Here is a 55,774-nt window from a genome sequence, read left to right as displayed (position 1 = left end):
GGCCGAGATGGCGCGGCGCCTCGCCGACACCTGCCATTGGGGCTTTCTGGCCCGGCCGGGCGGCGACGAGTTTTCGATCGTCACCTCGCCGGACCCCGCGACCGATTCGATCCAGGAGGTCTGCCGGCAACTGGCGCGCCTGTGCGACACCGAGTTCGAGGTCGACGGCCACCGCATCAGGCTCACCGCGACCGCCGGCGTCAGCGTCTATCCGCGCGACGGCGAGGACGCCGATACGCTGCTCGCCCATGCCGACGTTGCGCTGTATCGCGCCAAGACCGAACAGCGCGGCACGGTGTGTCTGTTCGAGCCGGCGATGGATCTGCAGATTCGGGAAAAACGCGCGCTGCAGCGCGAGCTGGCGGTGGCGCTGGAGCAGCGGCAGTTCGAGATCCACTACCAGCCGCAGGCGACGGCGGCCGGAGCGATCATCGGCTTCGAGGCGCTGCTGCGCTGGCGGCATCCGGTGCGTGGCATGGTATCACCCGCGCTGTTCGTGCCGCTCGCCGAAGAGACCGGCCAGATCGGCCCGATCGACGAATGGGTGTTGCGCAGTGCCTGCGCCGAAGCGGCATCGTGGAGCAAACCGCTGGCGATCGCCGTCAACTTCTCGCCGCTCGATTTCCGGCGGCTCGACGTGCCGGCGCTGATCCTGCAGATCCTGCTGGAGACCGGGCTGGAGCCGTCGCGGCTCGAAGTCGAAATCACCGAAGGCGTGCTGATCGACGATTTCGCCGGTGCGATCGCGATCCTGCGCAAGATCAAGAATCTCGGCGTACGCGTTGCGATGGACGATTTCGGCGCCGGCTATTCGTCGCTGTCGTATCTGCAGTCGTTTCCGTTCGACAAGATCAAGATCGATCAGGCGTTCACACGCAAGCTCGAGACCAACCCGGAATCGGCGGCGATCGTCGAGGCGATCCTCAGCCTTGCGCGCACGCTGAAGCTGCCGGTGATTGCCGAGGGCGTCGAGACCGAAAGTCAGCTCGCGTTCCTGGCCCGGGCCGGTTGCGACGAAGTGCAGGGCTACCTGATCGGCCGGCCGCAGCCGATCACGCACTTCCGCGACATCATCGCTGGAGCCACCGTCGAGCCGCCCCCGCTGGCCAGGGCCGGTTGAATGCTGCGTTGCAGCGCGACAGCCGCAATTTCCGCGGCGTGGTAGAAGATCGCCGATCGGTCGGGCCCACACGGGCAATTGTGCATGCACGGCTTGCGACGCGTGCGTCGGTGATTTTATATGCCGTTCCCGCATATGGCGGTGGTCGACACCCGGACCGTTTGCATCGAGGCGGGGGCCCGACGCGACGACGCCGGCAGTTCTGATCCTACCCAACCACCAACCACCCGCGATCAAGCAAGAGGTTCACGATGGTCAACCGCATGCAGTTCTACATCGATGGCGCCTGGGTCGATCCCGTCGTCAAGAAGTCGACGTCGGTCGTCAATCCCGCCACCGAGGAGGCGATGTATGAGGTTGCGCTCGGCTCCAAGGCCGATGTCGACAAGGCGGTGGCCGCCGCCAAGCGTGCTTTCGAGACGTTCTCGCTGACCAGCCGCGAGGAGCGCGTCGCGCTGCTCGAAAAGATCATCGCGGTCTACAAGAGCCGCATGAAGGAAATCGGCGCCGCGATCTCCGACGAGATGGGCGCGCCGCTGCCGATGGCCGAGAAGATGCAGGCCGGCGCCGGCCTCGGCCACATCATGTCGACGCTCGACGTCTTGAAGAACTATCAGTTCGAGGAGCCGATGGGCTCGGCGATGATCGTGCGCGAGCCGATCGGCGTCATCGGCATGATCACGCCGTGGAACTGGCCGCTGAACCAGATCGCCTGCAAGGTCGCGCCGGCGATCGCGGCCGGCTGCACGATGATTTTGAAGCCGAGCGAATTCACCCCGACCTCGGCGCTGATCTTCGCCGAGATCCTGCACGAAGCCGGCGTGCCGAAGGGCGTCTTCAACCTCGTCAACGGCCTCGGCCCGGAGGTCGGCGCGGCGATGAGCGAGCATCCCGACATCGATATGATTTCGTTCACCGGCTCGACCCGCGCCGGCATCGACGTCGCCCAGCGCGCCGCACCGACGGTGAAGCGCGTCAGCCAGGAGCTCGGCGGCAAGTCGCCGAACGTGATCCTGGAGGACGCCGACCTGACCAAGGCGGTGACCGGCGGCGTGATGCACATGTTCAACAACTCCGGCCAGTCGTGCAACGCGCCGAGCCGGATGATCGTGCCGCTGTCGAAGATGAAGGAGGTCGCGGCGATCGCCAAGGGCGTCGCCGACAAGACCAAGGCGGGCGATCCGCGCGGCGAAGGCACCACCATCGGCCCGGTCGTCAACCGCATCCAGTGGGACAAGATCCAGGCGCTGATCAACAAGGGCATCGAGGAAGGTGCCACCCTGGTGGCCGGCGGCCCCGGCCTGCCGGAAGGCGTCAACAAGGGCTTCTACGTGCGCCCGACGGTGTTCGCCGACGTCACCAAGGACATGACCATCGCGCGCGAGGAGATCTTCGGGCCGGTGCTGGTGATCATGGGCGCCAAGGACGAGAACGAAGCGGTCGAACTCGCCAACGACACGCCCTATGGTCTGGCCGGTTACGTCTCGGCCGGCTCGGTGGACCGCGCCCGTGCAGTCGGCCGCAAGATCCGCGCCGGCAACGTCAACCTGCAGGGCGTGCCCAACGAGCGCACCGCGCCGTTCGGCGGCTACAAGCAGTCGGGCAATGGCCGCGAGTGGGGCAAGTTCGGTCTCGAAGAGTATCTCGAGGTCAAGGCGATCGCCGGCTTCAACGCCGCCTGATCGGTTCCACGATCGGTCCGATGATTCGCGCCGGGACGGTTCACCGTCCCGGCGTTTTGCGTACCATGAGTTGTTCCGTGTCCGGTAGTCGTCCGAGTAGTTGGTTCATCCTGCCGTCGCTAAAAGCGGCTTAATTGCCGCGGCTCCGAGGGCGATCGATTCGCCGAAAGAGGGCGAAGGAACCGATGAACCCACTGATCTCCAGCTCGCATCGACGCCAATTCCTCACCATCGCCTTCAGTGGCGTCGCGATTCTGGTCGCGTTACTGGTCGCCAAAGCGATCACCTGACCACGCGATTGACATCGGCTGCCGCCGTCCTTCAAGTGCCTGCAAAACTGCAGCGGGACGGGACATGACCGACGGATTGCGCAAGGGACTGACGGCTTACGGCGATTCGGGATTCTCGCTGTTCCTGCGCAACGCCTTCATCAAGGCGATGGGCTATTCGGACGACGCCCTCGACCGACCGATCGTCGGCATCACCAACACCCACAGCGACTATAATCCCTGCCACGGCAACGCGCCGCAGATCATCGACGCGGTGAAGCGCGGCGTAATGCTGGCCGGCGCGATGCCGATGGTGTTTCCGACCATCTCGATCGCTGAGAGTTTTGCGCATCCGACCTCGATGTACTTGCGCAATCTGATGGCGATGGACACCGAGGAGATGATCCGCGCCCAGCCGATGGATGCGGTGGTGGTGATCGGCGGCTGCGACAAGACGCTGCCAGCACAGGTGATGGCTGCGGTGTCGGCCGATCTGCCGACGGTGGTGATCCCGGTGGGGCCGATGGTGGTCGGGCATCACAAGGGCGAGGTGCTCGGCGCCTGCACGGACTGCCGGCGGCTGTGGGCGAAGTATCGCGCCGGCGAGATCGACGAGGCCGAGATCGAGGCGGTCAACGGCAGGCTGGCGCCGTCGGTCGGCACCTGCATGGTGATGGGCACGGCCTCGACGATGGCGTGCATGATCGAAGCGATGGGACTGTCGCTGCCGATGAGCGCGACGATTCCGGCGCCGCATGCCGAACGGTTCCGCTCGGCAGAGGCCAGCGGCCGTGTCGCCGCCGCGATGGCCAAGGCCAAGGGGCCGCGCCCAAGCGAGATCCTGACCCCGGCGGCGTTCCGCAACGCGCAGGTGGTGCTGCAGGCGATCGGCGGCTCGACCAACGGGCTGATCCATCTCACCGCGATCGCCGGCCGCGTGCCGCACCGGATCGATCTCGACGAGTTCGACGCGATCGGCCGCAAGGTGCCGGTGCTGGTCGACCTCAAGCCGTCGGGCGCGCACTACATGGAGCACTTCCACCACGCCGGCGGCGTGCCGAAGCTGATGGCGCAGCTCGGCGAACTGATCGAACTCGACGCCCGCACCATCACCGGGGCGACGCTGCGCGAGCTCGTCGCGCAGGCCGAAGAGGTGCCGGGACAGGACGTGATCCGCTCGCGCGCTGATCCGATCCGCAGCGAAGGCGGGCTCGCGGTGCTGCGCGGCAATCTGGCGCCGCGCGGCGCGCTGATCAAACACGCCGCCGCGTCGCCGAACCTGATGCAGCACACCGGACGCGCGGTGGTGTTCGAGACGTTGGAAGACATGGCGCGGCGGATCGACGATCCCGATCTCGACGTCGCCGCCGACGACGTGCTGGTGCTGCGCAATGCCGGGCCGAAGGGCGCGCCCGGGATGCCGGAGGCCGGCTATCTGCCGATCCCGCTGAAGCTGGCGCGGGCAGGGGTGAAGGACATGGTGCGGATTTCCGATGCGCGGATGAGCGGCACCGCGTTCGGCACTATCGTGCTGCACATCACCCCGGAAAGCGCCGAGGGCGGGCCGCTGGCGCTGGTGCAGACCGGCGACCGGATCGCACTCGACGTCGCCGCGCGCCGGATCGACCTCAAGGTCGACGACGCCGAGCTGACCCGCCGCCGCGCCGCGCTGCCGGCGACCGCTGCGGCGCGGCCGGAGCGCGGCTACGCGCAGTTGTTCCACGACGCGGTGCTGCAGGCCGACGACGGCTGCGACTTCGACTTCCTCACCGCGGCGGGGCGCCGCGCGTAGCACGTCACATCAGGTTGGCTTCGAGATCTTCCAGCATCTGCAGGGTTTCGAGGTCGCCGTTGTCCTCCAGCAGCTCGCGCAGCGTCGGCAGGTAGTTGTGCAGGATGCGGAGATCGTCGAGACCCTGCTTGTCGCGCAGCTCGGTGCGCTTCTGGGCGAAGTACGCCCAGAACGGATTCTCCGCGGCGTCGACGTGGCGCTGCAGCCGCTGCATCACCCGCTTCGAGCGCCCCTCCCAGTCGCAGTGTTGGAAGCTGACATAACGATCGAAGGAAGCTGACATTCCGGGCCTCAAAAGGTAAGAACGCGGCTCAGATGCAATCGATATGCCATGCTTCGGCGCGGGCGCTTTCGCGGTCTCGGACGATCGCGACGGCAAAATTTGTCACTACAATCTTTCGTAGCATCCCGGGGTCGATTCGCTTTATCGGTGCGGGAATTCGCTGACGAAAGCCGCAATCGGGTCGGTGTCGACCGTCAACCGATTGGAACTATTGGATGAATAGGCGCGACGGAGTGCTAACCAATCGTTAACCATAGCGGCGCATGGTTCCCGCTCCAGGCCGCTTAAACTGCATTTAACTAAAACCCGCCTTAATCGCGCTCCTCTGTTCTGCCACATCTGTATGCGGTATCTTGGTTTGCCGCTGACCGATGGGGAAAAGTCGGGAAGCGAGCGAATGACAGTCGGCACGGGGCGGCGATCGCCGTCCAACCAACGTGGGGCCCGCTACATGGGGTTTCGGAAATCGCTCGGCGCGATCGGAATCGCGCTGCCGGTGATCGGTTGCGTCTGGACGGTTTACGCCAACACCGTCGGCGCCAGCATCTATCCGACCGTCGGCTCCTGGCGTGACGATCAGGTCAGCCGCTCCTCGATCGAGCGCACCTCGTTCTCCGCCCGGTTCGAACCGCTCGCTGCAGCCGCCGAGGCCGCGCCGCAATTGATGGCGTCGCTGGCGCTGAAATCCGCCTTCAAGCGCCAGGAAACCAGGGGCGTCCAGGTCGCCTCCGCCGATCCGACCGACGTTCCGGTCACCTCCAGTGTCCAGGCTTCCGAGCCCGCCAAGACCGGCCACCGCTATTACGCTCTGCTCGATCCTTCCTATTCGTTCGGCTTCCAGCCCGATCGGTTCAAACAGCCGGCGCAAAATCCTGAATCGGCCGCCCACACCGACGACGACGCCAAGGTCGGCGTTGCGCCTCCGCCGTCGCCGGTGAAGGAAGCGATGAACGTGCCGCTGCCGCCGCAGCGGGCCAAGTCGATCGCTGCCCTCACGCCGCGCAATCCCTCGCGCAACCCCTACAGCCACGAAGCTCTGGTCGCCCGTGCCAAGTCGGCAATCCTGATGGCGGCGCAGAACCAGAAGTCGAGCTTCTTCGAAAAACTGTTCGGCAAGGTCGACAGCCCGGCACTGGCCTACGCTTCGGCCGACACCAGCGATCTCGACGTCGGCCAGGTTCGCGACAACGCCTTCAATCCCTCGGACGACGATCGCTACACCGCGGTGTACGACATCACCGCCAAGACCGTGTACATGCCGGACGGCTCCAAGCTCGAAGCGCATTCCGGCCTCGGCGCCCGGATGGACGATCCGCGCCACGTCAACGTCAAGATGCAGGGCGCCACCCCGCCGCACATCTACGACCTGAAGATGCGCGAGAAGCTGTTCCACGGCGTCGCCGCGATCCGGCTCACTCCGGTCGGCGGTCAGGATGTGATCTACGGCCGCACCGGCCTGCTTGCTCACACCTACATGCTCGGGCCGCGCGGCGATTCCAACGGCTGCGTCTCGTTCAAGGACTACAACGCCTTCCTGCAGGCGTTCAAACGCGGCGAGGTCAAGCGCCTCGTCGTCGTCGGCAGCATGACCTGACCTGCCGCGCTTCGAGCGGACACCGAGAGCGGGACCGCCGCTTTCCCTGCTCGAGGCACGCTCTCCACAATCTGTGAACGCCGCCCGCGGAACGACTTCGCAGGCCTCGCACTTGGTCGATCAAACGGAGATCGACCATGACCTCACGCCTGTTTGCCGGACTGATTGTGTTCACCAGCTTTGTCGGCGGCGCCGCCGTCGCTCAGGAGCAAGGGACGGCCGCGCAGCGCGAGGCCTGCACCCCGGATGCGTTCCGCCTGTGCGGGCAGTTCATTCCCGATGCGGCCCGGATCGAGGGCTGCCTGCGCGACGCCGGCCCGCGGCTGAGCCCGGCCTGCTACGTGGTGTTCAATCCGCCCAAGACCCAACAACGAACGCTGCGCACCGTGCGGCGCCAGCCTGCCGCTCCCGATTACGAGCAGGTCGACGTGGAAGGCCGGATGGGCGACCGGTTCGATCGCTGGTAAGACCGGTGCTTCGGCACGACCAAGAGCCGGTGCGCGTAACCGATCCTGAAACGCAAGGAAGGCGGACACTGTCGTCCGCCTTCCTTCCGATTTGAAGCCGCCAGGCGGCACGCCGGAGCTAGCGGCAGACGCGGGTGGTGCGCACCACGCGGCGGCCATAGGCGCCGCGGGTGACCACCTTGCGGACGGTGCAGTGCGGGCCGCGGCGGACCACACGCTTACGGACGACGTAGCGCTGGGCCGAGACATCGGTCAGGGGGGCAGCGGTCAACGGAGCGGTCTGCGTTGGCGCGGGTGCGGCTGCGACCGCCGGCGTGAGCGCTCCGAGACCGAGCAGGGTGGCGGCGGCGACTCCCAGGACGAGTTTCTTCAAATCCAGTTCTCCTCTTCGGCGCGTCCCAATACGGCCGGTGCGGCATAACGGCCGAAGCCGGATTTCGTTGCGGCCGCGCCCGCCGAAGCCGGAGCAGGAAGGGTATGTGCCAGCCGCATCCGCCCCGGCAATGGCACCGGGGCGGACTGCGCGATGGGCGTGCGGCGCCGGGGGATTACTTCAGTCCGCCGGTGACGTGCAGCGTTTCACCCGTGACGTAGGACGCGGCGTCGGACGCCAGAAAGGCGACGACGGCCGCGATCTCGTCCGCTTCGCCGACGCGGCCGAGCGGGGTGATCGCTTCGATCTGCTTGCGCATCTCGCCGCTGTCGTAGCCCGCCGCTCTGACGCCTTCGGTCACCACCATGCCGGGATTGACGGCGTTGACGCGGATCCGGCGCGGGCCGAGTTCCTTGGCCAGCACGCCGGTGATCAGATCGACCGACGCCTTGGTGGCGCCGTACACCGCGGTGTTCGGCATCGCCAGCGTCGAGGCGCCCGACGAGATGTTGACGATGCTGCCGCCATCGTTGAAGTGCCGCGCCGCCGCTTGCGTCACCAGCAGCAGGCCGAGCACGTTGACGTTGAACTGGTGGTGGAAATGCGCCGGCGTGATCGCATCGAGCGGCAGCATCTCGTAGACGCCGGCATTGTTGACCAGCACGTCGATCTTGCCGAGCGCCTTCACCGTCTCGCCGACGAGCTTTGCGGCATCGTCCGGCTCGGCGAGGTTGCCGTGCACCGCGACCGCCTTGCCTCCGGCGGCGGTGATCTTCGCCACCACGGCGTCGGCGCCGTCCTTGCCGGAGGCGTAGTTCACCGCCACCGCGGCGCCTTCGGCCGCCAGCTTCAGCGCGATCGCGGCGCCGATGCCTTTCGACGCGCCGGTCACCAGCGCCACCTTGCCTTGCAGAGTCTTGGTCATGTTCGAACGTCCCTGATTCGGATCTGCGATGGTTCGCTAGATCGGTAGTTCGGAAATATGGGAATATTGAACGAGCGCAAGAGGGCGCCTATATGTTTTTTCATGGTGCAGTTCGTTCACCCCGCGCGCGACGACATCACGCTGGCCGGCGTGCTCGCGGCGCTGGCTGATCCGGTGCGGCTGCAGATTGTCCGGGGACTGCTCACGGAACCGGCCTGCATGTCCTGCACCGCTGCGGCGCCGTGTCCCGACATCCCGAAGTCGACGCTGTCCAACCACTTCCGCGTCTTGCGCGAGGCCGGCTTGATCCACACCACCAAGAAGGGCGTCGAGCATCGCAACACGGTTCGCGAAGCCGACCTCAACGCGCGCTTTCCCGGGCTGCTGAAGGCGATCCTGAAGCACGCGGACGAGTAGGGCGCACGGCTCTCATCGCGGCCCGGACCTGCTGTTTTTCGGGTCGAGGAGATGTGGTCCGAGCCGGAGCGCGGCCCGTACTTCAGTTCAGTCCGCAGCAGCGCTTGTATTTCTTGCCCGAGCCGCAGGGGCAGGGCTCGTTGCGGCCGATCTTGGCGCGCTTCGTGGGCGGCAGGGCCGGCGGCGTTGGCGGGCCCCATTCGATGGTGCGGGGCAAGGGGGCGTTGGCGATCCGCCAGGTATTCAGGGCGATGAGCCAGCCGGTGATTTTGTCGTCGGCCGTCTTTGCCAGGGCTTCGCGGTCGTCTTCGGAGATGTCCACCATCATCGTGGAGATGTCGACCAACCCCGACAGGCCGTCGAATGCCGCGCGTGTCGTGTCGTCGGCATCCTGCAGCCGCTCCCAATGCTCCGGCCACATGTCCACGGCTGCTCCGAAGCCGTCGATCCACATCTCCCAGACCACGTCCCCCGTGCCGATGCCGGGCATCAGCGGACGGTAGCGCTCGGGATGCTCGGCCAGCGTCATCGCGACCTCGTTGTAGTGCTGCATGATCAGCGCGAAGATGCTGTTGGCGTGATCGAGATCGGTGAACGGCGCCGGCTCGTCCGCGTCGCCGCCCCACACGGTCGGCAGCCAGTCGCCGGGCTTGATCATCTCGGGGCAGACCAGCAGCGCGGCGATGAAGCCGTCGAGCTCTTCGACCTGCATGACGTCGGGGCCGATGTCGGCGAGGTCCTCTTCGAGCTGCGCGAGATGGGGCGGGAGGTCGGACATGGTGAGGGACCGGCGTTCGAGGGAACGGTACCGGCACCATCTGTAGCCGAGATCGCACCGCACGCAATCCAGGAGCCGGCCGGAGAGCGCATCAAGCTTCTCGACGTTATCGCATTTTTGCGATGGTCTCCCACGATGCGGTGGGTGGTCGAGACGCTCAATTCCACTGTTGATGCCGAGATCGGCGCGCTGCCGGCGGACATGCGTGCGCGGTTCGTGCGGTTGGCCGAGCTGATCGAGCAGATCGGATCGAGGCTTTGCCACGCGACAGCGTCAAGCATCTCGAAGCAAGGCTGTGGGAGCTGCGCATCACCGGGCGCGACGGCATCTCCCGCGCCATCTATCTCACCGCGGCGGGCAGGCGCGTGGTCGTGGTGCGCGCCTTCGTCAAGAAAACGCAAAAGACGCCGCCGCGCGAACTGGCGATCGCGAGGGAACGCGCCAAAGCCGTCAAGTAGGGACCGTTAGTTCGGGAGACGAGATGACCAAAATCAAGGATCTGCACAAGGCCTGGAGCAAGGACCCAGCGTATCGCGCGGAGTACGATGCGCTCGAAGCAGAGTTCACCGTGATGGCCGCGATCGCCAAGGCGCGCCGTCGCGCCGGCCTCAGCCAGGCCGAACTCGCGCGCCGGATGAACACTACGCAAAGCACCGTCGCCCGTTTGGAAAGTGGCCGCGGCCAGCCCTCGACCCGGACGCTGCTGCGGTTCGCCAAGGCGACGGGGCACAGACTGAAGATCAGCTTTGAGCCGGTGAAGGGGAAGGGGTGAGGGAATGCCGTTGCCGTGTAGGGCGAAATAACGAAGCGTATTGCGCCACATCGCGCAGAAGGCGGATTGCGCTTGATCATTCCCTTCAAGTTACGGGCTGCTACGCGGGAGTTGCCAAACGCAGAGCTTGAGATTGCGAGGGTTAGCCACCTTGCGCAGGAGAAGTACGAAGCAGGATTTCGTAACGGAATCGTACCAACTTATTCGCTCTCGTATTTTCCGGCATTTCCACAACGTCATACAAGAATGGAATACTCTCAGGAAGATTGCGGAGGTTGCGCGAGCACATAAAGGCGACAAGTATTTCGAATATGTCGGATATGTGATCCGTGACCTGCCTCATGTAGTCCGACACTAGGATAGCCTGCTGATTAAAGCTTGGATGCGTTACTGAAATCTGTGGCGGGATGACCTCGTTTCGAGGTGTCAGCGAATAGTCCACTACGTCCACCCTTTCATTCTTCTTTGGGTGTTCAATGCAATTTCGAGTTGTTCGAATGGATTTGCAGAATACAGCAACTTCCCGAGATAGTTCGCAATACTGCGTATCCTTACCGTGATGTCGGCAAATCTCACTGTGTAAGCCTTCAAACCATCCCTTTAAGTTGGCGCCATAGAAGAGCTTTGCGATTCCAAAAAGCGACTGCAATGAATGATCAGACTTCAAAATGAACTCCTTGCAACTCGCTGCTAGGTTGGGAGTGGAAGGCAGGATAAGGGATCGATGTTGATCCCGCGTTTCGAACGATCGCGACCGGACTGAAGTCTCCTCTTCACTAAATGCTTGCGCAGAATCTGCTAGTGCGACCAAATCTCTCAGGCACTCGAAACTTAGCCTGATTGCGTCGCTCTTATCAGCAAGAGGTGATCCTTCGCCAAAGAGTTGCTTGGCTGTGAGCAATGTCTTGCATACCAAGGGTGATTCCGAACCGTAGTGCAGAACTTTCTGCTGCGAATTAGGTACCGCAGGATTAGTGCGTTCCGGATCGATCTCGTCTGCCAGCATGACCCGGTAAATTGCCGACCCCGTGACGATATGCAATTTGTCTGCGATCTTGACGAATTCGGTAATGGTGCTTCGCTCACCCGGTTCGCCAATCTCCATCGAGAGTGCCGATTCGCGGATTTTATCAATTGGCCGCTTCATATATTGCGTTCCGATAGTCTGCACAGGACCTTCTGCGTCGTCGTGGCGCAGGTTAGTGTGGTCGCCTAGCAGGGAGGTGACCAATTGTAGTACGCCTCATTGCTCCGTTGCCCGTCAAGTCGTTGGCGGGTCCAAGACGATGGCAGAAGCCGATGCTACTCGATCGAGCCATCGGCGTAGAATCGGTCGGGCTGATCCGGACTATGCTGCGCTTCATCCAGTCCACAAGAGCCCAACAAAAAGCCCGGGATTGCTCCCGGGCTTCGTTGTCTCTTTGGTGGGATACCGGGTCTGCAGCGCACCACTGCGTGCTGCGCTGCGCCCGGGACGACTTCGTCGCTTAGAAGTCCATGCCGCCCATGCCGCCGCCCGGGGGCATCGCGGGGCCGCCGGCGTTCTTCTTCGGCAGTTCGGCGATCATCGCTTCGGTGGTGATCAGCAGCGCGGCCACCGAGGCGGCGTTCTGGATCGCGGTGCGGACCACCTTGGTCGGGTCGATGATGCCCTTCTTGACCAGGTCGCCGTATTCGCCCGACTGCGAGTCGAAGCCGAACGCGTACTGCTCCTTCTCCAGCACCTTGCCGACGATCACCGAGCCGTCTTCGCCGGCGTTGATGGCGATCTGGCGGGCCGGGGCGGACAGGGCGCGGCGCACGATCTCGACGCCGGTCTTCTGGTCGTCGTTCTTGGTGCGCAGGCCCTTGAGCTGCTCGGAGGCGCGCAGCAGAGCGACGCCGCCGCCCGGCACGATGCCTTCCTCGACCGCGGCGCGGGTGGCGTGCATCGCGTCGTCAACGCGATCCTTGCGCTCCTTCACCTCGACCTCGGTCGCACCGCCGACGCGGATCACCGCGACGCCGCCGGCGAGCTTGGCCAGGCGCTCCTGCAGCTTCTCGCGGTCGTAGTCCGAGGTGGTTTCCTCGATCTGCGCCTTGATCTGGGCAACGCGGGCCTCGATGTCGGCCTTCTTGCCGGCGCCGTTGACGATCGTGGTGTTTTCCTTGTCGATCATCACCTTCTTGGCGCGACCCAGCATCTGCAGGGTGACGTTCTCCATCTTGATGCCGAGATCTTCCGAGATCGCCTGGCCGCCGGTCAGGATCGCGATGTCCTGCAGCATGGCCTTGCGGCGGTCACCGAAGCCCGGCGCCTTGACGGCCGCGACCTTGAGGCCGCCGCGCAGACGGTTGACGACGAGGGTGGCGAGGGCTTCGCCTTCGACGTCCTCGGCGACGATCACCAGCGGCTTGCCGGTCTGCACCACGGCTTCGAGCAGCGGCAGCAGCTCGTTGAGGTTCGAGAGCTTCTTCTCGTTGATCAGGATGTAGGCGTCGTCGAATTCGACGCGCATCTTGTCGGCGTTGGTGACGAAGTAGGGCGAGATGTAGCCGCGGTCGAACTGCATGCCCTCGACGACGTCGAGTTCGGTCTCGAGCGACTTGGCTTCCTCGACGGTGATGACGCCCTCGTTGCCGACCTTCTTCATCGCGTCGGCGAGGAACTTGCCGATTTCGGCGTCGCCGTTGGCCGAGATGGTGCCGACCTGGGCGATCTCGTCGTTCGAGGTGACCTTCTTGGAGTTCTTGACGAGGTCGGCGACCACGGCTTCCACCGCGAGGTCGATACCACGCTTCAGATCCATCGGATTCATGCCGGCGGCGACCGCCTTGGCGCCTTCGCGCACGATCGCCTGGGCCAGCACGGTCGCGGTGGTGGTGCCGTCACCGGCGGCGTCGGCCGACTTCGAGGCGACTTCGCGCACCATCTGGGCGCCCATGTTCTCGAACTTGTCGTCGAGCTCGATGTCCTTGGCGACGGTGACACCGTCCTTGGTGATGCGCGGCGCGCCGAACGACTTGTCGAGGACGACGTTGCGGCCCTTCGGACCGAGCGTGACCTTCACGGCATTGGCGAGAATGTCCACGCCGCGCAGCATGCGGTCGCGGGCGTCGACGCCGAATTTGACTTCTTTAGCGGACATAAGAGGTGTTCCCTGAATGTTGGAGTTGGCCCTCATCCTGAGGAGCCGGTCCGGCCGAAGGGTGGAGCGGCGTCTCGAAGGATGAGCTGGTTGGACGTTGCGTAGCTTACCCTTCGAGACGCCGGCTGCGCCGGCTCCTCAGGGTGAGGACGGTGCGTAGCGTCAGGCCGCCTTCTTCTTGGCGCCGGCGTCTGTGATGACGCCCATGATGTCGCTCTCCTTCATGATCAGCAGCTCCTTGCCGTCGATCTTGACCTCGGTGCCGCTCCACTTGCCGAACAGCACCCGGTCACCGACCTTGAGGTCGATCGGGATCAGCTTGCCGGCTTCGTCGCGGCCGCCGGGGCCGACGGCGACGATCTCGCCCTGCGAGGGCTTTTCCTTGGCCGTGTCAGGAATGATGATACCGCCGGCGGTCTTCTCTTCGGCGTCGATGCGCTTGACCACGACGCGGTCGTGAAGCGGACGGAAGTTCATGCAAGTCCTCCTAAGTTTCTGAACTTGTTTCAGAAATCGAAATGTTGGCAGTCGCGGGCAGCGAGTGCCAGCGCGACAGGGACGAGATAGTCGAGGGATTTTGGACAGACAAGGGCCGGGCGCGAAATTTTTAGCACTCGCGCGGAACATCTGCCAAACACCGTGAACGAGGATGGAGCGGTGATCAAGCCCCGACTGTTCCGTGGGCTTCGGCGCCTCTGTTAGCACTTGAACTAAGTCGCTGCTAAAGCTGCATTTTCCGCATTTGCCGTCGATTTTTGACTTGAGGTGCCCAGCCCAATTGCGTCACATTTTCAGCTGCGCGGCGCTGGGCGAGTGAAGACCGGAGCTCAGCTCCGCGGGGACAGCAGACGGAAGGACGGCATTCGCAGGCAATCCCGGTCGCGCACTGTTGCGGAATGCTGGTTCGGGAAGGAGGATTTTATGGTCGAACGAGGTGCAGTTTCTGAGGACTTCAGGAAGCAGGTGCTCGGCTACGGTCTGACAACGGCCGAGATTCTCTATCGCCGCCCCGACCGGCAGTGGCTGCTGCAGAGCTACACGTGGCAGGACTACGACCTGTGTCCGACATTCCCAGAACTCTTCAAATTTCTCGCTTTCTGGCAGACCAAGCTCGAAGGGCCGCTGTTTGCGGTTCGCGTGGCTCATTCAGATCTCGTGCAGCCTGCGGAATTCAAGGCAGTTGACGGCCTGTTTCGACTGAACTGAACGCGGTCGCTAACTGGCTTTTGCTGGGCAGACAACCTACGTTAGCGGAGCGGAGCTGGCGCAGTGAGGTGATCGAATGCGCAAACGTGCGGTGGACTTGTCGTTGGAGGAATTGGCAGTGTTGGGCGGCAATGCCGCCTTGAGAGCCGCCAAGCGAGCTCAGGACGCAGGTTTGGTCGTGACGGGCACGGTCGATTTCCTCGAGAATGGCCAGGCCGCTTCGAAACTCGCGCAGCGGCAACCGTCCGGGTTGGTGGCTGTTTTCGAGGACGGCATCAATTCCGATCCAGAGGCGGCGAATTCGGACATGTCCAAACAGAACCATGGACGGAGCGATTGATTGTCGGACGCGCCGTTCCTTCTGGTGATCGCCGGTCCAAACGGGTCCGGCAAGAGTACTCTCGTAGATTACTTGATGGAAGCCGGCATCGATTTTGGCAAGCACATCAACGCGGACCAGATCGCGACGACGCTCGATTTGCCTGAGCCTCGACGTTCGAAGCAAGCGCAACAGATTGCCGATTTTCAGCGACAGACCTGCTTGGATAGGAGGCTCGACTTCAGTTTCGAGACCGTGATGTCGCATCCAAGCAAGGTCGACTTCATGATCCGGGCCGATGATGCCGGTTATGATGTGACGCTGTATTTCGTATGTACCTCTGATCCGGACATCAACGTATCCCGTGTAGAGAATCGAGTTGCCGCCGGTGGGCATGACGTCCCACGAGATCGGATCATGGCGCGATATCATCGGGCTCTTGGTCTGTTGCCCAGCGCGGCCCTGATCGCGAAACGGACCGTCCTATTCGACAACAGTGCGATCGTCGGATTCTTGCCGAATTCGCTGCTTCCCAACCAGAAATCCGGCTTACGGCCGGTCGGTGAAGTTCTTCGCGACGGAAACAGTTACGACGTCATGCTTGAGGCGGATGTGCCTGCGTGGGTTGTCGAACACTTGGTATCTCCGCTCGATTCGCTCGCACACCAGGCAGAGGGCAAGCTTTTGTTGACAATTAGTCAAAAGCCGAACGGACTGGGATGAAGACGACCTACGTCATCCCCCGACCACCGCGCCTATCAGGCAGGTGGTGAGCGGGCCGGAGACGATCGACCTGAAGCCTGGCTTGCTCGCGCTCGGCGACCATCACGCTGCACGTCCCGGTCAGCGCCGCTTGGCGCTGAGCTCGTCGGCCGGCTGCGGATCGGGCGACCACTGCCGCGCGCTGCGGTCGTAGCGGCACAGTGGGACGTCGAGGCCGGTGGCGCCGATCCACAGTCGCACCGCTTCGTCGTAATCGGTCGTCGGATCGTTCAGCCGCCATCCGGGCGGCGCCCAGCCGGAATCGCCGTTCAGCGTCGGCAGCCCGAGCTTGGCGGAGATCCACATCGCGTCCAATTGCTTGCCGTCGAACGCCGTGCCGGCGTCGACCACAAAGGCACGGCACGGCGGCGGCGCAGCCGGCACCGCCGCCAGCCGCGCCAGCTCCTCGCGCCGCGCCAGTCCGGCCGGCTGCAGGTTGATCTGCTCGATCAGGCACAGCGCAACGATGATTCCGGCGATCAGCTTGTGCCGGGCGCCTGCGGCGCGCGGCACGCAGTCGAGCCAATACTGCAGCAGCACCATCAGCCCGGCGACCACCCACAGATTGACCAGCAACTGGATGCGGTCGCCCGCGCGGATCGCCACGGCGCCCGGCACCAGGTGATAGGGCAGCCAGAACGCGCTGAACGTCCCGACCCGCAGCGTCACCAGCCACGACAATCCCCACACGGTCACGCAGACGCATGCGAATACGATCTGCCAGGGCATCGGGCGTGCCGGCGCAGTGCGGCGCAGCCGCAGCAGCAGCATCACCAGCGCCGCAGTCATCAGCGGCGTCACCGCCAGTGCGCGCTCGTGCTGGGCGTCGCCGATCAGCCGATCGACCAGCCAGCCCCACGCCATGTTGTGGACGCCGAGATTGATCAGATCCTTCGGAAACGGCGCGAAGCTGACATAGTCGCGGAACGAGCGCCCGGCCTGCTGGTGCAGCGCCGGCAGATAGATTGCCAGCACCGGTATCGCCCCGATCGCAAAGCCGGCGATCGCCGCACCGATCAGCGCTGCGCAGGAGCCGGGATGTTGCCGGAGCAGCGCGATCGCCTCGCGGCCACGGAGCACCGCGATGGTGCCGAGGCCGAACAGCAGCGTCAGAGCGAACAGCCAGGCAACGTAGAACGAGGTCGCGAGCAGCAGCCCATAGCCCAGCCCAAAGCCGCCCGCGCGCAGCAGCGACCATCGGGTCGGGCGCGGATAATCCTCGATCGCCCACAGCGCCAGCAGAACGAGACAGGGCACGTAGTACAGCGCGAAGAAGTTCGGATGCGCCTCGGCGGTCTTGAACATCAGGTTGCTGGGAAAGGTGACCAGCACCGCGGCGCAGATCGCCAATGGCGGACCGAGCCGCAGATAGCGGCGTCCGATCACCAGCGTCGCCATGAAGCAGCACAGCGACAGTGCGATGGCGAGAATCTGCGAGGCGAGAAACGGATCGAACCCGAGCCCGCGCAACGCCGCGAAGGGCAGCGCGTCGAGCAGAAACGCGTCGGTGTAGCCGAGGGCATTCTTCTGCGGAAAGTAGAACGCCGGCGACAGCAGCTCGGCGCGCCCCCGCAACGCCGCGAACAGATGTTCGTGCAGATACGCAATCAGCCGGCCGTCGCCGCTATTGCCGAAAACCAGGTCGAACGATGTCAGAAGGCTGGAGCGGAAGGCGAAGGCGGCGGCGCCGAGCCATGCCGCCATGGCGATCGACAGGGTGGGCAGCGTCAGCTCGGCCGCGCGATCCCGAAGCGAAGGGAGCGGCAAATCGGTCTCCGGATTTGTCGTCGGAGCCGCGATCCTACCCGATCGGCCTGATCGGTAGTGTTTCCAGAAAATTCAGCGAGCAGGGCGGAGTTCGCGATGTCAGCCGTCAGTTATCAGCGCAACCGCAGGCCCCTTGACGACGGCCACAACCCGGCCGTGCAGGAGGCGTTTCGAAATATTGCCGATACCGCATGTGCTGAGCTTTGCTGTCCAGCGCGCCGTTTGCTGCGGCCGGCGATCCGCGCCGATCAGGTTATCAGCCCCACCACCGCGCCCATCAGGCACGTCGTCAGCGTGCCGGAGACGATCGATCGCAAGCCCAAGGCGGCGATCTCTTCGCGGCGCTCGGGGGCCATCGCGGTGAGGCCGCCGAGCATGATGCCGAGGCTGCCGAAATTGGCGAAGCCGCACATCGCATACAGCATGATCAGCTTCGAGCGCGGGTCGAGCGCGTCCGCCGGCAGCTTCGACAATTCGACATAGGCGATCAGCTCGTTGAGCACGGTCTTGATCCCCATCAGCGAGCCGGCGGTGACCGCCTGATCCCACGGCAGGCCGAGCAGCCAGCACACCGGTGCCATCAGATAGCCGAGCAGCCGCTGCAGCGTGACCGCCTCGCCGCCGACCTGCGGCAGCAGGCCGAGCAGGGCGTTGCCGAGATAGACCAGCGCCACCAGCACGATCAGCATCGCGATGATGTTGAGCAGCAGTTCGAGTCCGGCGGCGGTGCCTTTGACGATCGCATCCATGCTGCTGACCGCGATCTGGCCGGGGTCGGCGAGTTGGCCGCCGGTGGCACGCGGCTCGGTCTCGGGCACCATGATCAGGCTGACCAGGATCGCGGCCGGGGCGCCGAGCACCGAGGCGATGACGAAATGCGCGGCGGCATCCGGCAGGATCGGTGTCAGCAGCGTCGCATACAGCACCAGCACGGTGCCGGCGATGCCGGCCATGCCGCCGGTCATCACCAGGAACAATTCGCTGCGGGTGAGCTGGGCCAGGTAGGGGCGGATGAACAGCGGCGCTTCGACCATGCCGAGAAACACGTTGGCGGCGGTCGACAGTCCGACCGCGCCGCCGACGCCGAGCGTGCGCTGGAGCAGCCAGGCCATGCCGCGCACCACCGGCGGCAGGATCCGCCAGTAGAACAGCAGCGTGGTCAGCACGCTGATCACCAGCACCACCGGCAGCGCCTGGAAGGCGAGGATGAAATCGGCACCCGGCGCCTTGACGTCGAACGGGGCCGGCCCGCCGCCGAGATAGCCGAACGCGAACGCGGTGCCGGCGCGGCTCGCCGCCGCGATCACGCCGACCGCATCATTGATCGCCCGGAACGCATGGGTCGCGCCGGGTAGCTTCAGCATGATGGCCGCGGTCGCCAGCGTGAGGCAGAGCCCGATCGCGACCTGCCGCACCGAGACGCGGTCGCGATGTTCGCCGAACGCCCACGCCAGCATCAGCAGCGCGAACACGCCGAAGCCGGATTGCAATTGAAGCATTATGTCCCCCGAGCCGAAGCCGATGGGTAGGCCAGCGCAGGGCAGCCTGGCAAGTCGACTAAAGCGCGGCCCGCCGAGGTGAGGCGTCATCGCCGTTTCGTGCTGTCCGGCGACAGTGCGATCGAACAGGTCGTGCTAGACAGGCGCGACACCTCGGGCGTGGCTGCATTGGACCGAAGATGAACGAACGGATCATCGTCACCTATCATGTCGGCGCGCCGCCGATAGAGATCGCCGCGCGCGCCGAGGGCCTGGCGATCGAGCAGAGCGTCGAGTGCCCGCTGGCGGCGGTGACGGAGCAGCGCATCCGCGACGAGATCCTCGGCCGGGTCGAAGCGATCGAGCCGATCGGCGAGGCGCGTTTTGCGGTGCGGATCAGCCTGGCGAGCGCGACCGCGCCGGCCGAGCCGGGGCAGCTCATTAACATGCTGTTCGGCAACAGCTCGATGCAACCGGACGTGACGCTGGCCGATGTCGAACTGCCGCCGGCCTATCCGGTCGCGTTCGGCGGGCCGAAGCTCGGCCTCGCCGGTGTTCGCGCAAAACTCGGTGCGCCGCGCCGGGCGCTGACCGCGTCGGCATTGAAGCCACAGGGGCTGGCGCCCGATGCGCTGGCGAGTCTTGCGCGCCGGCTGGCGCTCGGCGGCGTCGACCTGATCAAGGACGACCACGGCATCGCCGATCAGGCGTTCAGCCCGTTCGCCGCGCGGGTGCCGGCGGTGGCGCGCGCGGTCCGCGCCGCCAACGACTCGCGCGGCGGCACCACGCTGTACGCGCCGCACGTCTCCGGCTCGCTCGACGACATCCGTCGGCAGCTCGAGATCGTCCGCCGCGAGGGCGTCGCCGCCGTGATGCTGATGCCGATGATCGTCGGGCTGGCCAACTTCGATCTGATTGCGAAGGAGGCGGAAGGGCTGATCGTGCTGGCGCATCCGTCGCTCTCCGGTGCGCAGCGGATCGCGCCCGATCTGCTGCTCGGCAAGCTGTTTCGGCTGCTGGGCGCCGACGCGACGATCTTCCCGCATCACGGCGGCCGGTTCGCCTACACGCCGGGGACCTGCCGCGCGCTGGCCGATGCGGCGCGGCGCGACTGGCACGATCTGAAGCCGTGCCTGCCGGTGCCGGCCGGCGGCATCGCGATTGATCGAATCGCCGAACTGCTGGCATTCTACGGCTCCGATGTGATGCTGCTGATCGGCGGCAGCCTGCTGGCGGCGGGCGAGCAGCTGACCGAGCAGGCGGCGCGGTTCACCGCGGAGGTCGCAAGCCATGGCCAATGACAATTCAGCAGCGCCGCATCCGTCCGCCGGCGAGCGCCCCGGCGTTCGCGTGCAGACCGCGCCCGGCCGCTGGGACGGCGTTCCGGTGATGCCCTACAAGCAGACCGCCGAGGCGCCGTTTCAGGACATCACCCGGCAGTTGCTGTTCGCCGATCCGGACCTCGCCTGCGAGTGGCGTTACTTCGAGGTCGACTCCGGCGGCTATTCGACGCTGGAGCGCCACGCCCATGTGCATGCGGTGATGATCCATCGCGGCCGCGGCCAGTGCCTGGTCGGCGAGACGATCGGCGATGTCGGGCAGGGCGATCTGGTGTTCATCCCGCCGATGACCTGGCATCAGTTCCGCGCCAATCGCGGCGACTGCCTCGGCTTTCTCTGTGTGGTCAACGTCGCGCGCGACCGGCCGCAACTGCCGACACCGGATGATCTCGCCGAGCTGCGCAGCAAGCCGCAGGTGGCGGAGTTCATCCGCACCGGCGGCGAATAGCAGCAGCGCGTCAGCGCGGCGCGATCTCCACCGTGACGGTGTGGCGCTGCGCCGGCGGCTGGTTCTCCCAGTCGCGCAAATAATCGAACACCGCGGTGGCGGTGCCTGCCTCGCGTGCGATGATGCGGAACGACCGGGTGCCGGGGACGCCGACCATCGGCTGGTGCACGACGTCGCCGCCACCCTGGCGGTAGCCGGCATCGGAGATCTCGATCAGAGCGAGGTTGCGGCTGGCCTTGGTGTCCAGGTGCCAGCGATAGCCGGTAGACGGATTTTCCTTCAGGCTGAAGCTGGCCTCGCCGCCGACCGCGAGGCGCAATGTCTCGGCGGTATCATCGGCCCGCGGTGGCGCGACGCCTGCGAGCAGCACGATGCCGGCCAAAAGACCGAGCAGTCCCAGTGCCCGAACGGTTCTGAACGATTCCCGCATCTGCGCCCCCGAATGAGGTTCCCGCTGCCCATATCCTTATCAACTCATTGGCCCGGTGAATGCAACGATCCAACAGACCATGAAGGGGGCTTCCATGCGGATTGGTGGCCGGCGGCGCTCGTTGCACCGGCAGTGATGGGATCAGCTGGTGATCGCCGTTCGGACGCGGTTCACCCCCGGCCGACGAACGGCATCTTGGTCGCCATCACGGTCATGAACAGCACGTTGGCGTCGAGCGGCAGGCCGGCCATGTAGGCCACCGCATCGCCGACCGCCTTGGCGTCCATCCGCGGCTCGTGCCGGGTCGAGCCGTCCGGCTGCAGCGCGCCGGGGCCCTCGACCATGCGGTCGGTCATCGGGGTGGCGGCGTTGCCGATGTCGATCTGGCCGACCGCGATGTCGTAGGCGCGGCCGTCGAGATTGCTGGCCTTGGTCAGGCCGCTGATGGCGTGCTTGGTGGCGGTGTAGGCTGCCGAGAACGGCCGCGGTGCATAGGCCGAGATCGAGCCGTTGTTGATGATGCGGCCGCCGCGTGGGCTCTGGTCCTTCATGATCCGGAACGCGTGCTGGGTGCACAGGAACGGCGCGGTGAGGTTGGTGGTCACCACCGCCTGCCACTGTTCCAGCGGCAGATCCTCGAACGGTACCGGCGGCGCGCCGATCCCGGCATTGTTGAACAGCACGTCGAGCCGGCTGTAGGTCGCAACCGTCTTGTCGAACAGCGCGGCGATCGAGGCCGGATCGGCCATATCGGCGACCACCGGCAGGCTGTCGCCGAACGCGGCGCCGAGCTTCTGGGTCTCCTCGAGCAGCGCCAGCCGGCGGCCGGCCAGCACCACGGCGAAGCCGGCCTGCATCAGCGCCAGTGCGGCGGCGCGGCCGACGCCGGTGCCGGCGCCGGTGACGAGGGCGATCTTGGTGGTGGCGTTCGCCATGGTGGTCCTCCCTGTGTGTTGTTGTTCACGCGTTACAGTCTGCGCTGCATGTAGCACGCTTCGGCGTCGTAGCTCTTCAGCTTGGCGTCGAGCGCCGGATCGGCGAGGCGGGCGAAGCCCTGCCGCTGCCAGAACTGCACCGTTCCGGACAGCGCCACAAGCGTGATGTTGTCGGCGATGCCGGCGGCATGGCGCACCAGTTCCGCGATCACCGCAGACGCCGCGCCGCCGCCGCGCGCCTCCGGCAGCAGCGCGATGTCGTGCAGATAATAGGTCGACGCCGGCTCTGGGATGCTGCCGAGCAGCGCATTGAGCGCCGGCGGCTGCCTGAGATGCCAGGGATGGCTGATCAGATAGCCGCAGGGGCCGTCTGCGGAGTCGAGCACGAAACAGCCGCCCGGATGCAGCGCCAGCCGCTCGGCGAACACCGCGGCGTCTTCAGGATAGGCCGCATGCACCACCGCGGCGATCGCGTTGACCGCAGAAAGATCGGCGGGCGTCATGCCGCGCCAGTCGGCAGTCTTCACATTCATGATCTTTCGCCCGATGCCTCACGCCTGGTCCTTGTAAGGCGGGCGCGGGATGTTCTTGTGGGCGGCGCGCAGGGCGGCGGACCAGCGCGAACGGAGGTCGTGGAAATAGGGCTCGCCGGCTTCGATCCGGTGGTTGAGGTCGGCGTCGCAGACGTCGGTGCGCACCACCAGCACGTCGATCGGCAGGCCGACGCCGAGGTTGGAGCGCATCGTCGAATCCATCGAGATCAGGCTGGTCTTCAGCGCCTCGTACAGCTCGACATCGTAAGTAATCGCCCGGTCGAGCACCGGCTTGCCGTATTTGTGCTCGCCGATCTGCAAATACGGCGTGTCGATGGTGCATTCGATGAAATTGCCGGCCGGATAGATCATGAACAGCCGCATCCGCTCGCCCTTGATCTGGCCGCCGAACAGGAACGACACCTCGTAGTTGATGTCTTCGGCCTTCAGCGCCTGCGCCTCGGTGGCGTTGACGTGGCGGATCGCGCGGCCGATCAGTTGCGCGGCCTGAAACATGCTGGACGCGCCGATCAGGGTCTCGCGCTCGCCGGTCTCGGCGTTCTCCAGGCCCTCGGTGAGGGTCGACAGCACCGACTGGCTGATCGACAGATTGCCGGCGCTCGCCACCGCCATGATGCGGTCGCCCGGCTTGCTGAAAACGTGCAGCTTGCGGAAGGTCGAGATGTTGTCGAGCCCGGCATTGGTGCGGGTGTCGGCGACCATCACCAGGCCCTCGCGCACCAGCACTCCACAGCAATAGGTCATCTCGTCCTCGAACAGATCGTCTGAATAAAGCGCAGCGCAGGGATCGCGGCTGCGGGACACTAGCCCATCCGGGCCTGCCGTCCAGCCCCCGAAAACGGCGGCTATTGCGACTGAAACTGCCGGCCGGCCTGATCGACCTTGACCGACACCGTCAAGGTCTCGATGCCGCCGCCGTAGCGGGTGCCGCGCACCGGCGCTGCGCCGAGATAGTCCAGCCCGATCGCGACGCGGGCATGGGCGTCGGTCGAGCAGATGCCGTTGGCCGGATCGAACCCGACCCAGCCGAGCCCCGGCACATGGGCTTCGGCCCAGGCGTGGCCGGCGGGCTGGTGCACCACGCCGTCGGCGCGCAGGAAATGCCCCGATACGAACCGGGCCGGCACCCCGCCGGCGCGGGCGCAGGCGATGAACACATGCGCGTAGTCCTGGCAGACGCCGCGGCGCAACGCGAAGGCTTCGGCCGCCGTGGTGCCGGAATGGGTCGGGTCGTCGTCGAAAGTGATGTGCTGGTTGATCGCGGTCATCAGCGCGTGCAGGAAGCCGATGGTGTCGCCGCTGCCGTCGCCGCGCAGTTCGCGCGCCAGCGCCAGCATCGGCGCCGCCGGCTCGGTCAGTTCGGTCGAGCGCAGGAACAGTTGCGGCGGAAACCTCTCGTCGGTGCCCTTCAGCACGCCGCCGGTGTCGGAGGTCTCGATCAACCCTTCGGCGGTGATGGTGAGATCCTCGGTGGTTCCGACCGTCAGCACATGGGTGACATTGCCGAACGCGTCGTAGTGCATGTCGAGTCGGGTGTCGGTGGAAACGTCGATCTGCCAGTCGGCGACGTATTGGCCGTCGTGACTGCCGGGCGTCATCCGCAGCACCTGGATCACGCCGGTGGCGGGCGGCTCGTAGCGATAGTTGGTGGTGTGCGTGATGCGCAGGCGCATGGCGTCCAGAGTCCGGTTACGGCGGCGGGCAGGGCGCGCGCCTGTGCTCGATCAGATAAGATACTGCTTGGCGACGATTTCGCCGAGCCGGCTGTTGTCGGCGATGAATTCCTGGATGAATTCGTGAACGCCGCGCTGGAAGATGTCGTCCATGTTGGAGTGTTCCAGCCTGTTGCGGATGGCGCGGGCGTGACGCTGCGCCGGGCCCTGGCGACCATAAGCGACGCCGATCTGGTCGAGGTTGCGCACCAGATTGCCGTAGCACGAGGCCAGCGAGCGCGGCAGGCTGTCGTTGAGGATCAACAGGTCCGCGATCAGCCAGGGTTTGAGCGTCTCACGATACACCCAGTGATAGGCGGTCAGCGCCGACACCGAGCGCAGGATCGACGACCACTGATAGTAATCGAGCGGACCGCCGACATGTTCCTCTTCGGGCAGCAGCAGATGATATTTGACGTCGAGAATCCGCGCGGTGTTGTCGGCGCGCTCCAGATGCACGCCGAGCCGCGAGAACCAATAGGCGTCGTTGCGCAGCATGGTGCGATAGGCCGAGCCGTCGAACCGCAGCGAGGTCTCCTGCACGAAGCGCAGGAACTGCGTCAACTGCTCGCGGGTCTTGGCGCCCTTGCTCCAGTTCTCCTGCAGCTCGATCCAGGCCGAATTGATGGTGTCCCACATCGCGCCGGTCAGCGCGGTGCGTACCGAGCGTGCATTGAGCCGCGCCGCCTCGATGCAGTTACGGATGGAGGAGGGGTTCGCGGTCGACATCGACAGGAATTCGACGACGTTGGTCTCGTTGGCCTCGTCGTACTGCGCATAGAAGCTGGCGCTGACGCCGGCAGTCAGCAGCGCCGAATCCCATTCGTTGCCCTGGCCCGAATAGGTGTTCGGCAGCGCGGTGACGCGCAGCGTCGCCTCGATGGTCCGCGCCAGATATTCGGCGCGCTCGACGTAACGGGACAGCCAGAACAGGTTTTCAGCGGTGCGGGACAGCATGGCGGCTTCTTCTCCCTCCCCCCTTGCGGGGGAGGGTCGGGGTGGGGGGAGACACGAGGTGAGGCTTCCGTTGTGGACCGCTGCTAAGTAGCCGCACGCACAAACCCTCATGGTGAGGAGCCCGCCGGGACGGCGGGCGTCTCGAACCATGAGGTGTGTGGCGCCCATCCTTCGAGACGCGCGCCGATGGCGCGCTCCTCAGGATGAGGGCAGTGTTCGTGGATGCAAGCGAAGCGAACCTACTCATCCAGCACCCAGGTGTCCTTGGTGCCGCCGCCCTGGCTGGAATTCACCACCAGCGAGCCTTCCTTCAGCGCGACGCGGGTCAGGCCGCCGGGCACCACGGTGATGCGGTCGCGGCCGGTGAGGACGAACGGGCGCAGGTCGACGTGGCGCGGGGCGAGGCCGGCCTCGGTGCAGGTCGGGCAGGTGGACAGCGCCAGCGTCGGCTGGGCGATGAAGCCCTCCGGCTCGCGCTTCAGCTTCTCGCGGAACGCTTCGATCGTCGCCTTGGTGGCGGTGGGGCCGATCAGCATGCCGTAGCCGCCGGAGCCGTGGACCTCCTTGACCACCAGCTCGGACAGATGGTCGAGCACATAAGCGAGGTCGGACGGCTCCCGGCAGCGCCAGGTCGGGACGTTCTTCAGGATCGGCTCTTCGTCCAGGTAGAACTTCACGATGTCGGGCATGTAGCTGTACACCGCCTTGTCGTCGGCGATGCCGGTGCCGACCGCGTTGGCCAGCGTGACGTTGCCGGCCCGATACGCCGACATCAGCCCTGGCACGCCGAGCACCGAGTCCGGACGGAAGGTCAAGGGATCGATGAAGTCGTCGTCGACCCGGCGATAGATCACGTCGACCCGCTTCAGCCCCTCGGTGGTGCGCATGAACACCTCGTCATTCTTGACGACGAGGTCGCGGCCCTCGACCAGTTCGATGCCGAGCTTGTCGGCGAGGAACGAGTGCTCGTAGTAGGCGGAATTGAACACGCCCGGCGTCATCAGCGCCACGGTCGGTTCCGACGACGAATGCGCCGGAGCGACGGAGCGCAGCGCGGTCAAGAGTTCGTCCGGATATCGCTCGACCGGCGCGATGCGGTGCCGTGCGAACAGATCCGGAAACAGCCGCATCATGATCTCGCGGTTTTCCAGCATGTAGGAGACGCCCGACGGGGTGCGCGCATTGTCCTCCAGCACGTAGAAATGTTCGTCGTCGACCCGGACGATGTCGATGCCGGCGATGTGGACGTAAACGTCGTGCGGCACCGCCTGGCCGTTCATCTCCGGGCGGAACACCGGATTCTGGAAGATCAGGTCGTCGGGTATGATGCCGGCGCGCAGGATGTCGCGGCCGTGGTAGATATCGCGCAGGAACATGTTGAGCGCGCGCACGCGCTGCTTCAGCCCCAGCTCCATCCGCGCCCATTCCTGCGCCGACAGAATCCGCGGGATGACGTCGAACGGGATCAGCCGCTCCTGCGCCTCGGCGTCGCCATACACCGCGAAGGTGATGCCGATGCGGCGAAACAGCAGCTCTGCTTCCTGGCGCCGATGGGTGAGGGCTTCGGGCGGCGTTTCGCCGAGCCAGCGGGACAATTCCTGATAGGCCGAGCGAACCTCGCCGCCGGGGCCGTTCATCTCATCGAACGCAACTGCCATGAAACCAGTCTGATTCCCAAGGATGCTGCGTGAGAGTGCAGCATGGAACACAGCAGTAGCAAGGGGCGGGCCAGCACGATATGGAAGGAGTGGACGATTTTGGACGTCGGGTCCAGAATCTTGCCTGCAATTCGGGCGGCGCGCTGCTCAAATCGTCGGCAGGTGTCTCCGGGGAGGGCAATGGCCCGCGCCGGCACGTAGCAGGGGAAACGGAAGCACTCATGAGCGAGATCGTTACGGCGGGTATCCTGGTGATCGGAGACGAGATTCTGTCCGGCCGGACCAAGGACAAGAACATCGGCTTCATTGCCGAGTACCTGACCAACATCGCGATCGATCTGCGCGAGGTGCGCGTGGTGGCCGACGACGAGGCCGCGATCGTCGAGGCGCTCGACGCGCTGCGCAGCCGCTACACCTACGTCTTCACCACCGGTGGCATCGGGCCGACCCATGACGACATCACCGCCGATTGCGTCGCCAAGGCGTTCGGCGTTGGGATCGATTATCACCCCGAGGTGGTGGCGCGGTTCCGCGAACGGTTCTCCGAAGCCGAACTCAACGAGGCGCGGTTGCGGATGACGCGGATTCCGGACGGCGCCGAGCTGATCCAGAGCGCCACCATCATCGCGCCGGGCTTCAAGATCGGCAACGTCATCGTGATGGCCGGGGTTCCGTCGATCATGCAGGCGATGATGGACATCGTCGCGCCGTCGCTGAAGTCCGGCGTCAAGATGCTGTCCGAAACGGTCAAGGCCAATGCGCGCGAGGGCGACATCGGCGGTCCCTTGCGTGAGATCGCCGCCGCGCATCCGGACACGATGATCGGCAGCTACCCGTTCCTCGACGAGGAGCGCAAGCCGAACACCAATCTGGTGGTGCGCTCGCGCGATCCGGAGAAGCTGCAGCAGGCGATGGCGGCGGTGAAGCAGATGCTGGCCGATCTGCAGGTCGCGAAATAAACCAAGACAAGTAGGTGTCCGTCGTTGCGAGGAGCGCAGCGACGAGCACTTCAGCAACGCATGCGCCGTGGCTCTGGGTTGTTTCGCGGAGCCGGTGCCCGGACGGCGCAAAGCGCCGATCCGGATGCTCGCAATGGCAGGGTCGTCGGAGTGGATGGATGACGCAAAGCGAACCGAGTGAACAGCAGCGGGCGGGACGCCCGTTCCCGGTGTCGTGGGATCAGTTTCACCGCGACTGCCGGGCGTTGAGCTGGCGGCTGAACGAACTCGGGCCGTTCCATGCGGTGATCGCCATCACCCGCGGCGGCTTGGTGCCGGCCGCGATCGTCGCGCGCGAACTCGGCCTGCGGGTGATCGACACGGTGTGCATCGCCAGCTACGAGCACGACAAGCAGGGCGAGTTGCAGGTGCTCAAGGGCGTGTCGGATCAGACCGCCAAGCTCGGCGGCGGCACCGGAAAGGGCCTGCTGATCATCGACGACCTGGTCGACACCGGCAAGACCGGCCGCATGGTGCGGTCGCTGCTGCCGGAGGCGCATTTCGCCGCGGTCTACGCCAAGCCGAAAGGCCGCCCGCTGGTCGACACCTTCATCACCGAAGTGTCGCAGGACACCTGGATCTTCTTCCCCTGGGACACCGGCCTCAGCTTCCAGCCGCCGCTGAAGGACGGGGCGGCGTAGAACGCGTGCGGACGGCAGCCAGTTTGTCGTCCTCGGCCTGACCAAGCGCCGCAGCCAAACCTCTCCCCGCGCGCGGGGAGAGGTCGGATTGCGTAGCAATCCGGGTGAGGGGGCGTCTCCACGAGTCCGAGCTTTCGGATGGCTCGCTGCGATCGCCCGTGATCTGATTGCTGACAGCTGACGGGCGCTCGGCTGCGCGGCGACGCCCCCTCATCCCACCCTTCTCCCCGCGCGCGGGGAGAAGGAGCAGGCAGTGCGCGCTGAGCAGCCTTTGCCTTGCAGGAGACAGTTGATGCCGCTGCAGAACCGCGTCACCCCGTTCGGCGAGATTGTTGCGGTGGCGGCGCGCGGGCTGTTCACCGGCAATCGCGGCATCATTCACGACCCCGCGACCAGGACGCTGCTGAAGCGGCGGTGGTCGAGCCCGGCGTGGATCACATGTACTTGCGACTTCCGCGGCCGCCGCCGCGACGTGATGGCGACGCGGAGCTGGACCGAGCTGTTCTTTCTCGACGAGGCCACCGCGCTCGCCGCCGGACACCGGCCTTGCTACTACTGCCGCCGCACCGACGCGAATGCCTTCGCCGCCGCGTGGGCGAAGGGCAATGGGCTGGAGCGCGTCACTGCAGCAGCGATCGATGCGGCGCTGCATCGCGAGCGGCTCGACGGTCGTGCCAAGCGACTGCATCCGCTGCCGTGTCCGATCGAGGATCTGCCGGACGGCGCGATGGTGCAGGCGATCACGGACGATACGACCGCGGCCAGTCATCTCATGCGGCAGGGCAGAGCGCTGGCATGGTCGTTCGCCGGCTATCGTGCGGTCGATGCGCCACTCCGCAACGCGCGGCTACTTACCCCGCCCTCGACGGTGCGCGCGCTGCAGGCCGGGTATCGTCCAGTCTTCCACGCATCGATCCTCGGCCCTGCCGATGCCGAGCCGCCAATTCATTCGGGCAGAGCATAGACCTTGAGATAGTCACCGGGCGTGGTCCCGAAGCGGGCGTGACCCGTCGCCGTCACGGCGATGTACTGACGGCCGCTGTGCTCATAGGTCATCGGCCCTGCCTGGGCACCGGCGGGCAGCCGAGCCTCCCATAACAGCCGCCCGGTCGCGGTTTCGAACGCCCGCAGGAAGTTGTCCTGCGTGGCACCGATGAAGGTCAGGCCGCCGGCGGTCACCAGTGGGCCGCCGAGATTGGGTGTTCCGGTAGCGATTTTGAGCTTCGTGGGAATTCCGAGCGGTCCGGAGTCGAATCCCGTCCCCAGCGGTTTGGACCAGACGATTTGACCGGTGTCGATGTTGGTCGCTGTGATGTAGCCCCACGGCGGCGAGATACACGGCACCCTGAGCGGCGACCACCAAATCGGGCGGGTCACGCCGAACGGCGTTCCCGAGTGCGGCGCGACCTGCTGATCCGGCCGCGCGCCGCCGGATCCGACGGGCTGGTCGTGGACCGTCCGCCGCGGATGCAGCACCACGAGGTTCGGCAGGCGCGAATTGTTGCCGATGATCAGGCGACGCTGCGGATCGTAACCGAGCCCGCCCCAGTTCATGCCGCCCACCGTGCCGGGAAACAGCAGCAAGCCGGCCTTGTCGACGGTCGGCGGGGTGAACATGCCCTCGTAACGGTGGCGGTGGAAACTGATGCGGCACAGCGCGGCGTCGATCGGCGTCAGCCCGAAGGCGTGGCGCGCATCGATCCGCTCCGGATCGCGGCCCGGGACGCCGCCGATATTGGGAAAGAACGTCGACTGCGGCTGCGTCGGCGCCACCCAGTCGCCTGGCGGCGGCCCCTGCGGTGTCGGGCGCTGCTCGACCGGCCGAAGCGGTTCTCCGGTGGCGGCGTCCAGCAGAAACATGTTGCCGGTCTTGCTGGCCTGCATGATCGCCCGACGGACGGTGCCGTCGATGGTGACGTCGACCAGCATGGGTTGAGCGCCGAGGTCGTAGTCCCATAAATCGTGGGTGACGGTGCTGTAGACCCAGCGCGTCGCGCCGCTCTGCAGATCGACTGCGACGACCGCGTCGGTGAAGCGGTCTTCGTCGGGTGTGCGATTGCCCCCCCATTGGTCGGCCGCGGCGTTGCCGGTGGCGAGGAAGGCGAGGCCGAGCGACTCGTCCGCCGAGATGATGTTCCAGACGTTCGGCGTGCCACGGGGGTAGATCTCACCAGGCCCCAGCGGCGCCTTGGGATCGGGGCGAAGCGCGTCCACCGCCCAGCGCAGTTCGCCGGTGCGCGCATCGAACGCCCGCACCACCCCCGATGGCGCGTCCCGCCTCTGGTTGTCGCTCACCTGCTGGCCGAGGATCAGGAGCCCGCCGGCGACCGTCGCGCCCGACGTGTACGAAGCGAAGCCCTTTTCGCGCAGGCCCATGCCGACGGTGATGTCGACGACACCGGCTTCGCCGAACTCCTTGCACAAGAATCCACCCACCGCATCGAGCGCGATCAGGCGGCCGTCCGCCGTTGCGACGAAGACGCGCCGGTGACACCGGCTGCCTCCGCGCGGCACCGGCCCCATCACGCCTGGGACCGCAGGCATTTTCGCGATCGATTCGGATCGGCCGGGCGCCTCGCCATCGTCGAAATAGGCGACTGCGCGGCACGCGGCCGTGAACAGCGACTCCATGTTGCTGGCCGGGACCTTGGGGTCGTGGCTCCACCGAACCTCGCCGGTACCCGGGTCGAGCGCGAATACCTTGTTGGTCGGCGTGCAGGTGTAGAGAAGATCATCCACTTTGATGGGGGTGTTCTGGGAGGAATAGAACACGCGGCCGGCACGGGGATTGAGGTCGCCGGTTCGGAACGTCCAGGCTTCCCGCAGCCCGGTGACGTTGGCGGTGGTCACCTGGTTCAAGCTCGAATAGCGCCGACCTCCATTGGTGCCGCCATAGGCGGTCCAATCCGCGCCGGCCTCCTGCGCCGCGTCTCCGGGCCGCAGACCGCTGGCCGCTGCGACCTCCTGTCCGCTGGCCGGTTCGGTCCTTTCCCAGTTGGCGTAGACCAGGCTCCCCAAAGCGACCAAACCGCCGACCACCCCGGCCAGCGCGACCCGCCGAGACGTTGCCCGCGGCGGTGTGCGCCACAGCAGATAAGCCAGCCCGACGCTCGCCAGCAGACCTGCAAGAACCCCGATGCGGCCGGCGAAATCGATGCCCCAGGCCGGCAGCCAGCCCTTGCCGCCGATTTCGACCAGCGACCAGACGATCGAGAGCAGCAACGCACCGCCATACGCCACGAAGGCCGCGAGGTGGCGACTTCTCCAGGCGAGTGCCGATCCGAGCGTCAAGAGCGCGCCCGCGACCAGATAGTAGAAGGATCCGCCGAGAGCGATCAACCAGCCACCCAGCACGGCCATCGTCAAGCCGAACGCACCGACCACCAGCGCCAAGCCGAGGTAAAGCCATCGCCATCCGCGGCGTTGGATGTGTTCTGGACGAGTTGTTGCAGCAGCCACGAGCGGATCTCCGTCAGCGGAACCGCGCGGCCAACGCCGTGTGCACGCCACTGTTCCTAGACACGAGGCGCCTTATCGCGCGCCCGGCATGACGGACGACTACATCCGCTGCCGTCCGCGGTGGGGGCTTGCCGGACGGTGCGATGGTCGCGGACGTAAAGCACGACGATGCCGGTGGCCGCAATGGTCGCTGCACCTCCACTGCTTATCTGCTCAGGCGGGGCGGTCTGTTGCGGTGGTTGTTCGAGGGGTGTCAGCCGGTGAAGTGGCGGTGATCGAAGGCTTGCCGGATCGTCCCGTCCTGCTCACGCCACCATCAACGCTAAGGGCTCTCGAAGCCGGCTATCAACCCGCATTGCATCCAAGTGCACGCACAAACCCACCACGTCATTCCGGGGCGCTCGCGCAGCGACCGAGCCCGGAATCCATACCCCCTGTGCGCGTGGCTATCACTTTGCGCCAAATCATCACAGGGGATATGGATTCCGGGGTCGCACTACGCGCGTCCCGGAATGACGAACGAGAGGCCGATTGTGAGTCTCGCTCAGCAAGACCAGCGAACTACGCGAACCGCTGCCGCGCCAGCTCCGCCCCCGCGCCGAGCGCCGCCAGTTTGGCCTCGGCGATGTCCCGCCGCATCGGGGCCATGCCGCAATTGGTCGTCGCGACGATGTTGCTCTTCGGCACGTGCTGCATCACCGCCTCGATCGTGGCGCAGACGTCTTCGGCGGTTTCCACCTCGTCGCTGGCGACGTCGATGACGCCGGCCTGGACGATCTTGCCCTTGAGCAGCGACAGCAGCTCCAGCGGCACCTTGGAATTGCGGCACTCGACTGCGACCTGCTGGATCGCGCTGGCGTCGATCGCCGGGAAGATGTCCTCGTATTGCCGCCACTGATCGCCGAGCGTTTCCTTCCAATCGGTATTGGCCTTGATGCCGTAGCCGTAGCAGATGTGCACGGCGGTGGCGCAGGTGAGGCCCTGCGCGGCGCGCTCCAGCGCCTTGACGCCCCAGTCGGCGGCCTCGCTCATGTAGACGTTGAACGCCGGCTCGTCGAACTGGATCATGTCGATGCCGTCGGCTTCGAGCGCCTTGGCTTCTTCGTTAAGCAGCTCGGCGAACGCGAACGCCATCTTGACGCGGTCGCCGTAGTGACGATCGGCGATGGTGTCGATGATCGTCATCGGGCCGGGCAGGGTGAATTTGATCTTGCGCGTGGTATGCGCCCGCGCGATCTGGCCCTCGAATCCGTGAACGCGGCCCTTCAGCCGCAGCGGCGCCACCACCTGCGGCACCATCGCTTTGTAGCGATCGTTGCGGATGCCCATTTCGACCTTGTGGGCGAAGTCGATTCCCTCCACGGCTTCGAGGAAGCCGTGGACGAAATGCTGCCGCGCCTGTTCACCTTCGGTGACGATGTCGATGCCGTAGTCCTCCTGCAGCTTCAGCGCCAGGATGGTGGCGTCGCGCTTGGCGCGGACCAACTCGTCGCCGCTCGACTTCCACGGTGCCCACAGCTTGTTGGGCTCGGCGAGCCATTCCGGCTTCGGCAACGAGCCGGCGATCGTGGTCGGAAACAGCATCGTTCGCTCCCTTGTGGCGTGGTTGAAGCCTCTGTGCCACGTTCGCGGCGGGGCGTACAGAAGCGCGAGACCGAGGTGACAAGCCGGCCGAAGCCGGGCTAGGATCGGCGCAAACCCGTCAAGAGGACGTCCCATGATCGATCTGTATTACGCGCCGACGCCGAACGGCTGGAAGATCTCGATCATGCTGGAAGAATGCGGCCTGCCGTACAGGGTGGTGCCGATGCAGCTCGGGCGCGGCGACCAGCACCAGCCGGAATTTCTGGCGCTCAGCCCCAACGGACGGATGCCGGCGATCGTCGATCATGCGCCGATGGGCGGCGGCGCGCCGCTGTCGGTGTTCGAGAGCGGGGCGATCCTGATCTATCTGGCGGAAAAATCCGGCCAGTTGATGCCGACCGAGACGCGGGCGCGGTTCGAGGTGATGCAGTGGCTGATGTGGCAGATGGCCGGGCTCGGGCCGATGCTCGGCCAGAACGGCCATTTTCTGCTGTATGCGCCGGAGAAGATCCCTTACGCGATCGACCGCTACAGCCGCGAAGCGAAGCGGCTGTACGGCGTGCTGGATCGCCGGCTGGCCGACCGCGATCACATTGCGGGCGACTACTCGATCGCCGACATCGCCTGTTTTCCCTGGATCATGACCCATAAGGCGCAGGGCCTTTCGCTCGACGACTATCCCAACATCAAGCGCTGGTACGCCGCGCTGCGTGCCCGGCCCAAGCTGCAGGCCGGTCTCGCCCTCGGCAAGGAGGACAAGAAGCCGATGGACGAGCAGGCCCGCAAGCTGTTGTTCGGCGTCGACAAGCCAGCGCACGCCGACGCGCAGGCGCAGAGCGCGCAGCAGCAGTGAGGACAACGCGCGTGATCAATGTCCGAGCGCACACGCTGCTTATGGCGTCATCGCCCGGCTCGTCCGGGCGACCCAGTATTCCAGAGCGTCCGTTTCCGAATGTCTGCGCTCTGCAATACTGGATCCCCCGCATCCGCGGGGGATGACGGTGGTAGCGTAGCGATGTCGTTCACGAACTCAGCCTTCGTCATTCCGGGGCGCGCGGCGAAGCTGCGCGAGCCCGGAATCCATATGCCGCAGCGTTTGCGGTGGAGCAGGGCGTCGGTTGCGCTGTGCTTGATCGAGAGGCCAGGGGTTATGGATTCCGGGTTCGCGCTGCGCGCGCCCCGGAATGACGAACGAGAGTTGATCACGTAAAACTGGACCAAATCACCATCACAACCGACGATGACTACGAAGACAAATAACAACAACCAAGAAAAGGAAACGCCGATGCTCGAATTCTTCTTCGACTGCTCCAGTCCCTGGACCTATCTCGCCTTCCACAACATCCAGCCGCTGGCGAAAGAGATGGGCGAGGAGATTTCGTGGCGGCCGATCCTGGTCGGCGGCATCTTCAACTCGGTCAATCCGAGCGTGTACGAATCGCGCAAGACGCCGGTGCCGCTGAAGGCGCGCTACATGGTCAAGGATCTGTCGGATTGGGCGCGCTCGGCGGGCCTTCCGATCAAGATGCCGCCCAGCGTGTTTCCGGTGAACAGCGTCAAGGCGATGCGCGGCTGTCTGTGGCTGCTGCGCGACAAGCCCGACGCGATGGTGCCGTTCGCCACCGCGGTGTTCGAAGCCTATTGGGGCGACGACCAGGACATCTCCAAGGACGAGGTGCTGAGCGCGATCTGCACCCGGTGCGGCCTCGACCCGAAGGCGTTGTTCGCCGGAATCGCCGAGCAGAGCATCAAGGATCAGCTCAAGGACAACACCGAGGAGGTGATCGCGCGCGGCGGCTTCGGCTCGCCGACGATCTTCGTTGACAAGACCGACATGTATTTCGGCAACGACCGGCTGCCGCTGGTGCGCGAGGCGCTGGCGCGGCGCAAGGCGGGTGTCGCCTGATGCCGAAGGCTGTGGTGTGCCGCGAACTCGGCCCTCCCGAGTCGCTGCGGCTTGAAGAGATCGACCGCAAGGCGTTGAAGCCGGGCGAGGTGCGGGTCGCGATCCGCGCCGCCGGCATCAACTTCCCCGACATCCTGATGTGCGCCGGCGAGTATCAGCTCAAGCCGGAGCTGCCGTTCATTCCCGGGATGGAGGCGGCGGGCGAGATCATCGAGCTCGGCGCCGATGTCACCGGCGTCAAGCTCGGCGATCGCGTCATCGTCAAGCTGCGGTTCGGCGCTTATGCCGAAGAGGTGGTGGCTGCCGCCTCACAGCTCACGCCGGCGCCGGCGAATTTCGACTTCGCCGAAGCTGCGACTTATCTGGCCGGCCACGGCACCGCCTGGCACGGGCTGGTCGAACGCGGCCAGCTTCAGCCGGGCGAAGTGCTGCTGGTGCACGGCGCCGGTGGCGGCGTCGGGCTCGCGGCGGTGGAGGTCGGCAAATATCTCGGCGCCACCGTGATCGCGGCGGCGTCGAGCGAAGAGAAGCTCGCGGTGGCGCGGCAGCGCGGCGCCGACCACGGCATCCTGTATGGGGCCGAGCCGTTCCGGGATGCGGTCAAGCGCATCACCGACGGCCGCGGCGCCGACGTGGTGTTCGATCCGGTCGGCGGCCAGATCTTCGAAGACAGCGTGCGCTGTATCAATTGGGGCGCGCGGCTGCTGGTGGTCGGCTTCACCGGCGGCATCGGGCTCGCCCGCACCAATCTGATCCTGATGAAGGGCGCATCCGTGATCGGCGTGCGCGCCGGCGAGGCGGTTCGGCGCGATCCGGTTCGCGGCGAGCAGCGAACCGCCAAGCTGCTCGAACTCGCCGCCAAGGGCGTGCTGCGGCCGAACATCTCGCACCGCGTGCCGCTGACCGAATGGGCGCGCGGCATGCGGCTGCTGATCGACCGCAAGGCGATCGGCCGGGTCGCGCTACTCCCGTAACGCGGAATTTTCGGCGCCCGCGGCGAGCGAAGATTTCGCTTGGCGCGGGTTTCGCGATGTGGAATGTGCAGCGCGAAACAACGAGGTTGGAATGACCACTGAACTGGAACTCGACGCCTATATGAAGCTGGTCGGCACCGAGATCGGGGTGTCGGAATGGCACGTGGTCGATCAGAAGCGGATCGATCAGTTCGCCGACTGCACCGAGGATTGGCAGTTCATCCACGTCGATCCCGTGCGCGCCGCGCGCGAGACGCCGTTCGGCACCACCATCGCCCACGGCTTCCTGACGCTGTCGATGCTGAGCGTGTTCTCCTACGAGGCGATGCCGCGCATCAAGGGCGTCACCATGGGCGTCAATTACGGCTTCGACCGGCTGCGCTTCATTTCGCCGGTGAAGGCGGGCTCGCGCGTGCGCGGCCGCTTCATGCTGGCGGAAGCCACTATGCGCAAGCCGGGCGAATTGTTGTCGCGTACCAGCGTCAACGTCGAAATCGAGGGCGAGAAGCGCTCGGCACTGGTCGCCGACTGGCTCGGCCTGATCTACTTCGAACAATAATCCGGGGAAACAACACATATGGCTATCAGGTTCGACGGACGCGTCGCCATCGTCACCGGCGCGGGCAATGGTCTCGGCCGCGCGCATGCGCTGGGTCTCGCGGCGCTCGGCGCCAAGGTGGTGGTGAACGATTTCGGCGGCGCGCGTGACGGCACCGGCGGTTCGATGACCGCGGCCGAGACCGTGGTCGAAGAGATCAGGAAGGCCGGCGGCACTGCGATGGCCGACGGCGCCGACGTGTCCAACTACGAACAGGTCCAGGCGATGGTCGCCAAGGCGACCAAGGAGTGGGGCAGCGTCGATCTGTTGGTCGCCAACGCCGGCATCCTGCGCGACAAATCGTTCGGCAAGATGGAGCTGAGCGATTTCCAGAAGGTGATCGACGTGCATCTGGCCGGCACATTCTATTGCTGCAAGGCGGTGTGGGACGGCATGAAGGAGCGGGGCTACGGCCGCATCGTGCTGACCACCTCGTCTTCGGGCATGTTCGGCAATTTCGGCCAGGCCAACTACGGCGCCGCGAAGGCCGGCATCGTCGGGCTGATGAACGTGCTGGCGCAGGAAGGCCGCAAGACCGACATCCGCGTCAACACCGTGTCGCCGACCGCCGCGACCCGCATGACCGAAGAGCTGCTGCCGCCGCAGGCGCTGGCCCTGATGAAGCCGGAGGCGATCACGCCCGCGGTGCTGTTCCTGCTCAGCGACAACGCGCCGACCCGCACCACGCTCGGCGCCGGTGCCGGCTCGTTCGCGCAGATCAAGATCATCGAGACCGAAGGCATCAATCTGCCGGAGGAGGAGTGGACCCCCGACGCGATCGCCGCCCATTTCGCCGAGATCAGCGACGACTCCAAGGCCCAGGCGCTGGAAGGCGCGTTCCAGCAGACGCAGAAATACGTCGCGCAGGCCGCCGCAAGGCTCGGCATCAAGATGTAAGGCGGTCGTCATTCCGGGGCGCGCCGAAGGCGCGAACCGGAAATCTTAGAGTCGCAGAACTTGTCGAGGTTCCGGGTTCGCTCGCTGACGCGAGCGCCCCGGAACGACGTGCTTGGGGCGAAGCCTCTCCACGAGTCATTCCGGGGCACGCCGAAGGCGTGAACCCGGAATCTCTGAGTCGCAGCGAGGTTCCGGGTTCGCTCGCTGGCGCGAGCGCCCCGGAACGACGTGGTTGGGGTGAAGCCTCTCCACGAGTCATTCCGGGGCACGCCGAAGGCGTGAACCCGGAATCTCTGCCCCTGTCCGGGTTGGTGTATAAGCGCCGGATGATTTCCACCGGACCCAGCCGTCGTGGCTGACATCATCGACATCGACGCCGCCGTGATCGGCGCCGGCCCGGCCGGGCTGATGGCGGCCGAGCAATTGGCGCAGGCGGGCGCGCGCGTCACCGTGTTCGACGGCATGGGCGCGCCGGCGCGGAAGTTTCTGCTGGCCGGGCGCGGCGGCCTCAATCTGACGCACAGCGAAGCGATGCCGGAGTTCCTGACGCGCTACGGCGCCGCGCAGGCGCGGCTGACGCCGGCGATCGAGGCGTTCGGGCCGCAGCAACTGCGCGCCTGGGCGGATGATCTCGGCCAGCCGACCTTCGTCGGCTCCAGCGGCCGGGTGTTTCCGGTCGCGATGAAGGCCTCGCCGCTGCTGCGCGCCTGGCTGCGCCGGCTCGATGCGCAGGGCGTGCAGCTTCGCCTAAGGCATCGCTGGACCGGATGGGACGGCGAGGGACGGCTGTCGTTCGACACAGCGGACGGCCCGCGCAGCATCGCGGCGCGGGCGACGGTGTTGGCGCTCGGCGGCGCGAGCTGGCCGCGGCTCGGTTCGGATGGGAGCTGGAGCGATCTGCTCGCCGCGAAGGGCATCACGATCGCGCCGCTCCAGCCGGCGAATTGCGGCTTCGTCGCCGCGTGGTCGGCGCTGTTCGCGGACAAGTATCAGGGCGCGCCGCTGAAGAATGTGGCGCTGTCGTTCGGCACACGCACCGTGCGCGGCGAGGCGGTGATCACCCGCGACGGCATCGAAGGCGGCGCGATCTACGCGATTTCAGCGGCTCTGCGTGATGCGATCCTGGCGGAGGGCGAAGCGAGGTTGTCGATCGCGCTGCGGCCGGATCTCAGCACAGATGACCTCGCCGCGCGACTAACCAAGCCGAAGGGCAGGCAATCGCTGTCGACTTATTTGCGCAAGGCGGTGGGGCTGCCGCCGGCCGGCATCGGGCTGTTGCAGGAGGCGGCGCACGCATCCGGCGTCGCGCTCGCTGCGCTGCCGCCTGCCGAACTCGCCGCGCTGATCAACGCCGTGCCGGTGCGTCTGGTCGGCACCGCGCCGATCGCCAGGGCGATCTCGACCGCCGGCGGCATCGCGTGGGGCGAGATCGATGCGGACTACATGCTGCGCAAACTGCCCGGCGTGTTCGCCGCCGGCGAAATGCTCGACTGGGAAGCGCCGACCGGCGGCTATCTGCTCACCGCCTGCTTTGCGACGGGGTGGGCGGCTGGGCAGGGCGCGGCGAAATATCTGGGGTGACGAATTTCCGTCATGGCGAGGGCATGACCTCTCCGCGAGTCATTCCGGGGCTCGCGCAGCTTCGCTGCGCGCCCCGGAATGACGAACGCTGAGGTGTTACTTCGTCTTTGCGTTGTTACTTCAGCTTCCCCCGCGCCGCGACCGGAAGCGGTCCCAGAATCTCCTCGCCGCGTACCATCACCACCTCGTCGACCATGTTGACGACGACGCAGACGTGGTTGGGGATGATCCGCACGACGTCGCCGACGTTCGGACGGGAGTTGCTGCGGGACAGGTCGAGGAAGCCGTGTTCCTCTGCGAATTTGGCGATGCGCGCTTCGGGGTGATCGATGATCAGGCCGTAGCCGTCGAGGCCGCCGCCGGGGTCGGAGGTCAGGGTCTTGGATCCCGCATCGAGGATGCCGCGCTCCGGGCCGGCGCGGCTGACCACGGTGGAATACACCGTCAGCGCGCAATCGTTCCAAGAGGCGACGCCGGCGGCGACCTGCATGCGGTCGTTGTAGATGTAGGTGCCGGGGCGATGCTCGGTGGCTCCCTTCAACTGGCCGAGGTTCTTCAGGTTCGGCGAGCCGCCGGTCGAGACCATCGCGGCTTCGAGGCCGTGGGCACGCACCCCGGCCAGCGCCTCGTCGAAGAAGCGCTGCGCCCGCGGCCAGTCGTCCTCGGTCGGATAAAGCATGAAGCCCTTGAAGCTCAGCCCTTCCGACGCCGCGATCATCCGCGCCAGTGCCACCGCTTCGGCCGGGGTCTCGACGCCGGCGCGCTGACGGCCGGTGTCGCATTCGATCACGACGCCGAGCGGTTTGCCGGCGCGGGCCGCGGCGGCGGGCAGGCCGGCGATCACCACCGCGTTGTCGGCCGCGACGGTCATCGCGGCGCGTTCGTGCAGTGCGCCGAGCCGCGCGATCTTTTCCTCGCCGATCAGATTGTAGCTGATCAGGATGTCGTCGATGCCGGCATCGGCCATCACTTCGGCCTCGCCGAGCTTCTGGCAGGTGATGCCGCGGGCACCGGCCTCGATCTGCATCCTGGCGAGCAGCGGCGATTTGTGGGTCTTGATGTGCGGCCGGTTGGCGACGCCCGCGGCATCGCACATCGCCTGGATGCGTGCGATGTTGTGTTCGACCCGGTCCATGTCGATCACCAGCGCCGGCGTGCCGACTTCGCGGGCGATTTTGGCGGCGAGTGGCGTGGTCATGGGCGGGCTCCGGGGGTGAAGCATATGGCAACGGTGGGCCCTCATGGTGAGGAGCGCAGCGAAGCTGCGCGTCTCGAACCATGAGTTGGTGTGGCTCATCCTTCGAGACGCACCGCTGCGCCCTCCGGGCTACGCGGTGCTTCCTCAGGATGAGGGCGGTGCGTGTGGCGCGTGCGCGTCTCACGCGCTCTCGATCTCTTCGCGCAGCATTTCGAGTTCGAGCCAGCGATGCTCGGCGGCCTGATGCTCGTCGTGCGCCTTGGCCATCGCGGCCGAGATCTTGTCGAATTTGGCGCGGTCCTTGGCGTAGAGCTGCGGATCGTCGAGCTGCTTCTGCAGGTTTGCGATCTCGGCTTCCAGCTTGGCGATGGTCTTGGGCAGCGTTTCCAGCGCGTGCTTCTCGTTGAAGCTCAGCTTGCGCTTCGGCGCCGGTGCGGCGGCGGGCGAGGGCGCGGCCTTCGCGGCGGCCGGCTCGGGCGCCGCGGCCTTGGCCGGCTGCCGCGTCAGATCGGCGCCGCGCTGCGCCAGCATGTCGGAATAGCCGCCGGCATATTCGATCCATTTGCCGCCACCGTCCGGCGCGATCACCGAGGTGACGACGCGGTCGAGGAAGTCGCGGTCGTGGCTGATCAGGATCACCGTGCCGTCGTAATCGCCGAGCATCTCCTCGAGCACGTCGAGGGTTTCGAGGTCGAGGTCGTTGGTCGGCTCGTCGAGCACCAACAGGTTCGACGGTTTCGCCAGCGAGCGCGCCAGCATCAGCCGGCCGCGCTCACCGCCGGACAGCGCCTCCAGCGGCGTGCGCGCCTGCTCCTGGGTGAACAGGAAGTCCTTCATGTAGCCGATGACGTGGCGCGGTTTGCCGCCGACCATCACCTGGTCGCCGCGGCCGCCGGTCAGCGCGTCGGACAGCGTCGTTTTCGCGTCCAGGCTGTCGCGGCTCTGGTCGAGCGTGGCGATCTCCAGATTGGTGCCGAGCCGCACCGTGCCGCTGTCGGGCGCGATCGCGCCGGTCAGCAGACTGATCAGCGTGGTCTTGCCGGCGCCGTTCGGGCCGACGATGCCCACGCGGTCGCCGCGATTGATCCGGATCGAGAAGCCGTCGACGATCGGCCGGTCGCCCCAGGCCTTGGTGATCGCTTTCGCTTCGATCACCAGCTTGCCGGACTTGTCGGCCTCGGCCGCGGCGAGCGAGGCAGCACCCGTGGGCCCGCGATAGTCGCGGCGCTGGGCGCGCAATTCCTGCAGGCCGGCGAGCCGCTTGACGTTGCGCTTGCGGCGGCCGGAGACGCCGTAGCGCAGCCAGTGCTCTTCCATCACGATCTTGCGGTCGAGCTTGTGCTGATCGCGTTCTTCCTCGGCCAGCACGTCGTCGCGCCAGCTTTCGAATTGCGAGAAGCCGCGGTCTATCTGGCGGATCACGCCGCGGTCGAGCCAGGCGGTGGAGCGCGACAGATTGCTGAGGAAGCGGCGATCGTGGCTGATCATCACGATCGCGCCTCTGCGCTGGGCGAGATCGTTTTCCAGCCATTCGATCGTGGTCAGGTCGAGATGATTGGTCGGCTCGTCGAGCAGCAGGATGTCGGGATCGGGCGCGAGAATCCGCGCCAGCGCCGCGCGCCGGGCCTCGCCGCCGGAGAGATTGGCCGGGTTCTCGTCGCCGTGCAGGCCGAGCTGTTCCAGTAAGTACGCGGCCTGATAGTGTTCGTCGCCCGGCGCGAGCCCGGCCTCGACGTAAGCCAGCGTGGTGGCGAAGCCGTCGAAATCCGGCTCCTGCGGCAGATAGCGCACGGTGGCGCCGGGCTGCACGAAGCGGTTGCCGCGGTCCGGCTCGATCAGGCCGGCGACGATCTTCAAAAGCGTCGACTTGCCGGAGCCGTTGCGGCCGATCAGGCACAGCCGGTCGCCGGCCGAGACCGCGAGTTCGACGCCGTCGAACAGCGCGGCGCCGCCGAAGGTCAGCGCGATGTCTTTCAGTTGGATCAGCGGCGGCGCCATGGTTCGTCTCAGTTCTGGTCGGTGCGGCGGCGCGCGATCCGGCGGATCGCGCTGTCGAGCGCCGAGAGAAAGGTGGAGCGGTCGCGCGGCGAAAACGCGCGCGGGCCGCCGGTGATCTCGCCGGTCGAGCGCAGATCGGTCATCAGATTGCGCACCGCCAGCGTCATGCCGATGGACTGTTCGGAGAACGGCTTGCCGTTCGGTGCCAGCACCTCGGCGCCGGCCTTGACGCAGCGGCTCGCCAGCGGAACGTCGGCGGTGACCACGATATCGCCCGGTTTGACCCGCTCCGCAATCCAGTCGTCGGCCGCGTCCATCCCGGAACCGGCGGCGACGCGCTCGATCAGCGGATGCTGCGGCACCCGGATGAAGCCGCCCGCCACCACCGTCACCGGAAGATGGTGCCGCTCGGCCACTTTGTACACCTCGTCCTTCACCGGACAGGCGTCGGCGTCGACATAGATGCGGGTGAGGGCTTCGGTCATCGGACGGTTTCGGTCCTTCTGCGGCGGTCTTGCGTTGCCGGCGCAGTGGCGTAGCATCGCCGGCAACGATCGCCAACAAGATCGGGCAAACCGGGAGACACCATGGCCGCATCGCTTGCGCCCTGGCGCGTCAGCGCCTTCAACACCGCCAAACAATCCGAAAACAAGATGCACGACGACACCGTGGCCCGCCGCTTCGGCTTTTCCGGCGGCTTGGTGCCCGGGGTCGAGGTGATGGCCTACATGATGCATCTGCCGATTGCGCGCTGGGGCCGGGATTTCCTGGAGCGCGGGCTGATCGAGGCGCGGTTCGTGAGGCCGGTGTACGATGGCGAGACCGCGACGGTGACGGGCGAGGAGCAGGGCGAGGGCGTTGCGCTCGTAGTCGAAAGCCGCGGCGAATTGTGTGCCACCGGTAGCGCATCACTGCCGGCGCGGGCCCCGACGTTCGATCTGTCCGCGTATCCGGAGACCGCGGCGGCAGCGAATCGGCCGCCGGTGGATGCATCGTCGTTTCCGCTCGGCCAGTGGCTCGGCACAACGCCGGTGAGCTGGGGCGGGGCGAAGCTGCGCGCGTATCTCGATGAGATCCGCGAGACCGATCCAATCTATCAAAGCGATGAGCTGATCCATCCCGGCACGCTGCAGCGGATCATGAACCGCGTGCTGGTCGACAATGTCATGCTCGGGCCGTGGATTCACGTCGGCTCGAAGATGCAGTTGCTCGCCGCCGCGCGCGGCGACGACGTTCTCACTGCACGCGCCAAGGTGGTCGCCAACTACGACAAGAAGGGCCACCGCTTCGCCGAGTTCGACGCGCTGATCGTGGCCAATGGCGATCGGCCGGTCGCGCATTGTCACCACGTCGCGATCTTCGCACCGCGGCAGCAGGCGGCCGCGTAGCGCACGCAAATTCCGCCGGACGGACGTGCGCGTCATTGCGTGCGACGTTCTGCCTCTCTCGCCTTGTGGGCAGGCGCAGCGACAATGAAGATCACCGAGCGAGGATAGGAGGGCGGGGGCACATCGATTCATGCGCGCGGCCGGCGACAAGGCCGAACTGACAAACAAATCAAAAAATATCCCGGAGGAAACATGACACTCGTTCAACGGACGGCAGCGCTGCTGCTCGCCGCACCGCTGCTGCTGGGCGCGCCCGCATGGGCGCAGCAACAGGGGCCGGTGAAGATCGGTCTGCTCGGCGACTTCCAGTCGGTGTATTCGGACATCGGGGGTCAGGGCAACGTCGAGGCCGCCAAGATGGCGATCGAGGAGATGGGCGGCACGATGTTCGGCCAGCCGATCGAATTCATCTCGGCGGACGTGCAGAACAAGCCCGACATCGCTGCGTCGCTGGCGCGCAAGTGGTACGAGAACGAAAACGTCGACATGATCGTCGATCTGCCGACCTCGGCCACCGCGCTCGCCGCGATGGAGATGAGCAAGAAGTTCGAGAAGATCATGATCGTCACCGACGCGGCGTCGTCGGACATCACCGGCAAGTCGTGCTCCCCCTACACCGCGCACTGGACCTACGACACCTATTCCAACGCCCACACCGTCGGCTCGGCGATCGTCAAGAACGGCGGCGACACCTGGTTCTTCATCACCGCGGACTATCTGTTCGGTCACTCGATCGAACGCGACACCGGCGAGGTGGTGAAGGCGGCCGGGGGCAAGATCCTTGGCAGCGCGCGGCATCCCTTGAACAACGCCGATTTCTCGTCGTTCTTGCTGCAGGCGCAGTCGTCCAAGGCCAAGATCATCGGCATGGCCAATGGCGGCGGCGACACCATCAACACCATCAAGCAGGCTGCGGAATTCGGCATCGTCACCGGCGGCCAGAAGCTCGCCGGCATCGTGATGTTCATCTCCGACATCCATAGCTTAGGGTTGAAGATGGCCAATGGCCTGATCATCACCGAGGCGTATTATTGGGACCTCAACGACCGCACCCGCGCGTTCGGCAAGAAATTCTACGAACGCACCAAGCGGATGCCGACGATGAACCAAGCCGCGACCTACAGCGCGACGCTGCATTATCTCAAGGCGGTGAAAGCGGCCGGCACCAAGGACACCAAGACGGTGCTGGCGAAGATGCGCGAGATGCCGGTGCGCGATGCCTTCACCGACAACGGGACCTTGCGCGAGGACGGCCGCATGGTGCACTCGATGTTCCTGTTCGAGGTCAAGAAGCCGGAAGAGTCGAAAGCGCCGTGGGACTACTACAAAGTCCTCGCCGAAGTCCCGGGCGACCAGGCCTTCCGTCCGTTGAAAGACGGCGGTTGTCCGCTGGTGAAGGCGGAGTAAGGCGAAGCCCGGTACCACGAAGAGCACCGTCATCCCCCGCGCATGCGGGGGATCCAGTATCCCGGGACGAGGATGTGAATCAGGGCGGGTGCGGCTTGCGCTGCTCACCAAGATCTCGCGCGCTCTGGGATACTGGGTCGCCCGGACGAGCCGGGCGATGACGTTGTGCTTGGAGCAGCGGGTTGCGTAGATGCTCAGCTGTTTGGTTGTTGCGACGGCTGCTACGCGTAGCGGCATCAGCTCCTCACGCGACGCGTCGAGCCGCCGTCTTCGTCTTCGCCTCATGGATCGCCCGCCACACCTTCTCTGGCGTCAGCGGCATGTCGAGGGTCGTCACGTCGTAATCCTTCAGCGCGTCGAGCGCGGCGTTGACGATGGTGGCGAGCGAGCCGGCGCAGCCGGCCTCGCCGCAGCCCTTGGTGCCGAGCGGATTGGTCTTGGCCGGCACCGGGTGATCGCCGACCGTCATCAGCGGGATGTCTTCCGCGCGCGGCAGTGCGTAGTCCTGCAGCGAGCCGGTGATCGGCTGGCCGTCGGCGTTGTACGAGACCTTCTCCATCAGCGCCTGACCGATGCCCTGCGCGACGCCGCCATGCAATTGGCCGGCGACGATCATCGGATTGACGATGGTGCCGAAATCGTTGACCGCGGTATAGCGCACCACGCGGGTGGTTCCGGTGTCCGGATCGATCTCGACCTCGGCGACGTGGCAGCCATTGGGGAAGGCGGAGGGGGCGCCGTCGGCGGTGTGGTCGACGTCGAGCGAGCCCGGCACGCCGTCCGGCAGGTCGGCGCCGCGCAGCCGCTGCGCCAGATCCATGATGCCGATGCTGCGGTCGGTGCCGGCGACGGTGAAGCGGCCACCCTCGAATTCAATGTCGGCTTCGGCGGTCTCAAGCAGATGCGCGGCGGCGATCTTGCCCTTGGCGATCACCTTCTGCGACGCCTCGACGATCGCCATGCCGCTCGCGGTGATCGAGCGCGATCCGCCGGTGCCGTTGCCGGTGTGCACGACGTCGCTGTCGCCCTGTTCGAGCCGGATCCGCTCGAACGGCACGCCGAGAAAAGTGCTCAGCACCTGCGCGAACGGCGTGGCGTGGCCCTGGCCGTAGTCGAGCGTGCCGGTGATCAGCCGCACCGTGCCGTCTTTTTCGAACACGATCTTGCCGAGTTCGGCGCTCGGCGGGGCCGTGACTTCCAGATACGAGCCGACCGCAATGCCGCGCAGCTTGCCGGACTTGCGCGCCTCCTTCTTGCGCTTGGTGAAGCCGTCATAGTCGGACAGTTCCAGCGCCTGCCCGAATACGCCGGCGAAATCGCCGCTGTCGTAGGTGACGCCGGAGCAGGCGGTGAACGGCATCTGCGTCGGCTTGATGAAGTTGCGCTTGCGCAGGGTAAGGCGGTCGATTCCCATCTCGTCGGCGGCGCGATCGATCAGCCGCTCCAGGAAGTAGTTGGCCTCGGGCCGGCCGGCACCGCGATACGCGCCCATCAGCGTGACGTTGGTGACGACGCATTTGATGTCGACGGCAAGCAGCGGCGTGCGATACACGCTGCCGATGTTCTTGCCGGTGTTGAGCGACAGCGGCAGCGGCGCGACGCCGGTGATCTGGGCACCGAGATTGCCGGTGCCGGACAGCCGGATCGCGAGAAAACGGCCGCCGGCATCCAGCGCCAGTTCGGCGCGGATCTGCTGGCCGCGGCCCTGGCTGTCGGACAGGAAACTGGTCGAGCGCTCGTCGGTCCATTTCACCGGACGGCCGAGCGCTTTCGCGGCGTGCAGGATGCAGATGTACTCCGGATAGGAGATGTTCTTCATCCCGAACGAGCCGCCGACCTGGCCGGTCAGCACCCGCACCTTGTCGGCCGCCACGCCGAGCAGCTTGGCGAGCGTGTTGCGGTTGCCGGAGACGCCCTGGGTCGGCAGCTGGATGGTGTAGCGGCCGTTCTGCTGATCGTAGGAAGCGAGCCCGACACGCGGCTCCATCGGCACCGCAGCGACGCGGGTGTTCTCGATATCCAGCGTAGTGACATGCGCGGCCGCGGCGAAGGCTGCGTTCACGGCTGCGGTGTCGCCGAAGTGATAGTCGAGCGCGACGTTATTCTCGATATGATCGTAGAGTTGCGGCGCGCCGGGCTGCAGCGCGGCTTCCGCGTCGGTGACGGCCGGCAGCGGCTCGATGTCGAGCTCGACCGCTTCGGCGGCATCGCGCGCCTGCGCCAGCGTTTTGGCGATGACGCACGCGACCGGATCGCCGACGAAGCGCACCTTGTCGGTGGCCAGCGCGCCGTGATGGGTCTGCTTCAGCGGCGTGCCGTCGCGGCTTTTCAGCGGCAAGCCGGAGCTGAACGGCGCGTAGCCGGCCGCAGTGAGGTCGGCGCCGGTGTAGATCGCGCAGACGCCCGGCATCGCCTTGGCGGCCTCGGTGCCGATGCCGCGGATGATCCCGTGCGGGTGCGGGCTGCGCACCATCACGGCGTAGAATTGGCCCGGCAGGTTGCAGTCGTCGGTGTAGCGGCCCTTGCCGCGCAGCAGGGTTTCGTCCTCTTTGCGCCGGACCGGCTGGCCGACGCCGAATTTGTGCAGCGCGAGGGAGGTGTCGAGCGACGCGTTGGCGGGACGATCCTGCATGAGGCTGATTTCCGGCTTGGGAGGCGTGCGGGACGTGAAAAAGCCGCGTGAGGCGGCTTTTTTGCGCGGGGATGTCAGTGCTGATAGTGCTTAGGGATAACGCAGCCGCCAGCACGCGACAACGCACGAAACCGCATGCTTCGCCCGCAGGTGGGTTGCGCCGTGGCGGTGCGCTGCTAAACTTTCCGTGAATGATGATTACGACGCCGGCCGTGCACGGCCGCGGAAAGACGAGTTTGATGGACGACGAAACGCGGCTTCGCCCGGGCTCGCTGCCGGGGGAGGATCCGCACGTGATCGTTGCGATCGCCGAGGAGGAGCACGCCACTGCGCCGCACGGCGACGGCGTCTACGCTGCGCTCGACCTCGGCACCAACAACTGCCGGCTGCTGATCGCGCGGCCGGCGGGCGACGGCTTTCGCGTGGTCGACTCGTTCTCGCGGATCATCCGGCTCGGGGAGGGCGTCGCCACCACCGGCCGGATCAGCGAGGCGGCGATCGGGCGGGCGATTTCGGCGCTGGCGGTGTGCCGCGACAAGATCGATGCCCGCAAAGCCAAGCGGCAGCGGCTGATCGCGACCGAGGCCTGCCGCGCCGCCAGCAATGCCGACGAGTTTTGTGACAGGGTCGCGCGCGCCACTGGCATCCGGCTGGAGATCATCGATCGCGAGACCGAGGCGCGGCTTGCCGCGACCGGCTGCTCGCCGCTGCTCGATCCGAGCGGCCGCGGCGCGATCCTGTTCGACATCGGCGGCGGTTCCAGCGAGTTGGTACGGATTGCACGTGATCCGGAGCGGCCGGACGTGCCGCCGCGAATTCAGGCGTGGATGTCGGTGCCGCTCGGCGTGGTGACGCTGGCCGAGGCGTTCGGCGGTAAGGTGGTGACGCCGGAGACCTACACGTCGATGGTCGCCGAGGTCGCCAAGCACGTCGCGCCGTTCGCGGCGCAGCACGGCGGCGATCTCGGCCGGATGCACCTGCTCGGCACCTCGGGCACGGTGACGACGCTGGCGGGGCTGTATCTCGATCTGATCCGCTACGATCGGCGGCGGGTCGACGGCATCTGGATGAGTGACGCCGAACTCACCGCCACGGTCGAGAAGCTGCGCAGCATGAGTTATCACGACCGTGCCCATAACCAGTGCATCGGTAACGAACGCGCCGATCTGGTGCTCGCCGGCTGCGCCATCCTCGATGCGGTGCGCGCGGCGTTTCCGATGCCGCGGCTACGGGTCGCCGATCGCGGCCTGCGCGAGGGGATGCTGGTCGAGATGATGCGCGAAGACGGCGTGCTGGGCGCCGCGTAGGGCGGTTCCGCACTGGTTTTTCCGCGCCCGTCTGCTAAGCAGCGGCCTTATCCCTCGATCGCAAGCGAAGCCATGGCCAAGGACACCACCGGACGAATGCGCGTCACCGTCAAGAGCGGCGGCCGTATGAAGCTGTCGTCCAAGCTATGGCTGGAGCGCCAGCTCAACGATCCGTACGTGGCCCAGGCCAAGCGTGACGGCTACCGCTCACGCGCCGCCTACAAGCTGACCGAGATCGACGACAAGTTCCGGCTGCTCAAGCCCGGCATGGCGGTGGTCGACCTCGGCGCCGCCCCCGGCGGCTGGAGCCAGGTCGCCGCCAAGAAGGTCGGCGCCGCCGACGGCCGCGGCAAGGTGGTGGCGATCGATCTTCTGGAGATGGGCGAGGTGCCCGGCGTCACCTTCGCGCAGCTCGACTTCCTCGACCCGTCGGCGCCGGACCGGCTGCGCGCCATGCTCGGCGGCGGCGCCGATCTGGTGATGAGCGACATGGCCGCAAACACCACCGGCCATCGCAAGACCGATCAGCTCCGCATCGTCGGGCTGGTCGAGACCGCGGCGATGTTCGCGGCCGAAGTGCTGAAGCCGGGCGGCGCGTTCCTCGCCAAGGTGTTCCAGAGCGGCGCCGATGCGTCGCTGATGGCCGAGTTGAAGCGCGACTATGCCAGCGTCAAGCACGTCAAGCCGGCCGCGAGCCGCAAGGATTCGTCCGAGCGCTATCTGTTGGCGACCGGATTTCGCGGCGGGGCCGCTCGGAATGAAGCGGCGGCTGGCGAGCCGGGGTGATTGCCGTTCGCATCATCGACCGCTCGCACAACGAGAGCGCTAATTAGTTGCGGCTCGAGCGGCGAATTCATCTGGTGAATTGTTGCTCAAGGTAGCTTTCTACAGAGCGCTTCCTCGTAATTCCCATAGGCTGATCAGCATCCATCGGGCGACTCGGGGAGACCAATGGAGATTCCTACACCGATGTGCCGAGCCTGCGGCGTCGATCGGGAACTGGTCGAGATCGAGCACGCCAACGCATCGTTCGATGTGCCGCATTATCGCTGTCCGATCTGCAACGACACGCTCCGGCTGGCGGTTCGCCACAGCCATCCCCCCGAGCAGGGCGGAAATTTCGGCTGAGGCCGCGCCGGGCGGAAGACGGGCGGTTCAGAGCCGCTGATCGCGCGCGTCCTGCGTTTCCTCCGACGCCGCTTTGGTGGCCGCCGACGCGACGCCCTTCTTGCTGGCGATTGCGATCGCCTTGCAGCCTGAGATCTCGTGGCCGGCATCGTCCGGCATTTGCCAGAAGAAGTACGACGACAATGCCGCCAGGACCGCGACGACGACGAAGGCCGGCCCGAAGTCGTCAGCGCTCAGATCGGTGACGCCGCGCAGCGCCATTGTTGCCTCTACCGAGAATGCGCCGATCGCGACGCCGGCGGAGATCGCAAGCTGCTGGCCGACGCTGACCAGCGTGGTCGCCCGGCTCATCTGCGCCTGCTCGACCTCGGCATAGGCCACGGTGTTGATCGCGGTGAATTGCAGCGAGCGGAAGAAGCCGCCGACCACCAGGATGATCATGATCAGCAGCAGCGGCGTACCCGGGGTGAACAGCGCGCAGGCGGCAAGAAACACCGAGCTGACCACGGCGTTCACCGTCATGATGTTGCGGAAGCCGAAGGTGCGGATGATGCGCGCCGCCAGTGTCTTCATGCCGATCGCACCGACCGCGGAGGCGAAGGTGACCAGACCGGAGTGAAACGGCGACAGGCCGAAGCCGATCTGCATCAATAGCGGCAGCAGGAACGGCAGCGCGCCGATGCCGAGCCGGAACAGGAAGCCCCCGACCAGGCTGGAGCGCAGCGTCGTCAGCCGCAGTAGCGAGAAGTCCAGCACCGGCGCCGCCACCCGGCGCGCATGGAACACGTACAGCGTCATCGCGATCGCGCCGACGCCGATCAGCGCCACCACCACCGTCCACGGCAGCAGGTTCAGACCGGCGACCGACAGCCCGAAGGCGATGCCGGCGACGCCGATCCCGGCCAGCACCAGCCCCCACAGGTCGAACTTCTCAAGATGGTCGCTGCGGATCGGATCGATGTAGCGCAGCGCCATCGCGATACCGATCAGTCCGATCGGGATGTTGATCAGGAAGATCCAATGCCAGGAGAAATACGTGGTGATGAAGCCGCCGAGCGGCGGGCCGATCACCGGGCCGATCAGCGCCGGGACCGTGACCCAGGCCATCGCCCCGACCAGCGCGCTCTTGTCGATCGAGCGCAGCAGGACCAACCGCCCAACAGGAGTCATCATTGCGCCGCCTATGCCCTGGACAATTCGGGCGATGACGAAATCGGTGATTGAGCTCGACAATGCGCAGCCGATCGAGCCGACCATGAACACCGCGATCGCGATCGAGAACACGGTGCGGGCGCCGAACCGGTCGGCGGTCCAGCCCGAGGCTGGAATGAACACCGCGAGCGACAGCAGATATGAGGTGATCGCCAGCTTCAACGTCAGCGGCGAGGTGCCGATATCGGCGGCGATCGCCGGCAGCGAGGTCGCGATCACGGTGGCGTCCATGTTCTCCATGAACAGCGCGGCGGCCACGATCAGCGGGATGACTCGGTCTTTGTTCATGGGAGAATTCGGCGAGAGGAGGGCGCCCGCGCTGTAGCACCGTGTCGCGGCGCCGGCTATTGCGGAGCTTGCGCCGATACTTAAATCCTCCGTGACCGGCGTATGTTCCTCTTAGCGGAATGTGCTCGCGTGGAGCCGTCGGTAGTGACTGTGAGCGGCACCGGGTTTGGTCCCGCAACGGAGACTGGCCGATGATCTATCTGCTCGCCGCGTTCCTGCCGCCGCTCGGCCTGCTGTTCAATGGCCAGCCGCTGTCGGCGGTGTTCAACCTCGTGCTGCTGGTGGTATGCATCGTGCTCGGTCTGATCTTCCAGCCGCTGCTGCTGATCCCGTCGTTTCACGCCCTGATCGCGGTGCGGATGGAGCGCGAAAAACGCATGCACCGCGAGGTTGTCAAGGCCATTCGCGAACACGGCGTCCCGCCAAGCTATCGGCGCTGAGCGCGCCGTCGGCAAAGCGCCTCATGGGCAATGAGAATCGTCGCAAAATCAGCGGTTCCGTGCTAGTCTGCTGCAATGACCGTCGCCCTTCGGATGTCTCCTGATTTTGCGGCCGAGCTGGAGCGGAAGTATTTCTGGTGGGAGGCGATCGGCGCCGCGCCGCGCACGGAGGCCCGCATCCTGGCTCAGGCGATGAGCTTCGCCAATTACGATGAGGTGCGGAGGCTGGAGACTGTGCTGGGTTCCGACGCGCTGGTGGAGGTGATGCTGGCGGCACAGCCGGGTTGGATCGATCCGCGCTCCTGGGAATTCTGGCGGGGCCGCTTGCAGCGGGCGACCGGCCGGTCGATCCCGGACATCCCGCCGCAGAGAAAGTTCGATGCCGGAGACGTTTGAGCCGTGCCTTGAGGTGCTGCCGGAAGCCCAGCGACAGATTTGGCCGCTGCTCGGATTCAGCTCCGGCCTAAACTTCGTGCTGTACGGCGGGACTGCGGTCGCGCTGCATCTCGGCCATCGCGTTTCGGTCGATTTCGACTTCTTCAGTTCCGAGCCTCTCGACAAGCATCAGGTGGGCGCCGCCCTCGATCGACTTCCCAAATCCGACATCGTCCAGGAAGCCAAGGATACGCTGGTGGTCAGGGCGGCGATGCCGGCCGGTGCGGTCAAGTTGGCGTTCTTCGGCGGCCTCAACTTCGGCAGGCTCGCTCCGCCATTGCTGACCGCTGACCATGTGATGCTGGTCGCGTCGCGCCAGGATTTGCTGGCAACCAAGCTGAAGGCGATCTTGGACCGGGCCGAAGCCAAGGATTATCGGGACATCGCGGCGTTGCTGGCGTCGGGCGAGTCGTTGCCCCGGTCGTTGGCGGGCTTTTCGAAGATGTTCGGCCGCGATCCCGCTCTGCCGTTGCGGGCGATAGGCTTCTTTGAGGACGGCGATCTCGCCACGGTACCCGAAGCGGACCGCCGGTTGCTCCGCTCGGCCCGCGATGCCGTCAGCGAAATCCCTGAAATTGCGTTGATTTCCGGCCCATTGGCGGCCGAGTGAGGAATGTCTGGGGAGCGGGGCGGGGCTGTCGGCCTTGCCCCTTTGATTCGTCATATCCGCGTGCTATCGACCACCGCCAACCCTACCGACGGGCTCGATTCGACGGCGCCGCCCCCCAGCGGCGCCGAACGTGCCTCCCGTCCCCGCAAAATCGAGCGCGGCCCTCGGCGCCGCTGAACGGAGTTGGCCATGGCGTCAGTGAGCGCATCCTCGCAATTCATCGAAGCTCTCACCTTCGACGACGTGCTGCTGAAGCCCGGCCTGTCGGACGTGCTGCCGTCCGAGGTCGACATCCGCTCGCGCATCACCCGCGCAATCCCGCTCAACATTCCGATCATCGCCTCGGCGATGGACACCGTCACCGAAGCCCGGATGGCGATCGCGATGGCGCAGGCCGGTGGCCTCGGCGTGATCCATCGCAATTTCGATCCCGAAGGGCAGGCGGCGCAGGTCCGCCAGGTCAAGAAGTTCGAATCCGGCATGGTGGTGAACCCGCTGACCATCAGCCCGGATGCCAAGCTGGCCGACGCGCTGGCGCTGATGAATCAGTACGGCTTCTCCGGCATTCCGGTGGTCACCGGTGCCCAGGGCCACGGCCCCGGCAAGCTGGTCGGCATCCTCACCAACCGTGACGTGCGCTTCGCCACCGATCCGGCGCAGAAGGTCTCGGAGCTGATGACGCACGAGAACCTCGTCACCGTGCGCGAGGGCGTCAGCCAGCAGGAAGCCAAGAAGCTGCTGCATCAGCACCGCATCGAGAAGCTGCTGGTGGTCGACGAGCAGTATCGCTGCGTCGGTCTGATCACCGTCAAGGACATGGAGAAGGCGGTCGCGCATCCACTGGCGTCGAAGGACGCGCAGGGCCGGCTTCGCGTCGCCGCCGCGACCACGGTCGGCGAGGGCGGCTATGAACGCACCGAGCGGCTGATCGAAGCCGGCGTCGACGTCGTGGTGGTCGACACTGCGCATGGCCATTCGGCCCGCGTGCTCGATGCGGTGACACGGATCAAGCGGATCTCCAACGAGGTTCAGGTGATCGCCGGCAATATCGCCACCCGCGACGGAGCTCAGGCGCTGATCGATTCCGGCGCCGACGCCGTCAAGGTCGGCATCGGTCCGGGTTCGATCTGCACGACGCGCATCGTCGCCGGCGTCGGCGTGCCGCAGCTCACCGCGATCATGGACGCAGTCGAGGCCTGCAAGAAGGCCGACGTGCCGGTGATCGCCGACGGCGGCATCAAGTACTCGGGCGACCTCGCCAAGGCGCTCGCTGCCGGCGCCGATATCGCCATGGTCGGCTCGCTGCTGGCCGGCACCGACGAGACCCCCGGCGAAGTGTTCCTGTGGCAGGGCCGCTCCTACAAGGCGTATCGCGGCATGGGCTCGGTCGGCGCGATGGCGCGCGGCTCGGCCGATCGTTACTTCCAGCAGGACATCAAGGACACGCTGAAGCTGGTGCCGGAAGGCATCGAGGGCCAAGTGCCGTACAAGGGCCCGGTCGGCAACGTCGTGCATCAGCTCGCCGGCGGCCTGCGCGCCGCGATGGGTTATGTCGGCGCAAAGGATCTCGGCGAATTCCACACCAAGGCGCAATTCGTCCGCATCACCGGCGCGGGCCTGCGCGAAAGCCACGTCCACGACGTCACCATCACCCGCGAAAGCCCGAACTATCCGGGCGGGGTGTGAGGCGACTGACTTAAGTAACGACCTCTTCACGTAATAACGCCTCTCCACAGTCATTCCGGGGCGCGCGTGAAACGCGCGAACCCGGAATCTGGAGATTGTCGTCGTCTCTGAGGTGCCCCGAGCTGCGAGATTCCTGTATCTGCGATGTGCTGGTGCATAGTCAGCACGACAGAGGCCGCTCGGTAGATTCCCGGCCGATCATCTCGCCGTAACCCGGTGCGGGCGCCTCTGTCGGTGTTGC

54 protein-coding genes (1 of these 54 cut by a window edge) are annotated in these 55,774 nt (G+C 66.0%); 31 read left to right on the top strand and 23 right to left on the bottom strand.

All coding sequences use genetic code 11. From position 1 onward, the window contains the following. The 3 genes from DWA33_RS11040 to DWA33_RS11030 all read left to right on the top strand — a co-directional run. A protein-coding gene (locus DWA33_RS11040) for a putative bifunctional diguanylate cyclase/phosphodiesterase (protein WP_114358146.1) crosses the window boundary here: on the top strand, positions 1-1,120 show its 3' portion. 902 nt of this gene lie to the left of the window's left edge; the window shows 1,120 of its 2,022 coding nt (coding positions 903-2,022); its start codon lies beyond the left edge, outside the window; the stop codon is at positions 1,118-1,120. Positions 1,121-1,371: 251 nt separating this feature from the next. Then, entirely contained in the window at positions 1,372-2,802 is a 1,431-nt protein-coding gene (locus tag DWA33_RS11035; protein WP_114358145.1) for an aldehyde dehydrogenase family protein, read from the top strand. A 354-nt stretch (positions 2,803-3,156) separates the two neighbouring features. Beyond that, complete coding sequence (locus DWA33_RS11030) at positions 3,157-4,863, top strand: IlvD/Edd family dehydratase (RefSeq protein ID WP_114358144.1); 1,707 nt, start codon at positions 3,157-3,159, stop codon at positions 4,861-4,863. Between the two features lie 4 nt (positions 4,864-4,867). Here DWA33_RS11030 and cowN read toward each other — a convergent pair whose 3' ends face one another. Then, positions 4,868-5,146: a N(2)-fixation sustaining protein CowN gene (cowN, locus tag DWA33_RS11025; RefSeq protein WP_114358143.1), complete on the bottom strand. Its 279-nt coding sequence runs from the start codon at positions 5,144-5,146 to the stop codon at positions 4,868-4,870. 397 nt (positions 5,147-5,543) lie between these two features. On the opposite strand from cowN, the gene DWA33_RS11020 reads away from it, so the two are divergent. Together DWA33_RS11020 and DWA33_RS11015 are read left to right on the top strand one after the other, a co-directional pair. Then, entirely contained in the window at positions 5,544-6,740 is a 1,197-nt protein-coding gene (locus tag DWA33_RS11020) for a DUF2778 domain-containing protein (protein WP_114358142.1), read from the top strand. Between the two features lie 137 nt (positions 6,741-6,877). After that, entirely contained in the window at positions 6,878-7,207 is a 330-nt protein-coding gene (locus tag DWA33_RS11015; protein ID WP_114358141.1) for a hypothetical protein, read from the top strand. A gap of 118 nt (positions 7,208-7,325) precedes the next feature. Here the strand turns inward: DWA33_RS11015 and DWA33_RS11010 are convergent, their stop codons facing one another. Both DWA33_RS11010 and DWA33_RS11005 read right to left on the bottom strand, forming a co-directional pair. Then, the gene (locus DWA33_RS11010; protein ID WP_114358140.1) at positions 7,326-7,580 is read right to left on the bottom strand and encodes a hypothetical protein; all 255 of its coding nucleotides are present in this window, start codon (positions 7,578-7,580) and stop codon (positions 7,326-7,328) included. A gap of 175 nt (positions 7,581-7,755) precedes the next feature. After that, positions 7,756-8,505, bottom strand: a complete 750-nt coding sequence (locus DWA33_RS11005; RefSeq protein ID WP_114358139.1) for an SDR family NAD(P)-dependent oxidoreductase — start codon at positions 8,503-8,505, stop codon at positions 7,756-7,758. Positions 8,506-8,607: 102 nt separating this feature from the next. Between DWA33_RS11005 and DWA33_RS11000 the strand changes: the two genes are divergently transcribed. Further along, entirely contained in the window at positions 8,608-8,922 is a 315-nt protein-coding gene (locus DWA33_RS11000; RefSeq protein ID WP_114358138.1) for an ArsR/SmtB family transcription factor, read from the top strand. 82 nt (positions 8,923-9,004) lie between these two features. Here the strand turns inward: DWA33_RS11000 and DWA33_RS10995 are convergent, their stop codons facing one another. Then, positions 9,005-9,964 (bottom strand): UPF0149 family protein, encoded by a 960-nt coding sequence (locus DWA33_RS10995; RefSeq protein WP_244601257.1) that lies wholly within the window; start codon positions 9,962-9,964, stop codon positions 9,005-9,007. Between DWA33_RS10995 and DWA33_RS25415 the strand changes: the two genes are divergently transcribed. Further along, the gene (locus tag DWA33_RS25415; protein WP_244601256.1) at positions 9,958-10,158 is read left to right on the top strand and encodes a type II toxin-antitoxin system RelE/ParE family toxin; all 201 of its coding nucleotides are present in this window, start codon (positions 9,958-9,960) and stop codon (positions 10,156-10,158) included. The two genes, DWA33_RS10995 and DWA33_RS25415, sit on opposite strands and share 7 nt — an antisense overlap. A 23-nt stretch (positions 10,159-10,181) precedes the next feature. Beyond that, positions 10,182-10,472 (top strand): helix-turn-helix domain-containing protein, encoded by a 291-nt coding sequence (locus tag DWA33_RS10985; RefSeq protein WP_013503049.1) that lies wholly within the window; start codon positions 10,182-10,184, stop codon positions 10,470-10,472. Between the two features lie 142 nt (positions 10,473-10,614). On the opposite strand, the gene DWA33_RS24905 is transcribed toward DWA33_RS10985, so the two are convergent. The 3 genes from DWA33_RS24905 to groES form a co-directional block, all read right to left on the bottom strand. After that, the gene (locus DWA33_RS24905) at positions 10,615-11,703 is read right to left on the bottom strand and encodes a hypothetical protein (protein WP_147270236.1); all 1,089 of its coding nucleotides are present in this window, start codon (positions 11,701-11,703) and stop codon (positions 10,615-10,617) included. 256 nt (positions 11,704-11,959) lie between these two features. Beyond that, positions 11,960-13,600: a chaperonin GroEL gene (gene groL, locus DWA33_RS10980; protein ID WP_114358136.1), complete on the bottom strand. Its 1,641-nt coding sequence runs from the start codon at positions 13,598-13,600 to the stop codon at positions 11,960-11,962. A 162-nt stretch (positions 13,601-13,762) separates the two neighbouring features. Next, the gene (gene groES, locus DWA33_RS10975) at positions 13,763-14,077 is read right to left on the bottom strand and encodes a co-chaperone GroES (RefSeq protein ID WP_114358135.1); all 315 of its coding nucleotides are present in this window, start codon (positions 14,075-14,077) and stop codon (positions 13,763-13,765) included. Between the two features lie 444 nt (positions 14,078-14,521). Here groES and DWA33_RS10970 point away from each other — a divergent pair, with 444 nt between their 5' ends. The 3 genes from DWA33_RS10970 (at position 14,522) to DWA33_RS10960 (ending at position 15,848) form a co-directional block, all read left to right on the top strand. After that, complete coding sequence (locus tag DWA33_RS10970) at positions 14,522-14,806, top strand: usg protein (RefSeq protein WP_047307529.1); 285 nt, start codon at positions 14,522-14,524, stop codon at positions 14,804-14,806. A gap of 76 nt (positions 14,807-14,882) precedes the next feature. Next, positions 14,883-15,146: a hypothetical protein gene (locus tag DWA33_RS10965; protein ID WP_114358134.1), complete on the top strand. Its 264-nt coding sequence runs from the start codon at positions 14,883-14,885 to the stop codon at positions 15,144-15,146. Then, positions 15,147-15,848: an ATPase gene (locus DWA33_RS10960; RefSeq protein WP_114358133.1), complete on the top strand. Its 702-nt coding sequence runs from the start codon at positions 15,147-15,149 to the stop codon at positions 15,846-15,848. It abuts the gene before it with no gap. A gap of 120 nt (positions 15,849-15,968) precedes the next feature. On the opposite strand, the gene DWA33_RS10955 is transcribed toward DWA33_RS10960, so the two are convergent. Together DWA33_RS10955 and DWA33_RS10950 are read right to left on the bottom strand one after the other, a co-directional pair. Further along, positions 15,969-17,654 carry a hypothetical protein gene (locus DWA33_RS10955; protein WP_114358132.1) on the bottom strand — a complete coding sequence of 562 codons (1,686 nt, stop codon included), beginning with the start codon at positions 17,652-17,654 and terminating at the stop codon, positions 15,969-15,971. 248 nt (positions 17,655-17,902) lie between these two features. Next, positions 17,903-19,153, bottom strand: coding sequence for a NupC/NupG family nucleoside CNT transporter (locus DWA33_RS10950; RefSeq protein WP_114358131.1), 1,251 nt, complete (start codon positions 19,151-19,153; stop codon positions 17,903-17,905). Positions 19,154-19,332: 179 nt separating this feature from the next. Here DWA33_RS10950 and DWA33_RS10945 point away from each other — a divergent pair, with 179 nt between their 5' ends. Further along, on the top strand, positions 19,333-20,433 hold the full coding sequence (locus DWA33_RS10945) for a RuBisCO large subunit C-terminal-like domain-containing protein (protein ID WP_114358130.1): 1,101 nt from the start codon (positions 19,333-19,335) through the stop codon (positions 20,431-20,433). Continuing rightward, positions 20,423-20,920 carry a cupin domain-containing protein gene (locus tag DWA33_RS10940; RefSeq protein WP_114358129.1) on the top strand — a complete coding sequence of 166 codons (498 nt, stop codon included), beginning with the start codon at positions 20,423-20,425 and terminating at the stop codon, positions 20,918-20,920. Before DWA33_RS10945 ends, DWA33_RS10940 begins: the two co-directional genes overlap by 11 nt. A 10-nt stretch (positions 20,921-20,930) precedes the next feature. Here DWA33_RS10940 and DWA33_RS10935 read toward each other — a convergent pair whose 3' ends face one another. The 7 genes from DWA33_RS10935 to DWA33_RS10905 all read right to left on the bottom strand — a co-directional run bounded on the left by DWA33_RS10935 (position 20,931) and on the right by DWA33_RS10905 (position 27,166). Then, complete coding sequence (locus DWA33_RS10935; RefSeq protein WP_114358128.1) at positions 20,931-21,350, bottom strand: protease inhibitor I42 family protein; 420 nt, start codon at positions 21,348-21,350, stop codon at positions 20,931-20,933. Positions 21,351-21,520: 170 nt separating this feature from the next. Next, positions 21,521-22,285, bottom strand: coding sequence for an SDR family oxidoreductase (locus DWA33_RS10930; protein WP_114358127.1), 765 nt, complete (start codon positions 22,283-22,285; stop codon positions 21,521-21,523). A gap of 32 nt (positions 22,286-22,317) precedes the next feature. Continuing rightward, positions 22,318-22,818, bottom strand: coding sequence for a GNAT family N-acetyltransferase (locus tag DWA33_RS10925; protein WP_114358126.1), 501 nt, complete (start codon positions 22,816-22,818; stop codon positions 22,318-22,320). An 18-nt stretch (positions 22,819-22,836) separates the two neighbouring features. Beyond that, positions 22,837-23,583: a proteasome-type protease gene (locus DWA33_RS10920; RefSeq protein ID WP_114358285.1), complete on the bottom strand. Its 747-nt coding sequence runs from the start codon at positions 23,581-23,583 to the stop codon at positions 22,837-22,839. 101 nt (positions 23,584-23,684) lie between these two features. After that, complete coding sequence (locus DWA33_RS10915) at positions 23,685-24,512, bottom strand: transglutaminase family protein (protein ID WP_114358125.1); 828 nt, start codon at positions 24,510-24,512, stop codon at positions 23,685-23,687. A gap of 51 nt (positions 24,513-24,563) precedes the next feature. Next, positions 24,564-25,508 carry an alpha-E domain-containing protein gene (locus tag DWA33_RS10910; RefSeq protein WP_114358124.1) on the bottom strand — a complete coding sequence of 315 codons (945 nt, stop codon included), beginning with the start codon at positions 25,506-25,508 and terminating at the stop codon, positions 24,564-24,566. 239 nt (positions 25,509-25,747) lie between these two features. Beyond that, positions 25,748-27,166 (bottom strand): circularly permuted type 2 ATP-grasp protein, encoded by a 1,419-nt coding sequence (locus DWA33_RS10905; RefSeq protein WP_114358123.1) that lies wholly within the window; start codon positions 27,164-27,166, stop codon positions 25,748-25,750. Between the two features lie 221 nt (positions 27,167-27,387). On the opposite strand from DWA33_RS10905, the gene DWA33_RS10900 reads away from it, so the two are divergent. The 3 genes from DWA33_RS10900 (at position 27,388) to DWA33_RS10890 (ending at position 29,769) form a co-directional block, all read left to right on the top strand. Continuing rightward, entirely contained in the window at positions 27,388-28,125 is a 738-nt protein-coding gene (locus DWA33_RS10900; RefSeq protein WP_114358122.1) for a competence/damage-inducible protein A, read from the top strand. A gap of 158 nt (positions 28,126-28,283) precedes the next feature. Then, positions 28,284-28,805, top strand: coding sequence for a xanthine phosphoribosyltransferase (gpt, locus tag DWA33_RS10895; protein ID WP_114358121.1), 522 nt, complete (start codon positions 28,284-28,286; stop codon positions 28,803-28,805). A 292-nt stretch (positions 28,806-29,097) separates the two neighbouring features. After that, positions 29,098-29,769: a hypothetical protein gene (locus tag DWA33_RS10890; RefSeq protein ID WP_114358120.1), complete on the top strand. Its 672-nt coding sequence runs from the start codon at positions 29,098-29,100 to the stop codon at positions 29,767-29,769. On the opposite strand, the gene DWA33_RS10885 is transcribed toward DWA33_RS10890, so the two are convergent. Next, positions 29,751-32,189 carry a pyrroloquinoline quinone-dependent dehydrogenase gene (locus DWA33_RS10885; protein ID WP_244601264.1) on the bottom strand — a complete coding sequence of 813 codons (2,439 nt, stop codon included), beginning with the start codon at positions 32,187-32,189 and terminating at the stop codon, positions 29,751-29,753. The genes DWA33_RS10890 and DWA33_RS10885 overlap by 19 nt on opposite strands. Positions 32,190-32,825: 636 nt before the next feature. Then, a complete protein-coding gene (locus tag DWA33_RS10880; RefSeq protein WP_114358118.1) occupies positions 32,826-33,848 on the bottom strand; it encodes a methionine synthase in 1,023 nt (340 codons plus the stop codon). A 133-nt stretch (positions 33,849-33,981) separates the two neighbouring features. Here DWA33_RS10880 and DWA33_RS10875 point away from each other — a divergent pair, with 133 nt between their 5' ends. From DWA33_RS10875 to DWA33_RS10845, 6 genes are all read left to right on the top strand, one after another. Beyond that, complete coding sequence (locus DWA33_RS10875) at positions 33,982-34,701, top strand: glutathione S-transferase N-terminal domain-containing protein (protein WP_114358117.1); 720 nt, start codon at positions 33,982-33,984, stop codon at positions 34,699-34,701. 432 nt (positions 34,702-35,133) lie between these two features. Then, positions 35,134-35,754 carry a 2-hydroxychromene-2-carboxylate isomerase gene (locus tag DWA33_RS10865; protein ID WP_114358284.1) on the top strand — a complete coding sequence of 207 codons (621 nt, stop codon included), beginning with the start codon at positions 35,134-35,136 and terminating at the stop codon, positions 35,752-35,754. Next, on the top strand, positions 35,754-36,728 hold the full coding sequence (locus DWA33_RS10860; protein WP_114358115.1) for an NADPH:quinone oxidoreductase family protein: 975 nt from the start codon (positions 35,754-35,756) through the stop codon (positions 36,726-36,728). Before DWA33_RS10865 ends, DWA33_RS10860 begins: the two co-directional genes overlap by 1 nt. A gap of 91 nt (positions 36,729-36,819) precedes the next feature. Next, entirely contained in the window at positions 36,820-37,287 is a 468-nt protein-coding gene (locus DWA33_RS10855) for a MaoC family dehydratase (RefSeq protein ID WP_114358114.1), read from the top strand. A gap of 18 nt (positions 37,288-37,305) precedes the next feature. Continuing rightward, positions 37,306-38,223, top strand: a complete 918-nt coding sequence (locus DWA33_RS10850; protein WP_114358113.1) for an SDR family NAD(P)-dependent oxidoreductase — start codon at positions 37,306-37,308, stop codon at positions 38,221-38,223. A 351-nt stretch (positions 38,224-38,574) separates the two neighbouring features. Next, positions 38,575-39,804 (top strand): BaiN/RdsA family NAD(P)/FAD-dependent oxidoreductase, encoded by a 1,230-nt coding sequence (locus DWA33_RS10845; protein ID WP_114358112.1) that lies wholly within the window; start codon positions 38,575-38,577, stop codon positions 39,802-39,804. Positions 39,805-39,919: 115 nt separating this feature from the next. Here the strand turns inward: DWA33_RS10845 and DWA33_RS10840 are convergent, their stop codons facing one another. The 3 genes from DWA33_RS10840 to DWA33_RS10830 all read right to left on the bottom strand — a co-directional run bounded on the left by DWA33_RS10840 (position 39,920) and on the right by DWA33_RS10830 (position 43,485). Next, the gene (locus DWA33_RS10840) at positions 39,920-41,002 is read right to left on the bottom strand and encodes a D-TA family PLP-dependent enzyme (protein ID WP_114358111.1); all 1,083 of its coding nucleotides are present in this window, start codon (positions 41,000-41,002) and stop codon (positions 39,920-39,922) included. Positions 41,003-41,182: 180 nt separating this feature from the next. Beyond that, positions 41,183-43,000 carry an ABC-F family ATP-binding cassette domain-containing protein gene (locus tag DWA33_RS10835; RefSeq protein ID WP_114358110.1) on the bottom strand — a complete coding sequence of 606 codons (1,818 nt, stop codon included), beginning with the start codon at positions 42,998-43,000 and terminating at the stop codon, positions 41,183-41,185. A gap of 8 nt (positions 43,001-43,008) precedes the next feature. Continuing rightward, the gene (locus DWA33_RS10830; RefSeq protein ID WP_114358283.1) at positions 43,009-43,485 is read right to left on the bottom strand and encodes a YaiI/YqxD family protein; all 477 of its coding nucleotides are present in this window, start codon (positions 43,483-43,485) and stop codon (positions 43,009-43,011) included. A gap of 102 nt (positions 43,486-43,587) precedes the next feature. Between DWA33_RS10830 and DWA33_RS10825 the strand changes: the two genes are divergently transcribed. After that, positions 43,588-44,388 carry a hotdog family protein gene (locus DWA33_RS10825; RefSeq protein WP_114358109.1) on the top strand — a complete coding sequence of 267 codons (801 nt, stop codon included), beginning with the start codon at positions 43,588-43,590 and terminating at the stop codon, positions 44,386-44,388. A gap of 192 nt (positions 44,389-44,580) precedes the next feature. After that, complete coding sequence (locus DWA33_RS10820; RefSeq protein WP_114358108.1) at positions 44,581-45,795, top strand: ABC transporter substrate-binding protein; 1,215 nt, start codon at positions 44,581-44,583, stop codon at positions 45,793-45,795. A 244-nt stretch (positions 45,796-46,039) separates the two neighbouring features. Here the strand turns inward: DWA33_RS10820 and DWA33_RS10815 are convergent, their stop codons facing one another. Continuing rightward, on the bottom strand, positions 46,040-48,427 hold the full coding sequence (locus tag DWA33_RS10815; protein ID WP_114358107.1) for a xanthine dehydrogenase family protein molybdopterin-binding subunit: 2,388 nt from the start codon (positions 48,425-48,427) through the stop codon (positions 46,040-46,042). Between the two features lie 239 nt (positions 48,428-48,666). On the opposite strand from DWA33_RS10815, the gene DWA33_RS10810 reads away from it, so the two are divergent. The 3 genes from DWA33_RS10810 to DWA33_RS25175 all read left to right on the top strand — a co-directional run bounded on the left by DWA33_RS10810 (position 48,667) and on the right by DWA33_RS25175 (position 50,862). Further along, entirely contained in the window at positions 48,667-49,734 is a 1,068-nt protein-coding gene (locus DWA33_RS10810) for a Ppx/GppA phosphatase family protein (RefSeq protein ID WP_114358106.1), read from the top strand. A 72-nt stretch (positions 49,735-49,806) separates the two neighbouring features. Continuing rightward, positions 49,807-50,520 carry an RlmE family RNA methyltransferase gene (locus tag DWA33_RS10805; protein ID WP_114358105.1) on the top strand — a complete coding sequence of 238 codons (714 nt, stop codon included), beginning with the start codon at positions 49,807-49,809 and terminating at the stop codon, positions 50,518-50,520. A gap of 165 nt (positions 50,521-50,685) precedes the next feature. Continuing rightward, the gene (locus tag DWA33_RS25175) at positions 50,686-50,862 is read left to right on the top strand and encodes a hypothetical protein (protein WP_167443183.1); all 177 of its coding nucleotides are present in this window, start codon (positions 50,686-50,688) and stop codon (positions 50,860-50,862) included. Between the two features lie 27 nt (positions 50,863-50,889). Here DWA33_RS25175 and DWA33_RS10800 read toward each other — a convergent pair whose 3' ends face one another. Next, complete coding sequence (locus DWA33_RS10800; RefSeq protein WP_114358104.1) at positions 50,890-52,362, bottom strand: MFS transporter; 1,473 nt, start codon at positions 52,360-52,362, stop codon at positions 50,890-50,892. A 191-nt stretch (positions 52,363-52,553) separates the two neighbouring features. Between DWA33_RS10800 and DWA33_RS10795 the strand changes: the two genes are divergently transcribed. The 4 genes from DWA33_RS10795 to guaB all read left to right on the top strand — a co-directional run bounded on the left by DWA33_RS10795 (position 52,554) and on the right by guaB (position 55,533). Then, positions 52,554-52,802: a hypothetical protein gene (locus DWA33_RS10795; RefSeq protein WP_114358103.1), complete on the top strand. Its 249-nt coding sequence runs from the start codon at positions 52,554-52,556 to the stop codon at positions 52,800-52,802. 75 nt (positions 52,803-52,877) lie between these two features. Further along, complete coding sequence (locus tag DWA33_RS10790) at positions 52,878-53,198, top strand: hypothetical protein (RefSeq protein ID WP_114358102.1); 321 nt, start codon at positions 52,878-52,880, stop codon at positions 53,196-53,198. Further along, a complete protein-coding gene (locus DWA33_RS10785; RefSeq protein ID WP_114358101.1) occupies positions 53,182-53,847 on the top strand; it encodes a nucleotidyl transferase AbiEii/AbiGii toxin family protein in 666 nt (221 codons plus the stop codon). The genes DWA33_RS10790 and DWA33_RS10785 overlap by 17 nt, the downstream gene beginning before the upstream one ends. Positions 53,848-54,036: 189 nt before the next feature. After that, positions 54,037-55,533, top strand: a complete 1,497-nt coding sequence (gene guaB, locus DWA33_RS10780) for an IMP dehydrogenase (protein ID WP_114358282.1) — start codon at positions 54,037-54,039, stop codon at positions 55,531-55,533. The last annotated feature ends 241 nt before the right edge of the window (positions 55,534-55,774 follow it).

The organism is Rhodopseudomonas pentothenatexigens (assembly GCF_900218015.1).
Taxonomy (GTDB): Bacteria; Pseudomonadota; Alphaproteobacteria; order Rhizobiales; family Xanthobacteraceae; genus Rhodopseudomonas; species Rhodopseudomonas pentothenatexigens.
Note: the sequence above shows the minus strand (reverse complement) of the source record. Positions and strands in the feature narration are given on the sequence as shown.

Excerpts from the sequence above, each read along its gene's own strand:
- DWA33_RS11035 (WP_114358145.1), top strand. The coding sequence starts at position 1,372 with ATGGTCAACCGCATGCAGTTCTACATCGATGGCGCCTGGGTCGATCCC.
- DWA33_RS11030 (WP_114358144.1), top strand. The coding sequence starts at position 3,157 with ATGACCGACGGATTGCGCAAGGGACTGACGGCTTACGGCGATTCGGGA.
- cowN (WP_114358143.1), bottom strand. The coding sequence starts at position 5,146 with ATGTCAGCTTCCTTCGATCGTTATGTCAGCTTCCAACACTGCGACTGG.
- DWA33_RS11020 (WP_114358142.1), top strand. The coding sequence starts at position 5,544 with ATGACAGTCGGCACGGGGCGGCGATCGCCGTCCAACCAACGTGGGGCC.
- DWA33_RS11015 (WP_114358141.1), top strand. The coding sequence starts at position 6,878 with ATGACCTCACGCCTGTTTGCCGGACTGATTGTGTTCACCAGCTTTGTC.
- DWA33_RS11005 (WP_114358139.1), bottom strand. The coding sequence starts at position 8,505 with ATGACCAAGACTCTGCAAGGCAAGGTGGCGCTGGTGACCGGCGCGTCG.
- DWA33_RS11000 (WP_114358138.1), top strand. The coding sequence starts at position 8,608 with ATGGTGCAGTTCGTTCACCCCGCGCGCGACGACATCACGCTGGCCGGC.
- DWA33_RS10985 (WP_013503049.1), top strand. The coding sequence starts at position 10,182 with ATGACCAAAATCAAGGATCTGCACAAGGCCTGGAGCAAGGACCCAGCG.
- groL (WP_114358136.1), bottom strand. The coding sequence starts at position 13,600 with ATGTCCGCTAAAGAAGTCAAATTCGGCGTCGACGCCCGCGACCGCATG.
- groES (WP_114358135.1), bottom strand. The coding sequence starts at position 14,077 with ATGAACTTCCGTCCGCTTCACGACCGCGTCGTGGTCAAGCGCATCGAC.
- DWA33_RS10970 (WP_047307529.1), top strand. The coding sequence starts at position 14,522 with ATGGTCGAACGAGGTGCAGTTTCTGAGGACTTCAGGAAGCAGGTGCTC.
- DWA33_RS10965 (WP_114358134.1), top strand. The coding sequence starts at position 14,883 with ATGCGCAAACGTGCGGTGGACTTGTCGTTGGAGGAATTGGCAGTGTTG.
- DWA33_RS10950 (WP_114358131.1), bottom strand. The coding sequence starts at position 19,153 with ATGCTTCAATTGCAATCCGGCTTCGGCGTGTTCGCGCTGCTGATGCTG.
- DWA33_RS10945 (WP_114358130.1), top strand. The coding sequence starts at position 19,333 with ATGAACGAACGGATCATCGTCACCTATCATGTCGGCGCGCCGCCGATA.
- DWA33_RS10940 (WP_114358129.1), top strand. The coding sequence starts at position 20,423 with ATGGCCAATGACAATTCAGCAGCGCCGCATCCGTCCGCCGGCGAGCGC.
- DWA33_RS10935 (WP_114358128.1), bottom strand. The coding sequence starts at position 21,350 with ATGCGGGAATCGTTCAGAACCGTTCGGGCACTGGGACTGCTCGGTCTT.
- DWA33_RS10930 (WP_114358127.1), bottom strand. The coding sequence starts at position 22,285 with ATGGCGAACGCCACCACCAAGATCGCCCTCGTCACCGGCGCCGGCACC.
- DWA33_RS10925 (WP_114358126.1), bottom strand. The coding sequence starts at position 22,818 with ATGAATGTGAAGACTGCCGACTGGCGCGGCATGACGCCCGCCGATCTT.
- DWA33_RS10920 (WP_114358285.1), bottom strand. The coding sequence starts at position 23,583 with ATGACCTATTGCTGTGGAGTGCTGGTGCGCGAGGGCCTGGTGATGGTC.
- DWA33_RS10915 (WP_114358125.1), bottom strand. The coding sequence starts at position 24,512 with ATGCGCCTGCGCATCACGCACACCACCAACTATCGCTACGAGCCGCCC.
- DWA33_RS10910 (WP_114358124.1), bottom strand. The coding sequence starts at position 25,508 with ATGCTGTCCCGCACCGCTGAAAACCTGTTCTGGCTGTCCCGTTACGTC.
- DWA33_RS10905 (WP_114358123.1), bottom strand. The coding sequence starts at position 27,166 with ATGGCAGTTGCGTTCGATGAGATGAACGGCCCCGGCGGCGAGGTTCGC.
- DWA33_RS10900 (WP_114358122.1), top strand. The coding sequence starts at position 27,388 with ATGAGCGAGATCGTTACGGCGGGTATCCTGGTGATCGGAGACGAGATT.
- gpt (WP_114358121.1), top strand. The coding sequence starts at position 28,284 with ATGACGCAAAGCGAACCGAGTGAACAGCAGCGGGCGGGACGCCCGTTC.
- DWA33_RS10890 (WP_114358120.1), top strand. The coding sequence starts at position 29,098 with ATGCCGCTGCAGAACCGCGTCACCCCGTTCGGCGAGATTGTTGCGGTG.
- DWA33_RS10880 (WP_114358118.1), bottom strand. The coding sequence starts at position 33,848 with ATGCTGTTTCCGACCACGATCGCCGGCTCGTTGCCGAAGCCGGAATGG.
- DWA33_RS10875 (WP_114358117.1), top strand. The coding sequence starts at position 33,982 with ATGATCGATCTGTATTACGCGCCGACGCCGAACGGCTGGAAGATCTCG.
- DWA33_RS10865 (WP_114358284.1), top strand. The coding sequence starts at position 35,134 with ATGCTCGAATTCTTCTTCGACTGCTCCAGTCCCTGGACCTATCTCGCC.
- DWA33_RS10860 (WP_114358115.1), top strand. The coding sequence starts at position 35,754 with ATGCCGAAGGCTGTGGTGTGCCGCGAACTCGGCCCTCCCGAGTCGCTG.
- DWA33_RS10855 (WP_114358114.1), top strand. The coding sequence starts at position 36,820 with ATGACCACTGAACTGGAACTCGACGCCTATATGAAGCTGGTCGGCACC.
- DWA33_RS10850 (WP_114358113.1), top strand. The coding sequence starts at position 37,306 with ATGGCTATCAGGTTCGACGGACGCGTCGCCATCGTCACCGGCGCGGGC.
- DWA33_RS10840 (WP_114358111.1), bottom strand. The coding sequence starts at position 41,002 with ATGACCACGCCACTCGCCGCCAAAATCGCCCGCGAAGTCGGCACGCCG.
- DWA33_RS10835 (WP_114358110.1), bottom strand. The coding sequence starts at position 43,000 with ATGGCGCCGCCGCTGATCCAACTGAAAGACATCGCGCTGACCTTCGGC.
- DWA33_RS10830 (WP_114358283.1), bottom strand. The coding sequence starts at position 43,485 with ATGACCGAAGCCCTCACCCGCATCTATGTCGACGCCGACGCCTGTCCG.
- DWA33_RS10825 (WP_114358109.1), top strand. The coding sequence starts at position 43,588 with ATGGCCGCATCGCTTGCGCCCTGGCGCGTCAGCGCCTTCAACACCGCC.
- DWA33_RS10820 (WP_114358108.1), top strand. The coding sequence starts at position 44,581 with ATGACACTCGTTCAACGGACGGCAGCGCTGCTGCTCGCCGCACCGCTG.
- DWA33_RS10815 (WP_114358107.1), bottom strand. The coding sequence starts at position 48,427 with ATGCAGGATCGTCCCGCCAACGCGTCGCTCGACACCTCCCTCGCGCTG.
- DWA33_RS10810 (WP_114358106.1), top strand. The coding sequence starts at position 48,667 with ATGGACGACGAAACGCGGCTTCGCCCGGGCTCGCTGCCGGGGGAGGAT.
- DWA33_RS10805 (WP_114358105.1), top strand. The coding sequence starts at position 49,807 with ATGGCCAAGGACACCACCGGACGAATGCGCGTCACCGTCAAGAGCGGC.
- DWA33_RS25175 (WP_167443183.1), top strand. The coding sequence starts at position 50,686 with ATGGAGATTCCTACACCGATGTGCCGAGCCTGCGGCGTCGATCGGGAA.
- DWA33_RS10800 (WP_114358104.1), bottom strand. The coding sequence starts at position 52,362 with ATGAACAAAGACCGAGTCATCCCGCTGATCGTGGCCGCCGCGCTGTTC.
- DWA33_RS10795 (WP_114358103.1), top strand. The coding sequence starts at position 52,554 with ATGATCTATCTGCTCGCCGCGTTCCTGCCGCCGCTCGGCCTGCTGTTC.
- DWA33_RS10790 (WP_114358102.1), top strand. The coding sequence starts at position 52,878 with ATGACCGTCGCCCTTCGGATGTCTCCTGATTTTGCGGCCGAGCTGGAG.
- DWA33_RS10785 (WP_114358101.1), top strand. The coding sequence starts at position 53,182 with ATGCCGGAGACGTTTGAGCCGTGCCTTGAGGTGCTGCCGGAAGCCCAG.
- guaB (WP_114358282.1), top strand. The coding sequence starts at position 54,037 with ATGGCGTCAGTGAGCGCATCCTCGCAATTCATCGAAGCTCTCACCTTC.